This window comes from Lactobacillus gasseri ATCC 33323 = JCM 1131, from assembly GCF_000014425.1.
GTDB lineage: Bacteria > Bacillota > Bacilli > Lactobacillales > Lactobacillaceae > Lactobacillus > Lactobacillus gasseri.
Map to the genome: position 1 here is coordinate 1,378,110 of NC_008530.1, position 56,586 is coordinate 1,434,695.

At 33.9% G+C, this 56,586-nt stretch carries 66 protein-coding genes and 2 other annotated features (2 of these 68 running past the window's edge); of the genes, 12 read left to right on the plus strand and 54 right to left on the minus strand.

What is annotated here, in order from left to right; genetic code table 11:
- Window positions 1-50, minus strand: the 5' end (the start) of a protein-coding gene (gene miaA / locus LGAS_RS06780) for a tRNA (adenosine(37)-N6)-dimethylallyltransferase MiaA (RefSeq protein ID WP_025012218.1). Its footprint begins 871 nt before the window's first position; 50 of the gene's 921 nt are visible here — the first part of the coding sequence; it begins with the start codon at window positions 48-50; the stop codon falls past the left edge of the window.
- Window positions 51-193: 143 nt separating this feature from the next.
- On the opposite strand from miaA, the gene LGAS_RS06785 reads away from it, so the two are divergent.
- Window positions 194-373 (plus strand): DUF3042 family protein, encoded by a 180-nt coding sequence (locus LGAS_RS06785; protein ID WP_003652247.1) that lies wholly within the window; start codon window positions 194-196, stop codon window positions 371-373.
- 45 nt (window positions 374-418) lie between these two features.
- Here the strand turns inward: LGAS_RS06785 and LGAS_RS06790 are convergent, their stop codons facing one another.
- The 6 genes from LGAS_RS06790 to LGAS_RS06815 form a co-directional block, all read right to left on the minus strand.
- Entirely contained in the window at window positions 419-817 is a 399-nt protein-coding gene (locus LGAS_RS06790) for a rhodanese-like domain-containing protein (protein ID WP_003646941.1), read from the minus strand.
- Window positions 818-853: 36 nt separating this feature from the next.
- Entirely contained in the window at window positions 854-1,084 is a 231-nt protein-coding gene (locus LGAS_RS06795) for a YqgQ family protein (protein WP_003646940.1), read from the minus strand.
- A 2-nt stretch (window positions 1,085-1,086) separates the two neighbouring features.
- Window positions 1,087-1,773 (minus strand): rhomboid family intramembrane serine protease, encoded by a 687-nt coding sequence (locus LGAS_RS06800; RefSeq protein WP_003646939.1) that lies wholly within the window; start codon window positions 1,771-1,773, stop codon window positions 1,087-1,089.
- 15 nt (window positions 1,774-1,788) lie between these two features.
- Window positions 1,789-2,346, minus strand: a complete 558-nt coding sequence (locus LGAS_RS06805; RefSeq protein ID WP_003646938.1) for a 5-formyltetrahydrofolate cyclo-ligase — start codon at window positions 2,344-2,346, stop codon at window positions 1,789-1,791.
- A gap of 52 nt (window positions 2,347-2,398) precedes the next feature.
- The gene (rpmG, locus tag LGAS_RS06810; RefSeq protein ID WP_003646937.1) at window positions 2,399-2,548 is read right to left on the minus strand and encodes a 50S ribosomal protein L33; all 150 of its coding nucleotides are present in this window, start codon (window positions 2,546-2,548) and stop codon (window positions 2,399-2,401) included.
- A 72-nt stretch (window positions 2,549-2,620) separates the two neighbouring features.
- Complete coding sequence (locus LGAS_RS06815; protein ID WP_003646936.1) at window positions 2,621-4,720, minus strand: peptidoglycan D,D-transpeptidase FtsI family protein; 2,100 nt, start codon at window positions 4,718-4,720, stop codon at window positions 2,621-2,623.
- Between the two features lie 115 nt (window positions 4,721-4,835).
- On the opposite strand from LGAS_RS06815, the gene LGAS_RS06820 reads away from it, so the two are divergent.
- Window positions 4,836-7,415 carry a YfhO family protein gene (locus LGAS_RS06820; protein ID WP_003656716.1) on the plus strand — a complete coding sequence of 860 codons (2,580 nt, stop codon included), beginning with the start codon at window positions 4,836-4,838 and terminating at the stop codon, window positions 7,413-7,415.
- 44 nt (window positions 7,416-7,459) lie between these two features.
- Here the strand turns inward: LGAS_RS06820 and greA are convergent, their stop codons facing one another.
- From greA to LGAS_RS06850, 6 genes are all read right to left on the minus strand, one after another.
- Window positions 7,460-7,942, minus strand: coding sequence for a transcription elongation factor GreA (gene greA, locus LGAS_RS06825; RefSeq protein WP_003646934.1), 483 nt, complete (start codon window positions 7,940-7,942; stop codon window positions 7,460-7,462).
- A gap of 80 nt (window positions 7,943-8,022) precedes the next feature.
- Complete coding sequence (gene mltG, locus LGAS_RS06830; protein WP_011678931.1) at window positions 8,023-9,117, minus strand: endolytic transglycosylase MltG; 1,095 nt, start codon at window positions 9,115-9,117, stop codon at window positions 8,023-8,025.
- Between the two features lie 63 nt (window positions 9,118-9,180).
- The gene (gene pheT, locus LGAS_RS06835; protein ID WP_003652236.1) at window positions 9,181-11,595 is read right to left on the minus strand and encodes a phenylalanine--tRNA ligase subunit beta; all 2,415 of its coding nucleotides are present in this window, start codon (window positions 11,593-11,595) and stop codon (window positions 9,181-9,183) included.
- Complete coding sequence (gene pheS, locus LGAS_RS06840; protein WP_003646932.1) at window positions 11,595-12,644, minus strand: phenylalanine--tRNA ligase subunit alpha; 1,050 nt, start codon at window positions 12,642-12,644, stop codon at window positions 11,595-11,597. The genes pheT and pheS overlap by 1 nt, the downstream gene beginning before the upstream one ends.
- Window positions 12,645-12,679: 35 nt before the next feature.
- Window positions 12,680-12,887, minus strand: a binding site (T-box leader).
- Window positions 12,888-12,932: 45 nt separating this feature from the next.
- Window positions 12,933-13,289 (minus strand): winged helix-turn-helix transcriptional regulator, encoded by a 357-nt coding sequence (locus LGAS_RS06845; protein ID WP_003646931.1) that lies wholly within the window; start codon window positions 13,287-13,289, stop codon window positions 12,933-12,935.
- Between the two features lie 89 nt (window positions 13,290-13,378).
- The gene (locus LGAS_RS06850) at window positions 13,379-14,140 is read right to left on the minus strand and encodes a TrmH family RNA methyltransferase (protein WP_003646930.1); all 762 of its coding nucleotides are present in this window, start codon (window positions 14,138-14,140) and stop codon (window positions 13,379-13,381) included.
- A 96-nt stretch (window positions 14,141-14,236) separates the two neighbouring features.
- Between LGAS_RS06850 and LGAS_RS06855 the strand changes: the two genes are divergently transcribed.
- A complete protein-coding gene (locus tag LGAS_RS06855; RefSeq protein WP_003646929.1) occupies window positions 14,237-14,512 on the plus strand; it encodes an acylphosphatase in 276 nt (91 codons plus the stop codon).
- Between the two features lie 63 nt (window positions 14,513-14,575).
- Window positions 14,576-15,559, plus strand: coding sequence for a membrane protein insertase YidC (gene yidC, locus LGAS_RS06860; RefSeq protein WP_003646928.1), 984 nt, complete (start codon window positions 14,576-14,578; stop codon window positions 15,557-15,559).
- 42 nt (window positions 15,560-15,601) lie between these two features.
- On the opposite strand, the gene LGAS_RS06865 is transcribed toward yidC, so the two are convergent.
- From LGAS_RS06865 to LGAS_RS06905, 9 genes are all read right to left on the minus strand, one after another.
- Window positions 15,602-17,143 carry a HAMP domain-containing sensor histidine kinase gene (locus LGAS_RS06865; RefSeq protein ID WP_003646927.1) on the minus strand — a complete coding sequence of 514 codons (1,542 nt, stop codon included), beginning with the start codon at window positions 17,141-17,143 and terminating at the stop codon, window positions 15,602-15,604.
- Window positions 17,109-17,837, minus strand: a complete 729-nt coding sequence (locus LGAS_RS06870; RefSeq protein ID WP_003646926.1) for a response regulator transcription factor — start codon at window positions 17,835-17,837, stop codon at window positions 17,109-17,111. Before LGAS_RS06870 ends, LGAS_RS06865 begins: the two co-directional genes overlap by 35 nt.
- 84 nt (window positions 17,838-17,921) lie before the next feature.
- On the minus strand, window positions 17,922-18,470 hold the full coding sequence (locus tag LGAS_RS06875) for a DUF177 domain-containing protein (protein ID WP_003646925.1): 549 nt from the start codon (window positions 18,468-18,470) through the stop codon (window positions 17,922-17,924).
- Window positions 18,470-19,627: a nucleotidyltransferase gene (locus LGAS_RS06880; RefSeq protein ID WP_003646924.1), complete on the minus strand. Its 1,158-nt coding sequence runs from the start codon at window positions 19,625-19,627 to the stop codon at window positions 18,470-18,472. The genes LGAS_RS06875 and LGAS_RS06880 overlap by 1 nt, the downstream gene beginning before the upstream one ends.
- Window positions 19,628-19,637: 10 nt before the next feature.
- Window positions 19,638-19,985, minus strand: coding sequence for a ribosome silencing factor (rsfS, locus tag LGAS_RS06885; protein ID WP_003646923.1), 348 nt, complete (start codon window positions 19,983-19,985; stop codon window positions 19,638-19,640).
- 22 nt (window positions 19,986-20,007) lie between these two features.
- Window positions 20,008-20,604: a bis(5'-nucleosyl)-tetraphosphatase (symmetrical) YqeK gene (gene yqeK / locus LGAS_RS06890; RefSeq protein WP_003646922.1), complete on the minus strand. Its 597-nt coding sequence runs from the start codon at window positions 20,602-20,604 to the stop codon at window positions 20,008-20,010.
- Window positions 20,597-21,223, minus strand: a complete 627-nt coding sequence (locus tag LGAS_RS06895; RefSeq protein ID WP_003646921.1) for a nicotinate-nucleotide adenylyltransferase — start codon at window positions 21,221-21,223, stop codon at window positions 20,597-20,599. The genes yqeK and LGAS_RS06895 overlap by 8 nt, the downstream gene beginning before the upstream one ends.
- Window positions 21,223-22,332 (minus strand): ribosome biogenesis GTPase YqeH, encoded by a 1,110-nt coding sequence (gene yqeH / locus LGAS_RS06900; RefSeq protein WP_003646920.1) that lies wholly within the window; start codon window positions 22,330-22,332, stop codon window positions 21,223-21,225. Before yqeH ends, LGAS_RS06895 begins: the two co-directional genes overlap by 1 nt.
- Window positions 22,329-22,847: a YqeG family HAD IIIA-type phosphatase gene (locus LGAS_RS06905; protein ID WP_003646919.1), complete on the minus strand. Its 519-nt coding sequence runs from the start codon at window positions 22,845-22,847 to the stop codon at window positions 22,329-22,331. The genes yqeH and LGAS_RS06905 overlap by 4 nt, the downstream gene beginning before the upstream one ends.
- Window positions 22,848-23,011: 164 nt before the next feature.
- On the opposite strand from LGAS_RS06905, the gene add reads away from it, so the two are divergent.
- Window positions 23,012-24,013 (plus strand): adenosine deaminase, encoded by a 1,002-nt coding sequence (gene add / locus LGAS_RS06910; protein ID WP_003652224.1) that lies wholly within the window; start codon window positions 23,012-23,014, stop codon window positions 24,011-24,013.
- A 47-nt stretch (window positions 24,014-24,060) separates the two neighbouring features.
- Here the strand turns inward: add and rplT are convergent, their stop codons facing one another.
- From rplT to LGAS_RS06945, 7 genes are all read right to left on the minus strand, one after another.
- The gene (gene rplT / locus LGAS_RS06915; RefSeq protein ID WP_003646918.1) at window positions 24,061-24,417 is read right to left on the minus strand and encodes a 50S ribosomal protein L20; all 357 of its coding nucleotides are present in this window, start codon (window positions 24,415-24,417) and stop codon (window positions 24,061-24,063) included.
- Window positions 24,418-24,449: 32 nt separating this feature from the next.
- Entirely contained in the window at window positions 24,450-24,650 is a 201-nt protein-coding gene (gene rpmI / locus LGAS_RS06920; protein ID WP_003646917.1) for a 50S ribosomal protein L35, read from the minus strand.
- An 18-nt stretch (window positions 24,651-24,668) separates the two neighbouring features.
- Complete coding sequence (gene infC, locus LGAS_RS06925; RefSeq protein WP_003646916.1) at window positions 24,669-25,187, minus strand: translation initiation factor IF-3; 519 nt, start codon at window positions 25,185-25,187, stop codon at window positions 24,669-24,671.
- A gap of 38 nt (window positions 25,188-25,225) precedes the next feature.
- Window positions 25,226-25,338: a sequence feature (ribosomal protein L20 leader region), on the minus strand.
- 72 nt (window positions 25,339-25,410) lie between these two features.
- On the minus strand, window positions 25,411-26,181 hold the full coding sequence (locus LGAS_RS06930; RefSeq protein ID WP_003646915.1) for a hypothetical protein: 771 nt from the start codon (window positions 26,179-26,181) through the stop codon (window positions 25,411-25,413).
- Window positions 26,144-27,097 (minus strand): ABC transporter ATP-binding protein, encoded by a 954-nt coding sequence (locus tag LGAS_RS06935; protein ID WP_003652220.1) that lies wholly within the window; start codon window positions 27,095-27,097, stop codon window positions 26,144-26,146. The genes LGAS_RS06930 and LGAS_RS06935 overlap by 38 nt, the downstream gene beginning before the upstream one ends.
- An 11-nt stretch (window positions 27,098-27,108) precedes the next feature.
- Complete coding sequence (locus tag LGAS_RS06940) at window positions 27,109-27,534, minus strand: DUF3021 domain-containing protein (protein WP_003652217.1); 426 nt, start codon at window positions 27,532-27,534, stop codon at window positions 27,109-27,111.
- The gene (locus tag LGAS_RS06945) at window positions 27,531-27,965 is read right to left on the minus strand and encodes a LytTR family DNA-binding domain-containing protein (RefSeq protein WP_003646913.1); all 435 of its coding nucleotides are present in this window, start codon (window positions 27,963-27,965) and stop codon (window positions 27,531-27,533) included. The genes LGAS_RS06940 and LGAS_RS06945 overlap by 4 nt, the downstream gene beginning before the upstream one ends.
- A 129-nt stretch (window positions 27,966-28,094) precedes the next feature.
- Between LGAS_RS06945 and LGAS_RS06950 the strand changes: the two genes are divergently transcribed.
- Window positions 28,095-28,241: a hypothetical protein gene (locus LGAS_RS06950; protein WP_003652213.1), complete on the plus strand. Its 147-nt coding sequence runs from the start codon at window positions 28,095-28,097 to the stop codon at window positions 28,239-28,241.
- Window positions 28,242-28,306: 65 nt separating this feature from the next.
- Here LGAS_RS06950 and thrS read toward each other — a convergent pair whose 3' ends face one another.
- The 10 genes from thrS to LGAS_RS07000 form a co-directional block, all read right to left on the minus strand.
- Entirely contained in the window at window positions 28,307-30,238 is a 1,932-nt protein-coding gene (thrS, locus tag LGAS_RS06955; protein ID WP_003646911.1) for a threonine--tRNA ligase, read from the minus strand.
- 282 nt (window positions 30,239-30,520) lie between these two features.
- Window positions 30,521-31,420 carry a primosomal protein DnaI gene (dnaI, locus tag LGAS_RS06960; RefSeq protein WP_003653988.1) on the minus strand — a complete coding sequence of 300 codons (900 nt, stop codon included), beginning with the start codon at window positions 31,418-31,420 and terminating at the stop codon, window positions 30,521-30,523.
- Between the two features lie 14 nt (window positions 31,421-31,434).
- On the minus strand, window positions 31,435-32,775 hold the full coding sequence (locus LGAS_RS06965; protein WP_003652209.1) for a DnaD domain protein: 1,341 nt from the start codon (window positions 32,773-32,775) through the stop codon (window positions 31,435-31,437).
- Between the two features lie 7 nt (window positions 32,776-32,782).
- A complete protein-coding gene (gene nrdR, locus LGAS_RS06970; protein ID WP_003646909.1) occupies window positions 32,783-33,247 on the minus strand; it encodes a transcriptional regulator NrdR in 465 nt (154 codons plus the stop codon).
- Window positions 33,248-33,253: 6 nt separating this feature from the next.
- Complete coding sequence (gene coaE, locus LGAS_RS06975) at window positions 33,254-33,850, minus strand: dephospho-CoA kinase (RefSeq protein ID WP_003646908.1); 597 nt, start codon at window positions 33,848-33,850, stop codon at window positions 33,254-33,256.
- The gene (gene mutM / locus LGAS_RS06980; RefSeq protein WP_003652207.1) at window positions 33,847-34,677 is read right to left on the minus strand and encodes a DNA-formamidopyrimidine glycosylase; all 831 of its coding nucleotides are present in this window, start codon (window positions 34,675-34,677) and stop codon (window positions 33,847-33,849) included. Before mutM ends, coaE begins: the two co-directional genes overlap by 4 nt.
- 15 nt (window positions 34,678-34,692) lie before the next feature.
- The gene (gene polA, locus LGAS_RS06985; RefSeq protein WP_003646906.1) at window positions 34,693-37,353 is read right to left on the minus strand and encodes a DNA polymerase I; all 2,661 of its coding nucleotides are present in this window, start codon (window positions 37,351-37,353) and stop codon (window positions 34,693-34,695) included.
- Between the two features lie 102 nt (window positions 37,354-37,455).
- Entirely contained in the window at window positions 37,456-38,637 is a 1,182-nt protein-coding gene (locus LGAS_RS06990) for a diaminopropionate ammonia-lyase (RefSeq protein ID WP_003646905.1), read from the minus strand.
- Between the two features lie 62 nt (window positions 38,638-38,699).
- Window positions 38,700-40,094: an MFS transporter gene (locus tag LGAS_RS06995; RefSeq protein ID WP_003652205.1), complete on the minus strand. Its 1,395-nt coding sequence runs from the start codon at window positions 40,092-40,094 to the stop codon at window positions 38,700-38,702.
- Window positions 40,087-40,509 carry a MarR family winged helix-turn-helix transcriptional regulator gene (locus LGAS_RS07000; RefSeq protein WP_003652203.1) on the minus strand — a complete coding sequence of 141 codons (423 nt, stop codon included), beginning with the start codon at window positions 40,507-40,509 and terminating at the stop codon, window positions 40,087-40,089. The genes LGAS_RS06995 and LGAS_RS07000 overlap by 8 nt, the downstream gene beginning before the upstream one ends.
- Window positions 40,510-40,845: 336 nt before the next feature.
- Here LGAS_RS07000 and LGAS_RS09495 point away from each other — a divergent pair, with 336 nt between their 5' ends.
- A complete protein-coding gene (locus tag LGAS_RS09495; protein ID WP_003646903.1) occupies window positions 40,846-41,028 on the plus strand; it encodes a GntR family transcriptional regulator in 183 nt (60 codons plus the stop codon).
- Complete coding sequence (locus LGAS_RS09500; protein ID WP_003646902.1) at window positions 41,025-41,474, plus strand: GntR family transcriptional regulator; 450 nt, start codon at window positions 41,025-41,027, stop codon at window positions 41,472-41,474. The genes LGAS_RS09495 and LGAS_RS09500 overlap by 4 nt, the downstream gene beginning before the upstream one ends.
- Before the next feature lie 71 nt (window positions 41,475-41,545).
- Here the strand turns inward: LGAS_RS09500 and murC are convergent, their stop codons facing one another.
- The 14 genes from murC to LGAS_RS07075 form a co-directional block, all read right to left on the minus strand.
- Complete coding sequence (murC, locus tag LGAS_RS07010) at window positions 41,546-42,859, minus strand: UDP-N-acetylmuramate--L-alanine ligase (protein WP_003646901.1); 1,314 nt, start codon at window positions 42,857-42,859, stop codon at window positions 41,546-41,548.
- 384 nt (window positions 42,860-43,243) lie between these two features.
- Window positions 43,244-43,888, minus strand: coding sequence for a copper homeostasis protein CutC (locus LGAS_RS07015; RefSeq protein WP_003646900.1), 645 nt, complete (start codon window positions 43,886-43,888; stop codon window positions 43,244-43,246).
- Window positions 43,889-43,891: 3 nt separating this feature from the next.
- Window positions 43,892-45,205 carry a PTS sugar transporter subunit IIC gene (locus LGAS_RS07020; protein WP_003646899.1) on the minus strand — a complete coding sequence of 438 codons (1,314 nt, stop codon included), beginning with the start codon at window positions 45,203-45,205 and terminating at the stop codon, window positions 43,892-43,894.
- A gap of 24 nt (window positions 45,206-45,229) precedes the next feature.
- Window positions 45,230-45,754, minus strand: a complete 525-nt coding sequence (locus LGAS_RS07025) for a GrdB-related putative oxidoreductase (protein WP_003646898.1) — start codon at window positions 45,752-45,754, stop codon at window positions 45,230-45,232.
- 14 nt (window positions 45,755-45,768) lie between these two features.
- Entirely contained in the window at window positions 45,769-46,722 is a 954-nt protein-coding gene (locus LGAS_RS07030) for a glycosylasparaginase (protein ID WP_003646897.1), read from the minus strand.
- Between the two features lie 16 nt (window positions 46,723-46,738).
- Window positions 46,739-48,055 carry a Sapep family Mn(2+)-dependent dipeptidase gene (locus tag LGAS_RS07035; RefSeq protein ID WP_003646896.1) on the minus strand — a complete coding sequence of 439 codons (1,317 nt, stop codon included), beginning with the start codon at window positions 48,053-48,055 and terminating at the stop codon, window positions 46,739-46,741.
- Between the two features lie 22 nt (window positions 48,056-48,077).
- Complete coding sequence (locus LGAS_RS07040; RefSeq protein ID WP_003646895.1) at window positions 48,078-48,803, minus strand: GntR family transcriptional regulator, LSA1692 subfamily; 726 nt, start codon at window positions 48,801-48,803, stop codon at window positions 48,078-48,080.
- A 180-nt stretch (window positions 48,804-48,983) separates the two neighbouring features.
- Window positions 48,984-49,631 (minus strand): YtpR family tRNA-binding protein, encoded by a 648-nt coding sequence (gene ytpR / locus LGAS_RS07045; protein WP_011678938.1) that lies wholly within the window; start codon window positions 49,629-49,631, stop codon window positions 48,984-48,986.
- Between the two features lie 24 nt (window positions 49,632-49,655).
- Window positions 49,656-49,976: a thioredoxin family protein gene (locus LGAS_RS07050; protein WP_025012219.1), complete on the minus strand. Its 321-nt coding sequence runs from the start codon at window positions 49,974-49,976 to the stop codon at window positions 49,656-49,658.
- 429 nt (window positions 49,977-50,405) lie between these two features.
- A complete protein-coding gene (locus LGAS_RS09695; protein ID WP_003646892.1) occupies window positions 50,406-50,837 on the minus strand; it encodes a hypothetical protein in 432 nt (143 codons plus the stop codon).
- A 6-nt stretch (window positions 50,838-50,843) separates the two neighbouring features.
- Window positions 50,844-51,287 carry an Rpn family recombination-promoting nuclease/putative transposase gene (locus tag LGAS_RS09700; RefSeq protein WP_003653849.1) on the minus strand — a complete coding sequence of 148 codons (444 nt, stop codon included), beginning with the start codon at window positions 51,285-51,287 and terminating at the stop codon, window positions 50,844-50,846.
- Window positions 51,288-51,406: 119 nt separating this feature from the next.
- The gene (gene trmB / locus LGAS_RS07065; protein ID WP_003646890.1) at window positions 51,407-52,060 is read right to left on the minus strand and encodes a tRNA (guanosine(46)-N7)-methyltransferase TrmB; all 654 of its coding nucleotides are present in this window, start codon (window positions 52,058-52,060) and stop codon (window positions 51,407-51,409) included.
- Between the two features lie 11 nt (window positions 52,061-52,071).
- Window positions 52,072-53,283: an ABC transporter permease gene (locus LGAS_RS07070; protein WP_003656734.1), complete on the minus strand. Its 1,212-nt coding sequence runs from the start codon at window positions 53,281-53,283 to the stop codon at window positions 52,072-52,074.
- Complete coding sequence (locus tag LGAS_RS07075; RefSeq protein WP_011678939.1) at window positions 53,276-54,022, minus strand: ABC transporter ATP-binding protein; 747 nt, start codon at window positions 54,020-54,022, stop codon at window positions 53,276-53,278. The genes LGAS_RS07070 and LGAS_RS07075 overlap by 8 nt, the downstream gene beginning before the upstream one ends.
- Before the next feature lie 96 nt (window positions 54,023-54,118).
- Between LGAS_RS07075 and LGAS_RS07080 the strand changes: the two genes are divergently transcribed.
- From LGAS_RS07080 to LGAS_RS07095, 4 genes are all read left to right on the plus strand, one after another.
- The gene (locus LGAS_RS07080) at window positions 54,119-54,553 is read left to right on the plus strand and encodes an HIT family protein (protein ID WP_003646887.1); all 435 of its coding nucleotides are present in this window, start codon (window positions 54,119-54,121) and stop codon (window positions 54,551-54,553) included.
- Window positions 54,554-54,636: 83 nt separating this feature from the next.
- Window positions 54,637-55,125 carry a hypothetical protein gene (locus tag LGAS_RS07085; RefSeq protein WP_003646886.1) on the plus strand — a complete coding sequence of 163 codons (489 nt, stop codon included), beginning with the start codon at window positions 54,637-54,639 and terminating at the stop codon, window positions 55,123-55,125.
- Window positions 55,125-55,475 carry a YtxH domain-containing protein gene (locus LGAS_RS07090; RefSeq protein WP_003646885.1) on the plus strand — a complete coding sequence of 117 codons (351 nt, stop codon included), beginning with the start codon at window positions 55,125-55,127 and terminating at the stop codon, window positions 55,473-55,475. Before LGAS_RS07085 ends, LGAS_RS07090 begins: the two co-directional genes overlap by 1 nt.
- 121 nt (window positions 55,476-55,596) lie before the next feature.
- Complete coding sequence (locus LGAS_RS07095) at window positions 55,597-56,493, plus strand: peptidylprolyl isomerase PrsA (RefSeq protein WP_003646884.1); 897 nt, start codon at window positions 55,597-55,599, stop codon at window positions 56,491-56,493.
- Window positions 56,494-56,547: 54 nt separating this feature from the next.
- On the opposite strand, the gene LGAS_RS07100 is transcribed toward LGAS_RS07095, so the two are convergent.
- Window positions 56,548-56,586 carry the 3' end of a 3'-5' exoribonuclease YhaM family protein gene (locus LGAS_RS07100; protein WP_003646883.1) on the minus strand. 939 nt of this gene lie beyond the right edge of the window, so only the last 39 of its 978 coding nucleotides appear in the window; its start codon lies beyond the right edge, outside the window; its stop codon occupies window positions 56,548-56,550.

Sequence of the window (56,586 nt, forward strand, 5' to 3'; positions counted from 1 at the left end):
TCAGTTTTTCCAATTCCAGTAGGTCCAATCAGGACAATAATTTTTTGCATAAACAATTCCTCTTATTTCTTGGTATCCATTCTAACAAAAAACGACTATTTCTTCAGACTTAATATAGCAAAAGGCTTTATCGAAATAAGAATTATTGCTAAAATTTGAGTTGATAAAATATTTTTTTAGGGAGGCATTAACCATGGCAAAGAAATTTGGTGCTGGTGTCGTAACTGGCGTTTTAGCAACTGTTGGCGCACTTGCTGCAGGACTTGCTACTTATAAGAAAAAGATAGTAGAACCTGAACAAAAAGAAGCTGATAGAATCGAACAAAACAGAATTAAAGCCAACAGAAAGAGTTACTCAGCTCATCAAGGTTAAATAAAAAAGAGAGATTAATCCCTATAACAGAGGTTGATCTCTCTTTTAGTATTTAGAAGACTTAGTTTGGCCATCCCATTTTTCAAAGCCATCTTTTAACCAATATACTTTTTTATAGCCTTTTTTCTGCAAAAAGCGTGCTGCTCTGACAGTTAGAGCACTTGAATCAGAATAAAGATATACTGGTAAATCTGGGCGAATTTCTTGATATTGATATTTAAACATCGTATAAGGAATGTTACGTGCTCCTAGAATATGTTCTTTCTTAAAGGGGCCTTTTTCACGTACATCAATGATTTGTGCTTTTCTCTTACCTTTTTCAAACTCTTCATTAGTTAATGCACCACCGACACGCTTGGATTGAATCCATGTCCAAAGCCAACTTAAAGCGAAAGCCAAAATGATGATGATTAAGACAATATTGATGATCCCAAAAATATTCATTAATTACTTACTCCTAATATAAGAATTTCTATAGTACTATAATAATCTATTACTATCTTTTGTGCTAGTTTCCTTTTCTTCTTCAATTTCATGCTCATGACTTAAAATCAACTTAGCATTCATGTATTCTTTTTTAGAAACTACGCCAGCATGATACAAATTATCTAATTCTATTCCCATTAATTCAATATCCCATTTACGTTTACCAACATAAACAATGATATTAAACTTTTTTAGAAGTTTTTGAACATCGTGTAAATTTTTCATTATTAATTATTAATCACTATTCCCTGATGTAAGCAAAATACGACATAAATAATTGTAATAACTGCTGCAATAACTCTTAATTTATGATGATATTGTCTTAAATGTGCACTACCAAAAATTATTCCCAATAGAAAACCAGATATTAAACCACCTAAATGACCTAAAATATCAATATGACTTGCAAATAAATCAAGTGCCAAATTGATAATAGCTAAGGCTAAAGCCTGCTTTCCTAAATAATTAATTGCAGGAATTGCACGGTTAGCTAAATAAAGCGCGATAACTACTCCAAAAAGTCCAAATAACGCCGTTGAAGCACCAGCACTAACTACAGAATCACTGCCATACGCATAACTTAATAAATTGCCACCAATTCCTGACAGCAAATAGACACTTAAAAATCGCCAGTGCCCTAACAAAGGCTCCATAAATTGCCCAACGTAATAAATCATCACAGCATTAGAAGCGATATGTAGCCACCCAATGTGTAAAAATTGAGCAGTAAACAGCCTCCACCATTGATGTTCAACAGTAACAAGCTGATTATTCATTGCACCTAAGCGAAGCAAAGTATTAATATTAGTCGATCCACCCATTATTGTTTCAAGGATAAACACAATAAAGAGCACTACTAAAATAGTATTTGTAATAAATGTGCTAGAAAATCGACCAAATTTTAATTTTTGCATCTCGTCTCCTCTTTCTTATTTAACTAAAATTAACTTCTCAATCGGAATATCATGTTCTTCAACCCGCCATGTAGTTTGCTTAAAGAATTGGGCCGAATTGGCTAAGCTAAGCGTTTGAGTTGGATACTTTTCTAAAAAGCGATCGTAATAGCCACCACCAAAACCAAGACGACTATTTCTATCTAAACCGTAAGCTAGACCGGGAACAATTATTAAATCTAAGTTATTATTCACAATAGCTTCTGAATCATGATTTTCTAAAACACCAAACTTAGTTTTAACTAATATCGTATTTTTATCATAAAGTGTAAATTCCATCTTCCTCTTTGGCAAGCAGCGTGGGATATATACTCTTTTCCCCATCTTCCATAAAGAAGCAATAATAGGCGCTGTATTGACTTCTATCGGCATTGAAACAGAAATACCGATAGACTCTGCTTTAGTTAAAAGCGAGCTTCTAAGTAACTTTTCCTTTAAGATTTTATCTTCTGATAATTTTTGCTTACTATTCGCAAATTCAGTTAATTTCTTTATTTGTAATTTTCGTAATTCTTTTTTACTAATTAAATGCATTAAATAATATCTCTGGATACAAAAAAACAACAGGAATTGCCTGTTGCTTTGATTACTTAGTTTCGCGGTGAAGTGTTACCTTTCTTTCAACTGGGCAATACTTCTTTAAAGCTAAACGTTCCGGATGCTTACGCTTATTCTTTTCAGATAAGTAACTTCTATCGCCACATTCGGTGCATTCAAGGATAATATGTTCTGCCATCTTTTCCACCACCTACTTATTTAGTTAACTGTTAAACTATACCATGTTTTGCATACTTTTACCAGTACTTTTCTATTTATTAAGCTTGAAGTAGTCTTGAACCATTGCTTTAGCAACTTCAAGAGTGTACTTACCTTCCTTATCAGGATCAAGTCCTGGGAAAACAACTGCAACTGCAAGTTTAGGATCTTTTGATGGTGCATAACCAACAAAAGTAGCGTTAATAACTTCTGGAGCTTTAGGATTTCCCGGGTTATCTTCATCATAATAGAAAGTCTGAGCAGTACCAGTCTTACCGGAAATTGAAGGCTTAACATCCTTCAATGAGTGAGCTGTTCCCCATGAGTTAGTACCATGAACAACACGATAAAATCCTTGATGAATAACATCAAGTTGATCTTGCGTCCAAGGAATACGCATTTGAACCTGTGGCTTATTGTTATAGAGAATAGAAACTTTGTTTCCTTGAGCGTTAGTTTCACCAACCGATTGAACTAAATATGGACGCATACGATATCCACCATTAGCAATAGTTGAAACATATTGAACTAACTGAATTGGAGTATAAGCATCATAGTTTCCATAAGCTAAGTCAAGCACAGAACCACTAAGTAGTTGCCCCGCCGAATTATATGAGCGACCTTGAATACCAGATACTTCACCTGGAAGATCAACTCCTGTCTTCTGTCCTAAACCAAACATTGCAAAGTTACGTCTTAACTTTGTAAATGCATCTGAAGGCATAGAGATAAAGCTATGTGGTGTATATTTTGCATTAACCCATCTTAGAGCAAGCTGCATCATATAGATGTTACTTGATACTTCAAGCGCCGTTGGAGCATCTAAGCTACTAAACGTACCAACTGGATAAACAGATTTTTTAATTGGTGACCCTGGTAAGTAAATTGGCGTATCAGGCATCACACTGTTAGTCGGCGAAATAATACCATTCATTAATCCACCTGCAACAGTAGCACCCTTGATTGCAGATCCCATAACAAATGATTTATTAATTACACCTAACGCATCATCTGTATTCTTACCAGTTTTCGCATTATGATCAATACCTGCAATTGCTAAAAGCGCACCAGTTTTAGGGTTCATTGCCACAGCATATGCACCGTTAGAGTACTGAGTAGCGCCAGCAGCTTGAGCAGAAGCATATACTTTTTTCAGAGTCTTTTCAACTTCTTGCTGGTACTTGGCATTCATTGTCAAAATTAGGCTTGCGCCGCTTTGGCCCTTATATACAGTCTTAGTTTGTTCAACCCCATCTTTAGCCTTAGTTACTACTTGTGACTTAGATTTTGTACCCTTCAAAAGTGGTTCATACTTTTCTTCAAGGTAACTAGTACCAACTCGGTCGTTACGTGAATAACCTTGAGTTAAATAGTATTGTAAGTTATCGCTTGGTAGACCTGCTTTTTCTGAAGAAACTGAACCAATAATACTCTTAATCGATTTTCCGTTTGGATAGCTTCTTGACCAGTCTGTTCCAATACCTACACCAGGTAATTCAGACAAGTGTTCTCCAACCAACGCCATTTCACGATCAGTTAAGCCCTTGTTTTTAATATAAATAGTTGAAAGTGTATATGCACCAGAAATCTTATTAAAAATTAAAGCGGCTGTTTTTTGACGCTTAGTAAAATGAATATTCTGTTTTTCTACACGCTTTAAGACATTATTATATATTTGACTTGAACTTAGTGCGTCTCCGTTACTGTCATAGCGTTCAGATTTGGGTAATTTTGCTGTTTCCTTTTCTGAAATTTTACTATTAGCTAAGTAATAATCATATAGCTGTCTTTTTGTAGGTTTTTCATCATCAAGTGTTATATATTGACTTAAACGATTAGAAACTTTATATATTTGACTAGACGTAATGCTAGAATTTTTGGTATAAGTAATTGCGTTATTGGCTTTATTACCTACCAAAATCTTACCGCTACTGTCATACATCACACCACGTGGTACGTTATTAGATACAATTTTTTGGTCGGTTTGTTGTACTTCTGCTTGAAAACGACCACCATAAAAGAGTTGCAAGTAAGCTAATTGACCAATTAATAATAAAAATAAAACTAAAATGACGCCCAAAATAATTTTCATTCTTAGGGGCGTCGAAGTGGAATTTCTATTCGAACCTTTACTTTGTTTTAAATAATTCAAAATTCTAACCTCACTAAACTAGAATTGATTTTAGCAAAAAACGGATCTAAATTCTATTTTTCTATCAATGAAAATCGCAATAATTATATATTCTTAAGAAGTAGGGACACTATCAATGTTTATCACCAAAATTAAAATACATTTTAAAAATAAATATCTATATTGGCTTTCTTTTTTACTACCTGCTTGTATTTTCGCAAGCTACTTTATATATCGCAATCATGAGATTCTTACCGTTGATTTAGGTCAGCAATATATTGATTTTTTAGCTTTTTATAAAAACAACTTATTTTCTAATCCGCTAAATTTTATTTTTACGTTTAGTAGCGGATTAGGCAATTCTTTTATTGGAACCTGGGCTTATTACTTAACTAGTCCCTTTAACTTTTTATTATTAATTTTTCCCAAGTCGCAGTTACCTGAAGCAATACTTTTAATTATTAGTTTAAAAATTGGAAGTATCGGATTAAGCGGTTTTTATTATTTTCAAAAGTTTTTTAACGGCGATAATAAGATCTTTGCTCTTGCAGCTAGCCTAGCTTTCTCATTAAGCGGATTTGTTGTTAGTTATAACTTAAACTTAATGTGGCTTGACAGCCTAATTTTGCTACCTCTATTACTTGACGCGATTGATAAATTAGAAGACAAACGCCGACACTACTTCTATCTTACCATGATCACTTTTCTATTATGGCTTACCAATTTTTATACCGGCTTCATGGTGCTTTTTTTCGGCTTACTTTACTTTATTAATACGCTACTCAATTCTTCTTTTTCTAAAAAACAAATTATCCTTCAATATGTTACTAAAAGTTTTTTTGGTACTAGTTTAGCTGCACTCATATTACTACCATCATTCTTTGAAATATTAAATGGAAAAATTCATTCAGATACTACCTTATCAATGGGATTTCAATTTCCTCCATATCAAACATTTTACAAATTAACTATTGGCGCCTTTAATTTTACTGAAATGGAAAAAGGATTACCCAATATCTTTTTAACTAGTATCTTTACTCTTCTGTGTATTCTCTACTTCATTAATCAACATTTTTCTATTAAAGAAAAGCTATTATCTGCGCTATTACTAACATTCTTATTTTTTTCCTTTAGTTTTAACCCTCTTATCTTACTTTGGCATTTAGGACAATACCCAGTTTGGTATCCAGCTCGCTTTAGCTTTATCTTTTCTTTTTATGCAATTTATCTCGGAGTTCAAGTTCTTGCCCATACACAGGAATTTAGTCCTAGCAGCAAAATAATTTCTTTACTTTTGGTAATTAGCTTAAGCTCTTTTCTTTTCTTAAATCTTCATCAAAAAGAATTTTTAAATCAAACAAATATTATTTTAACTATTCTCTTTTTATTATGTAGTTTGTTAATTCTTTTATTTTTCAACTATAAATGGATTCCGGTAATCTTCTTTGGCATTGTTGGTCTTGAAGTAAGTATCAATTTGATAGCTAGTCTTGATAATATTTCTTATCAAAAAAACTTTGACTATACTAATTTCACTAAAAACATCTCTGAAAGTACGGCATATTTACATAAATATGACTCTGGCTTATATCGAACAGAAAAGACTTTTACACGTTCAGATGACGATCCTTTAAGCAATGACTATTATGGCATTAGTAATTTCAACTCTATTTCTGACCGTTCAACTATTAATTTAATTGACTATTTAGGTCTTGAAAACAATGACAACTCTTTTACTAATAATTTTGCTACTCCCTTATCTGATAGTATTTTAGGCATTAAATATAATATCGTTCCGATCAAGAATCGAAGAAAACTCCCCGCAGAACAACAAATAGTTTTTACTAGTGCGTTTTATCGACCTGATTTGATTAGGAATAAAGTTGTCAAAAGTTTTAAACAGGTACAAATTAGGAAAAATTCTTCAGCTTTACCACTTATTTTTATCTCCCCATCACATAAAAAAATAAACTTTTATACCAGCATGCCATCTGCTAATCAAAATACTCTTTTTAATAGCATTGTTGGTAAAAAAATTAATCTTTTTAATAGCTTATATTTAACCAATCCTAATAAGATAGAAAATATTAAATCCACTAAAAACGTTAATGAATATCAAAAAATTAACAAAAGCAGAATTGCAACACTTTCTTTTAAAATATCTTCTTTTCAAAAGGGACCTTATTATTTAGAACTCCCTTCAAATCTAGATGCAGAATCTGTTTCTATTACTGTTAATGGTCATCATCTTAATAATCAAGATTTGGGAATTTCAAACAAATTATTAAATATTGGTTATTACTCACCAAATACTCCAATTAAAGTCACTTTCAAGTTAAATAATGAAAAAACTAATTTGAGCGGAATTCGAGTACTACAATTTAGAGAGCATGAATTTAACCAAATTATTCGTCAATTCAACGAAAAACAGCCTATAACTCAACAAACTAGTCCTATTTCTTTAAAGCTTAATTACACTGCTAGAAGAGATAAAATTCTTAATTCTACTATTCCTTATTCAAAAAACTGGCTAATTTTAGATAACGGCAAACTTCTTAAAACGGAAAAATTTGCTCATACTTTTTTGAGTGCCAGACTAAGCAAAGGAAAACATCATTTAACTTTGATTTATATTCCCTTTGCCTTCCTAATTGGACTTATAATTTCAATCGTTTCACTTATAATTATATTTATTCTCAAGCCAAAAAAGACTTAACGTGCAAGTAAGCAAGTTAAGCCTTTTTTATAAACGAGTAATAATTAGTTCAATGTTTTAACATCGTTGATAGTAACATCAAATGTTCCACCAGGAGTGTTAATAGTTACTTTTTCACCCTTTTTCTTGCCAAGTAAAGCTTGGGCAATTGGTGAATCGTTAGAAATTTTTCCGTTAAGCGGATCAGATTCATCAGATCCAACGATAGTATAGGTTTCTGGATCATCAGTACCTACTTCTGTGTAAGTAACAGTCTTACCGATAGAAACTTCGTTAGGATCAACGCTATCTGCATCAACAACTTGTGCATACTTAAGCATTTGTTCAATTTGAACAATACGTTGTTCTACAGCACTTTGCTCATCTTTTGCAGCATCGTATTCAGAGTTTTCGGATAAGTCACCGAATGATCTAGCAACCTTAATTCTCTCAATAACTTCTGGACGTTTTACTAATTTTAAGTTCTTTAATTCCTTCTGAAGTTTTTCCTTACCTTCAGCGGTCATTGGATAAACTTTTTCTGCCATACTAAAAATTCTCCTTACCTATACCTATTATTCTTTGCACCAACCAGCTTATGTTTTCTACTTAAAAAAGTCAACCATTTTTACTGGCCTAAACTACTATTACGTTTCAAGTGCTCGTCATAATTTTCATTGTAGTAAACCTTACCAGTCTTAAGATTTGCAACAAAGTAGAGATAGTTAGACTTGATTGGGGTTAATACAGCGCTAATTGAATCTAAACTTGGATTATTAAATGGTCCTGGACCATATCCCTTGTGAACATACAAGTTATATGGAGATTCTACCTTAATATCCTTTAGGGTCAAAGAATGTTTATGCTTATTCAGTGCATACATGACTGAAATATCAGATTGAAGCGGCATATTTGCTTTAATTCGGTTAAAGAATACCCCAGCAATCATTCGACGATCCTTAGACTTAACACCTTCACGCTCAACTAAGGAAGCTAAAGTTAAAACTTCCTGCACAGTCAAATGCTTTTTCTTGATGGAACTATAGTATGGTTGTAAAACTTGATCAGTCTTATCAACCATTTGGTTAACTAGTTCTTTCAAAGAAGCTCCTTGATAGACATCATACTTAGCCGGGAAGAGATATCCTTCTAAGTGATAACGAACACCTTTACTGTTCATTGAACTAGTTAAAAGTTTAGGATATTGCTTTTCCAAACTCTTCATAAAGCTTTGATCTTTCATTAGCTTTAAGAAGTCTTGACGGCTATATTTCGTATTCTTACCAACTGTTGTAGCAATACTATCAATCGTTTGCCCTTCTTTTATCAAAACGTGACCGACAACTGGACGGCCACCTCCACCTTGCAATTGACTAACGATTTCTTTGTTATGCATCGAGGGTGAGAGATAGAAATTACCTGCCTGAAAATTGGTTGCACTATGGCTCTTTAACCAAAAGTTAAAGATAGTCGCATTTCTAATAATCTTTTTCTCTTGTAAAATCTGAGCAATCTGACTATTAGTTGCACCTGCAGGAATATGAACACTGACCACATCTTCATCATGACGATTGGCAGGCTGCAGAGCATAACCAACATAACAGCCCCCAATTAAGATAAACAAGACTAAAATGGCACCTAATCCGCTAAGAATCCAGCGGGTAACCTTTTTTGATGCTTGTTCTTCTAACTCATGATTTTTCTTTTTGTCCTGATTTAGCAAACGCTTTTCCTCCGAAAATCACAAAAATCTAAGACAATTATAGCAAAGCTCCCTGGAAAAGAATTAACGAACTTTAATCTTTAAACTTTCTTTCAGATCTGTTTCAATTTTTTCCATTGCTTTAGTAACTACTTCATCAGTCAATGTATCTTTTTCATTCAAGAAAGTTAACGAATATGAAATTGATTTATGTCCTGATTCAATTTGACTACCAGCATAAACGTCAATGACTTGAATATCATGAAGATACTTACCACCATTTAATTTAATTTGAGCTTCAATTTGGGCATTAGTTACTGCATTTGGCACTAATAATGATAAATCACGTTCAATTGCTGGGAACTTAGGAGCAGCTTTAGCTTTCATTCCCTTATTAAGCATTGAAACGATTGTGTCTAAATCAATTTCGTAGCCATAAATTTCACTTCCACGTAATGCCTTATCAAGGGTAGTAACAGTATGAGCAAGCATCCCAATTAAACCAACATATTGATCCTTAATGTAAATACCAGCAGTTCTAGTTGGGTGCATACCAACAATAACTTCTGCACGATATTCAACATCTGCATCCTTAATCCCGATTGCCCTAAATAAGTTAGTTAATTGACCTTTTACAAAGTAGAAATCAATCTTTTGATCTAAATGTTGCCAATTTGCTGACACAGTATGTCCTGAATAAAGAGCAGCTAAATGTTCATGTTCATTAAAAGTATTATTTTCATGATCATAAACTCTACCTTGTTCAAATAAAGCTAATTCCTTTTGCTTACGAGCCATATTATAGCTTGCAGCATCAACTAAACCAGTTAACAAGTTTTCTCTCATAGTTGAACGACTTGAATTCAATGGCCATTGAACTTCTACAACCGGCTTAGGATCTTTAGTAAATGAAATTGCTTTTTCTGGAGAAGTCAATGAATAAGAAATGGCTTCCATCATGCCTTGTCCTTGAACAATATCCTTAATTCTACGCATAGCAGTTTCTTTTTCTGAATAGCCACCATGTGTCTCAGCTAAAAGAGGTTGAGTAGACTTTAAGTTATCATAGCCATAAATTCTACCTACTTCTTCTACTAAATCTGCTGGAATAGAAATATCCCATCTTCTATTTGGAACTGTAACAACTAATTCATCTTCCGACCCATCAACAGTAAAGCCTAAGCGATCAAAAATCTTTTCCATTTCTGATCTGCTTAATTCTGTTCCTAATACCTTGTTAATGTATGAAACTGTAGTCTTAACTACTGAAGGATTTCTTTGCACATCAGTTGCCTTAATTTCACCCTCATTAACAGTACCATTTGCATCATTACGTAATAACAGAGCAGCAATATCTAAGGCTTTTTGAGTATTATCCCAGTTAACCCCTTTTTCAAAACGACTTGAAGCTTCAGTACGATTGGCATGACGTAAAGCAGATTTTCTAACGCTAGTTCCATCAAAAATAGCAGATTCTAAAATCACATCAGTCGTATCATCTTCTACTTCTGAATTTTTACCGCCCATTACACCAGCCATCATTACTGGCTTTTGACCATCGGTAATAATAATATCGTTTGGATCTAGTTCAACTTCTTTATCGTTTAATAAAGTAAGCTTTTCACCCTTGTTAGCTTTTCTAACCTCTAATTTACCATCTTTAAAAGTACGAGCATCGTAAGCATGCATTGGTTGTCCAGTTAGGAGCATTACATAGTTAGTTACGTCAACTACATTATTAATTGGTCGCAATCCTGCATTCCAAAGACGTCTTTGCATCCATAAGGGACTCTCGCCAATCTTAACATTTGAAACTTTTCTTAAGTAAAACTTAGGTGCTAATTTTTCATCAACTTTAGCATCTAATTCATTAGTCCATTCAGGACCATCTGCTTTAAGAACTACTGGCTCAATCTTAGGCTTTTTATCAACAATTGCGCCAACCTCATATGCTGCACCTTCCATTGATAAAGTATCAGCACGGTTTGGTGTAATATCAAAGTCTAAAATGTAGTCATCCATACCAAGTGCTTCATAAACTTCTTCACCTGGCTTTACATCAGAATCTTTAGGAAAGACAAAGATTCCATCCACATATTTTTGAGGAACATTTTTATCTGCAAAACCAATTTCTTGAAGACCACAAATCATTCCATTTGATTTAATTCCGCGAATTTTACCACGCTTAATCTTCTCATTACCTGCAATTCTGGCACCGTGCAAAGCAACAATCACATCTTCACCAGCTGCAACATTTGGAGCTCCACAAACAATTTGAATTGGTTCGTCTTCACCTACATCAACTTGACACTTATGTAAGTGAGTTCCTTCAATATCTTCACATTCTAAAATGTGACCAACTACTAACTTTTTTAAGCCTTCTGCTGGATGGTCTACTGATGCAATTTCGACACCAGTTCTAGTAATTTTTTCTCCTAAATCTTTAGGATCTTCGTCTAAATCAAGAAAATCTTTCAACCAGTTATATGAAACAAGCATTAATCTTCCTCCTTACGGAATTGTGCTAAGAAACGAACATCATTAGTGTAGAAATCACGAATATCAGAAATACCGTATTTCAAAATTGCAAAACGGTCCAAGCCTAAACCGAATGCAAAACCACCATAAACAGTTGAATCAACACCTGCGTTTTCTAAAACGTTAGGGTGAACCATTCCAGCACCAAGTACTTCAATCCAACCAGTATACTTACAAATTGGACATCCCTTACCATCACAGTTGAAACAAGAAACATCCATTTCTACAGATGGTTCAGTAAATGGAAAGTATGATGGACGAAGACGAGTTTTGCGATCTTGACCAAAGACATGCTTGGCAATCATTTCTAAAGTACCTTTAAGGTCTGACATAGTAACATTTTTATCAACTACTAAGCCTTCCATTTGTTGGAATTGGTGAGAGTGAGTCGCATCATCATCATCACGACGATATACCTTACCAGGACCAACCATCTTTAATGGCCCTTTAGAAAAATCATGCTTTTCTAAGACTCTTGCTTGATCCCCCGAAGTTTGAGTTCTAAGCAAATCTTCATTATCAATATAGAAAGTAGCTTGCATATCACGTGCAGGGTGGTCTTTAGGTAAGTTCATCATCTCGAAACAGTAGTGATCTGTTTCAATTTCTGGACCTTGTACTACCTTATATCCCATACCAATGAAGTAACTTTCCAAATCATCCAAAATAATATTGATTGGGTGCTTTGAACCTAAATGTCCTTCACGTCCTGGTAAAGTCACGTCAATCTTTTCTTCTTCTAATTTCTGAGCAATTATTGCCTGTAAGAAATGATCTTTTGCTTCATCTAATTGCTTTTGAAGAATATCACGAACTTGATTTACTTCTTGACCTACTTTTGGTCTATTTTCTGGAGCGATGTCTTTCATTGAGTGCAAAATCTGAGTTAATTCACCCTTGCGCCCCATTAATTCTACTCTAATCTTATCAAGCATTTTTTGATTTTCAGCTTGCTTGATTTGATCTAATCCTTCTTCTTTTAACTTATTTATTCTATCGAATAAGTCCATCTCATTTTCCTTTCCAACAAAAAAAGCTCCGTCCCAAAAGGGACGAAGCTTCGCGGTACCACCCTAGTTTGAACTAGCACAAAAAAGTGCGTGTTCACACTCTTTTCATATAACGGTGAAATACCGGAATTGATTAGATTCTGCTCCTAAGATGAAATTCATGCTTTTATCTTAAGTTTTTTCCACCAATAAAACTCTCTCTAAAAAGATATCTGCATTACTAATCTTAATCATTGCATTTAAGTATAATAGTATCTTAAATCTTTTTACTTAACTTTGCAATCATCTTCAGGCCCATTTATCAGCCCAATTATGAACTTGTTCAAAAACAGGCTGTAAGTCTGCGCCTTTCTGGGTCAAAGTATAGCTAATAATACCGCTCTTTTCATCAACTGTACGATTAACAATACCGTCCTTTTCTAGTTCTTTCAAACGTTCCACTAAAACTCGATCAGAACACTTACTAATACAACGTGCTAAATCCTTAAAACGCATTGCATTAGTATCGCACAAAGAGCTGATAATTAAACCATTCCATTTTTTACCAATAATTGCAAAAGCATCAATAAAATGCGAACACAGTGAGTAATCTTCTGGATCTGGACAGTCACCCATTTTAGTTTTGCTTTCAATTTCTTGGGACATCTATAATTCCTCCTAAAAAATCAAAATATTTTAGATCAATCTATACTAAAGATTATAGTAATATTACTTACTTAAAACAAGCTGTAAGCTTATGAAAAATGATAAATCATAATTCCTGCTGCTACAGCTGCATTTAATGACTCCGCCTTGCCTTTTATTGGAATATAAATCTTTTTATCTGCTGTCTCAATCACATCTTTACTTGCCCCATGGGCTTCATTTCCAATTACTAAAGCTAATTGAGGAACAGGAATGCAATTATTCAACGATTTTGCTGTCTTATCGAGAATACTTACATAAACTGGAATTCCATTTTCTTTAAAGCTACTAATTGCTTCTAAGATAGGATTTTGAACAATCTGAATATGGAATTGACTGCCTTGCATACTACGCTGAACTTTTGGATTATACAAGTCCACACTTTCTTCAGAAAGAACAACTCCATCAAATCCGGCTGCATCAGCTGTACGAATAATAGTACCAACATTTCCTGGATCAGTTAAATTATCCAAAACAACCCATTTTCCATATTCAAAACTAAATGATTTAGGTTGATTAATTGGTAAAACCATAAAAATATCTTGACTATTCTTAGTACTGCTCAAATGCTCTGCAATTGCATCAGTAATTTTAATTACCTTATCATCCTTCAGTCTATAACTAGTGGTAAGTTTTTCTAAAGCTTCTGATGTTCCTAAAATATAAAGATAATTTTCGTGATTCTTGAGTGCCTCTTCAACTAAATGAAAGCCTTCAATTAAATAAGTTTGAGTCTTTTTACGATACTTTTTCTGTTCTAACTTTCTAAGGTTCTTAATCGTGGGATTATTTACTGAATTAATTTCTATCATAATTTCTACTTCCTTCTAATCTAATATTTTAAATTACCTCGCTCAAAATTAACATGTTAAAATTTAAGTTAGAAGATAAAGAAAAGAGCGATATTTATGAAAACTGTCACAATGAAAGTTACCGGCCTTGTCCAAGGTGTTGGCTTTAGATGGACCACGCAAATGATTGCACAAGATTTAGGAATTACCGGAACTGTTAAAAATAATCCTGATGGATCAGTTTCTATTGTAGCTCAAGGGGAGGAGCTTCCTTTAGAACATTTTATTAAAAAAATTAAAGCTTCTCCTTCAGTAGCTGGACATGTAGATCATGTTGATTTAAATACAGTCTCTGATGCAGAAAAATTTACTCGCTTTAGTGTGGTTTATTGATACTTTAACAAATAACTAGTAAACTTTATTCCAGTAACAATAAAGTAGGAAAGGTTATAGTTAATGAAATCAAAAACTAAATATTTTAGTCTATTTGCCATGCTAACTATCTTGGCATTGATCCTAACTGGTTGTGCTAATAATAGTCAAAGTATCTATCAGGCACCTACCAGCGGACCATATGCCTGGGTTTTTAGTCTTTTTGGTAAGCCAATTCAAAATATCATGTTAGCTGTTGAGCATCAAATCGGTGGCTCAAACGGTGCTGGCTGGGCAATTATTATCATTACTTTCGTTGTTCAGTTAATTGTTATGCCGCTTCGTCTTGCATCTCAGCGCAAAATGACTACGCAACAAGAAAAGACTCAAAAACTTCAACCACAAATGAAGTTGATTCAAGAAGCACTTAAAAAACCCGGCTTAACTCAGCCGCAACAAATGCAAATTAGCCAACTTCAAATGCGAGTTTATAAAGATAATAATATGTCCATGATGGGTGGAATGGGATGTCTACCATTACTTATCCAACTGCCGATTATGATTGGGATCTATCAAGCAGTCGCTTATTCTAAAGAATTAGCCGCTTCAAGTTTCTTTGGTATTTCTTTGGGGCAACGCTCAATTGTCTTAACTATCATTGCTACCTTGCTTTATGTAATTCAAGGTTATCTATCAATGGTTGGAATACCTGAAGAACAGAAAAAAGCCATGCAGATGACTCTAATTTTGAGTCCAGCAATGACCTTCTTCATCAGTATTTCAGCTCCGGGTGCCTTAGCGCTTTACTTCTTAGTTGGTGGTTTAATTGCTATTTTGCAACAAGTAATTACTACTTTCATCATCATGCCAAAAGTAAAAAAAGACGTTGCAGCTGAATTGAATGAACGTCCCCTTAAGGTGGTAGTCACGCAAGAAACAATCGATAGTATTCTTAATACTACTACTTCATCAAATACTGGTAACGAGGCAGAAAAAGATCTTCATCAAGATTTGCGTGCACGAAATGCTGGTAAACAAAAACGTCCTCATAACTCTGATAAAGATTAATAATCAAATAAAAAGGAATCTACATAGATTCCTTTTTATTTATCATTTATTTTCTGATTTAGACTTCAACAAGGGAAATTCAATCATAAACTTACTACCTGAACCAAGTGTTGAACTAACACTAATTTTTCCATGGTAGCTTTCAACTAATTTTTGAGCAATAGCTAAACCTAGACCATTACCACCTTTTTCACGGGTTCGAGCTTTATCTACGCGATAGAAGCGATTGAAGATTTTATCCTGCTCATCAGGTGCAATTCCTTCGCCAAAATCTTGGACAGAAATTTTAACCTTATCTTTTTCAGTAGCAGCATCTACCAAAATTTCTTTGCGATCCGTGGAATACTTAATTGCGTTATCAATCAAAATAATCAAAATCTGCTCTAAATGGTTACGATAAATCTTGATAATTGTATCTGGTGCTAAGTCGCTGTCATCATATGTAATTGTAAAATCTTGATGAATCATTCTCATATCATTAACTGTTCGATTGAGAACTTCGTTAACATCAGCCGTTTTATCAGGATACTGTAAATCAACTTGCTCAGCTCTAGTTAAATCAAGCATCTCTTGAATCAAATGTTTCATTCGTTTGCTTTCTTGAAGAGAAGCTTGAATTGATTCTTCTAGGACTTGCGGATCATCTTTTCCCCATCGTTCTAGCAAATTCAAGTGTCCCTCAATAACAGCTACCGGCGTACGTAACTCATGAGATACATCCCCCACGAATTGCTTCTGTTGCTGCATATACGCCTGCATTCGATCTAGCATCTCATTAAATGAAATAGCTAATTCACCTAACTCATCATTTCGATGGAGATCTGGAACTCTTCGTTTATTAGTCGGATCTTCATTAATATCATGAGAAATCTGTGACATTTTTTTGATCGGCTGTACAACACTATTAACAATCAAATAGGATAAACCAACAAAAACAATAATTGCAATAATCGATAGACCAATCATCCAATTACGAATTGATTTTAAAACATGATTTTGTTGATCCATCGAATTATCAACAATTAAGTATCCTGTTAATCGGCGTGTTTTATCAGAAAAAATCTTCTGATAAATTTTCATATGGATTTTTCCTTTTGTGGTTTCTACCTTTAAAACATGATTCTCTGTCTTGCTAAAATGAGGCATTCCATTATCAGGAACATTTCCATTACTAAAAACCACATCTCCACTTGGGTTATAAATAGTAATACTTGTATCTCGATTCGACAAAGTCGCTAGCACATCATCATTAAAGACATTTCCCCCATCATTTGAAGTAATAGGGGTTTGACCTTCCAAAATTCGATTAGTATTAGGCGAAAGCTGAGGAACTACATTTGAAATCTGGAGACTTGTCGGGATTTCCACCAATCTTCTCTGAAAGGTGGTAGCGACACTTTCAGTCAAATTTCTTTCCTGCGAAACAATTTGCTGTTTCACCAAAGAATAAATTGCAATTGAAAATATAACAAAAGAGACCGTAATTGTCGCTGCAACTAAGCTTACCCACTTAAAGGTTAGCGAGGACTTGAGGGTCTCTTTGGTAGATTTATTTTGCTTCTTCACGTGCTTCATCATTTTCATCCGTTCTTACCATATAACCGGTACCACGGACAGTCTTGATGTATGAAGGACGGCCCGGTACATCGATTTTATTACGTAAATAACGTACATATACTTCGACAACATTAGTTTCAATTTTAGATTCAGGTCCCCAAATCTTATTTAAAAGTTGCTCTCTAGTAACAACATTATTTTTATTTTCAATTAATGTCATTAACAAGTTGTACTCACGCTTAGTCAAATCGACTGTACTATCTCCGCGATGAACGATGCGGTTAGCTGTTTCAATGGTTAGATCATTAAAATGAACAACTTTTTGAACCCCCATCGTATCGCCCATAGCTCTCTTTTCAATTTGTACTCTTCTTAAGACTGCACGTAAACGAGCCAACAATTCTTCGATTGCAAAAGGCTTAACAATATAGTCATCAGCCCCGTGATCTAAGCCAGAAACTCGATCAATTACTGAATCTCTTGCAGTCATCATAATAATTGGAGTAGTTTTTTCTTGGCGAACGCGACGAGCAATTTCTAATCCGTTAAGATCCGGCAACATTAAATCAAGTAAGATTGCATCGAAGTCTTCGTTTAATGCTAAATCTAATCCTTTTCGACCGTTTCCTTCAACTTGAGTTTCATATTTTTCATGTCTTAATTCTAGTTCTACAAAACGGGCAAGATTTTTTTCATCTTCAATAATCAGAATTTTACTCATTATTTTCTCCACTACTATATTAATCTGGTTAAAAATTTTATTAATAAATTAATATTAAATTTAAAAATACATTAATGCAAGAGGTTATTCCTTGTTTTTTTCATCTTTGAATAAATCTTTAAGCTTAGCAAAGGCTGGATTTTCTTTATTTGATTGTTCTTCTTGATAAGCCGCTTGAGAAATAACCTTCCATCCTTTTCCTTCAGGGAAATCACCTTCATTTTTTTCCTGAGGAGTCAGGATCACTGATGGCAAACTTAATAATAAGTTATCTTCTACAGCTTTTTGAAGATCAATTTTATCATCTTTAACAGTTACGATAGTATCTTCTTCATCAAGTTGTTCTTGAGTTGGCTCAACTTCACTATAATTTTCAGTAAAATTAAACTTTTGATGCAATTTTACTGGTTTTAAGCTTCTAGTAGATGGGGCAACTACATCTGCTTCTACAGTGAAATTACCAGTTACAAAGGGTTCATCATAGAAGAAATCGCCACTAACATGCACGTTTTTGGCATCTTCAAGTAATTCTTTACTTCTATCAAAAAAATCTTTGCTTAACTCCACATCTTCATCAGCGTGAGTCAAGGGATTACGGCTATTTTTAATTTGTGAATATGAAAAATTTAACATTATTTTACCTCGATTGGTCTTCGACCAAAGTTTTGATCTTCACCCATAATTTGTTCAAAAAGTCGATCTACTCTTACTTGCAGGCCTAAAGTTCCACTCGCTGCATTTTTCTTATCGACCTTAGAAATAATTGGAAGTTCAACATCTTTCCGAATTTTTTTAAGATAATTTCTCCCGCGGCTGTTATAGCCAAGTAATAACGTTGAAACATCTTGATATGAAGCCTGCATTTCCTTTTCAGTTACATTTAAAAGAGTGTAAAGACAAAGTCTTCTAAGGCGCGCATAAGTATAGCGTTTAGACTTAATTTGGCGTAAAAATGAAGTAAAATCTTCCGCATTATGAATCTCTTCCTTCATTTTGTACTCTAAGCCTTCACTCATTTGGTAGATTGAGCGTAATTCTTCTAAACTAGCACTTTCAATTCGATATTTTAAAAAGTTAAATAAAAGATTCCAATTTGGGTAGACTTTTTGTTTTTCTAGTGCTGCTAGTTCACCTTTAGGAAGATATTTTTTTAATTCAATTAAATCATTTGGATGATGTAGACAATAATTTCTAATTGCTGTAGCAGAAGAAATAATTTTGTCTTGCAGAAGTTGATCATCATGTCCACTCCCTAGTCTTGTCACGGGATGCAAATGAAGCGGAGTATCTAGCTGTTCACTAGCTACAGCATAAGCAACAGCTAACATCATGTTAGGCTGATTTACTTCATGACCTACTTCTCTAGCAACCATTTCATTATATTGCGTAGCATAAGTTTGAGTATAATCTCTAAAATCCATTCGATTTTTAGGAATTTGATTTATTTTTTGTCCTAGATAAGAAAAATTTAAATTAGCATCTTCTACGCCAAAAAATAATTCTGATACTCCTAAATTGCTTAACATTCTAATGCTACCATTAGCAAAAATATCAGCTGGTTGAACTGCAAAAGAAAAAGGTAGTTCAAATACTAAATCGGCACCTGAATTTAAAGCTGCTTTGGCTCTTTGCCACTTATCCATAATCGCCATTTGTCCACGCTGAACATAATTGCCTGACATCATAACAATTATTGGATCATTTTCGGAAACTAAGCGTGCTTGATTTAATAAAAATTCGTGTCCACTATGAAAAGGATTATATTCAGCTACAATGCCAATTACACTCATATGTCTTCCTTTAATCTAAGTTTAATTCTAACTTCTTACCGTTGCTCCAGAGCTTTTCTAAGCCATAAAAGTCTCTTGCATCTTCCGTAAACACATTTACGACTACGTCTCCCATATCTACTAAAAGCCAGTTAGAGTCTCGAGTTCCTTCAATACGGTAATCTTCTTTTCCTTGCTCATGAATTTTATCAATAATGCTATTAACAATTGCATGGAGTTGACGATTTGAACCTGCAGTAGTTACAACATAGTAATCTGCTAGGATACTAATTCCTTGCATATCATATGCTTCAGTATCTTCACCATGTCTCTCATCAATTGCTTCTACAGTTAAATCTAATAATTTCTTGCTATCCAATTTTATTTTTCCTTTCAAAATTCTAATCCTTTACAGCCCATTTATTATATGCAGCAAAAGTCTTAGGATATATCTTTTTTCTATTAGTTATTAAAAAGTCAAGCGTATGGGCTAACTCAAAACCTACCCCATCATCTAAATTGTCATAAGCCACCTTTCTTGCCTCTTCTACACCAGGAAAATCACGTCCTGGTTCTATAAAATCAGCAACAAAGACAATTTTATCTAAAATAGTCATTTCAACATCAGCTGTTGTATGACGTCTAATTGCAGTTAAAATTTCAGGGTCAGTTATCTTTAACTCTTTCTCAATGAAATATGCTCCTACAATGCCATGCCAAATAGCACGATTATAGTTAAGTAAGTCTTGATCAAAGTGTTGCTCCTTAATTACCTTAATAAATCGTTCTGGAGATACTTGCTTTGCATAATCATGAATAAATCCAGCTAAAGCTGCTTTGTCTGGATCATAGTTATTAAGTTCAGCCAACTTGCGACTTGTTTTGCTTACACCAATACAATGCTTAAATCTTTTTTCATCCATATTGCTTTTTTCTTTAGCAACAATTTCAGCAGAAGTTAACGGGGAATATGTTTTCGTAAAATTAATTTCAGTCACGATATAAGCCTCTTGATTCAATATATAAGCGGACACTCTCAGGCACTAAATACCGAATAGAATTACCAGTAGCTACATTCTTACGAATTAGAGAAGACGAAATATCTAAATTTGGAGCATCCACCCAAATCATTGGAAATCTCGGGTTTTGCGGATAGTTTGGTCTTCTAACTCCAACTAATGTCGATAAAAGTGCAATTGTTTCCGGTTCACGCCAATTTTCAAAATCATTTACTTCGTCACTGCCCATAATCAAATAATATTGATTACGCGGTGCTCTTTTTTTCAGATAACGCAAGGTATCAACTGTATATGAAGTGCCGCCCCGCATTACCTCAAAAAGCTTAACATGAAAATATGGATTATCATGCGTAGCTAATTCAAGCATCGCACAGCGATCTTTAGCACTAACGTTACCTGCTAGTTGCTTGTGAGGTGGAGTGTTATTGGGGATAAACCATATTTCGTCTAAATGAAGTTGTTTTCTAACTTGCTCTGCCATTACTAAATGAGCAAGATGAACTGGATTAAAAGTTCCTCCCATAATTCCAATTTGCTGGGCAGAACTTGTAGCTGGTTCAAATTTTACTTGTGGCTTTTCTTTTACAACACACTGCATTATATCAACGCTCTTCTAATTCCTAAACCAATGCCTTCAGGCGTATAAGCCTTTACTACAACATTAGCTGGCGTTGTAATAAATCCTACACCCCCAAACAAAATATCGCTTTTTTCTTTTGGTGAAAATGTTTGTCCTTTTAATGGTCCTAAACAGTCATCCTTACTTGGTGGAAGTAATAAGTCATCTTTATGCTTTTCATAAAATGTATCAGCATTCTCAGTCTTTGTTCTGTGAACATAAAGGTCTCGTGCAACATAAATTGTAAAACCAGATGATGGTCCATCAACATAATCAAAGCGCCCCAGTCCAGCTAAGAAAATTGTTTGTCCCGGCAATAACTGATAAGTTGCTGGCTTTAATGGTTTCTTTGGTTCAACAACTTCTAGTTCTTTGCCACTTAAGTGACTAGCCAACTGATTAGCATTCAAGATTCCTGGGGTATCAATTAAATAATGACCATTAGAAAGAGGTATTTTAATTTCATCTAAAGTTGTTCCAGGAAACTTAGACGTAGTAATGACATCTTTTAAGTCACTATTCATATTGATAATTGCATTGATTAAAGTCGATTTTCCAACATTAGTAGTCCCGACAAAATAAATGTCTTTCTTTTCACCTTTTTTTGCTAGAAAAGCCATTAAATCAGCTAAATTTTTCTTTTTAGCAGCTGAAACTAAAAAGATTTTTTCTGGCTTTAAGCCATTTCGATTAGCTTCTTGCCGCATCCAATCTTTGATTTTTGACTCTTTAGAGTTTTTAGGAAATAAATCTACCTTGTTAACGACTAAAATATATTCATTACCGCCAATAAAACGTTTAATTGAAGAAATTAATGAGTTGCTAAAATCAAACAAATCAACTACGTTAACAACCAAAGCCTTTTTTTGACTAATTGAATTGAGTAAGGCTAGAAAATCATCGTTATTTTCTTCAACTGGCATAATTTCGTTATAGTGTCTTAATCTAAAGCAGCGTTGGCAATATACCTCATTGTCGTCACTTGTTAAAGCTTTTTTTAAGGCAGAAGTTGGTAAATACCCCGACTTTTTAGGATCTTGATCCTGCAATATACTTCCACAACCAATACAACGCAATTCTTCACTCATTCTAATTTCTCCTTAAAAACTACTGGCTTTCTTAAATTCAAAAAGAAGAAGATAAATTTTTCAAAAAAACGATTAATTCTAGTATTCCACTTATCGGTTTCAACTAATGGTTTCACCAAAACTGTAGCCACACCAGCTAAATTACCAGCCTGCATATCAGTAATCAACTGATCTCCTACCATTAGGACTTGATCTTTTTGTAAATTCAGTTCTTTTAATTCCTTATTAATTCCAATGGGAAGAGGCTTTCTAGCCTTGGCAATAAAAGAAATATGATATGGATTCAAAACTTTTCCAATTCGTTCAGCGTTATTATTCGAGATAACAACTAACTGAATCCCAGATTTAGCTAAACGCTGATTAAGTTGATCCATCTCAACTGCCGTATCAGCTTTATTCCAGGCAAGCAAGGTATTGTCTAAATCGCTAAAAACAGCCTTAATTCCCATCTTCTTCAACTGTTTTGGATCTAAATGATAGATGGTATCTATTGTATAACGAGGTCTAAATAACATTAAAAAATCTCCACTTTTTTCTCATATCTATAGTATCAGAAATCTTTAATCTTTAGAAACATTTGCTGATTGAAAAATTAAAATTTTACTTTTCTTTAGCACAAAAGATGGTAAAATAAGAACAATTTAAACTTTTTCCACCGTATTACACAAAGGAGTTAAAAATGAGGAATTTTATTGATCTCCATCTTCATTTAGATGGTTCTTTGCCATACACTACTGTTAAAAAATTAATAAGAGTACACAATTTTCCTACTTTAACTGATTCACAATTAAAAGAAAAGCTATCTGTTTCTGAAAGATGTGCTAATTTACAAGAATATTTAACTAAATTTGACTTTCCCTTATTGTTATTACAAACAAAAAAAGATCTAGAAATAGCAATTTTTGATCTTTTACAACAGCTTCGCTCCCAAGGGTTAGTTTACACAGAGATTCGTTTTGCACCGCAGCTTCATACACAAAAAGATCTTACTCAAGAAGATGCAATTAAAGCCTGTATTTTAGGATTAAAAAAATTCTACAGCTGGCAAGATAACCACGAAGACAACGTTTATCCCCTTCATGCCAATTTAATCCTCTGTCTCATGCGTCTCCCCAATCGAGAGCAGGAAAACAATTTAACTGTTAAATTAGCCGCTAAATATGCTAATAAATATGTTGTTGGTATTGACCTAGCAGGTCCAGAAGGTCCAATTCCAAATAAAAAATTTAAGCCCTACTTTGACGATGCAAAAGAAATGCATATTCCATTTACGATTCACGCTGGAGAAGCTGCGGGTCCTGAATCCATGCAAGAAGCTCTGGATCTAGGTACTAAAAGAATTGGACATGGAGTACGTTGCTTAGAAAGTGATCAACTAGTTCACGAATTAGTTGACCAAAATATTACTTTAGAATGTTGCGCCACTTCTAATCTCAATACTAAAGTATTTAAAAACATTGACTCTTATCCAATCAGAAAACTACTTTCAAGAAAAATAAAGGCAACACTGAATTGTGACAATATGACTGTTTCAAATACTAACTTACCTAAAGAATTTAAATTACTTGAAGCTAAAACTAATCTTACAAATACAGATGAACATCAATTATTATTAAATTCCATTAATGCTGCCTTTGCTTCTAACCAAGAAAAAAATCGCTTATTACATATCTTCAACTAAATTTGAGAAAAAAATGCTCCGCACAAGCGGAGCATTTTTAATATTTATTAGTTCAAAGCTTTCTTAGCAGCATCTGCTAAATCAGCAAAAGCCTTTTCGTCGTTGTAAGCAATATCAGCTAACATCTTACGGTTCATGTCAATACCAGCTACCTTTAAGCCGTGCATTAACTTAGAGTATGAAAGACCATTTTGTCTTGCAGCAGCGTTGATACGAGCAATCCATAATTTTCTGAATTCACTCTTACGCTTCTTACGGTCACGGAAAGCATATTTACGAGAAACAAATACTTGAGTACTTGCAGCTTTAAATTGTAAGTGTTTTGAGCCACGGTAACCCTTGGCTAACTTCATGATCTTCTTACGACGAGCGCGTGTTACGGTTCCACCTTTAGTTCTTGGCATCTAAAATTCCTCCTCAAAAAGTCTTCTAATAATTAACGCATTTGGGAAAGCATCTGTTTGATGCGCTTTAAGTCACTTGCTGAAACCATAGCAGCTTTTCTCAAATGACGACGTTGTTTCTTAGTCTTACCGTGGAAACGGTGTCCAGTGTAAGCATGGTGACGCTTTAAACCACCATTAGCAGTTCTCTTGAAACGCTTTGCTGAAGCGCGGTGTGTTTTTTGCTTTGGCATATCTATTCCTCCAATTAACTACTTTTTCTTTTTATCTTTCTCACTTAATGGAGCAAGCATTAAGAACATTGAACGGCCTTCCATCTTAGGCTTAGTAACTACATTAGATAAGTCACTAGCTTCATCAGCCATCTTCTCTAAGACCTGTTTACCTAACTCCTTGTGAGTAATTGCCCGGCCTCTAAAGCGAATAGAAACTCTAACTTTAGCGCCCTTGGTCAAGAATTTACGAACATGCTTTAACTTAGTGTCAAAGTCATTGCCTTCGATTGTTGGACTTAAACGAATTTCTTTGACAGCCATAACCTTTTGATTCTTACGGTTTTCTTTGGCTTTCTTTTGTTGTTCAAAACGGAATTTACCGTAGTCCATAATTCTAGCAACAGGTGGCTTAGCATTAGGAGAAAGCAAAACCAAATCAAGGTCAGCGTCAGCTGCTTTACGTAAAGCTTCATTCTTAGAAACGACACCAATTTGTTGGCCATCAACTCCAATTAAACGAACTTCACGAGCACGAATATCTTCGTTTAAGATCATATTTCTTGGTATGAGTATTCACCTCCACGTTAATTTCGAGGACAAGAAAAAAGCGGGCAAAGTTAACGCCCGCTTTTAATCAACAGATATTATCGATCAGCCCAGAGGTAATATTAACTTAGGCGAGAAGCGGGAGCTTCTTCTTGTTCTCAACTTCTAAATTATACCATCTAATTAATCTACGTCAAGAACTAATTAAATACAACTGCTAATTTTAATAAAACTAATAGAAAGAAAGAGAGCCTTGCTTCTTCACAGCTTTATTAACTTTTTCAAAAATAAATAGTCCAAGCAACAACCAAAATATCGAATTAAAGGCTGAAAAAGATAAATAATATTTAAAATTATAAGCTGATCCACTAATAATCATTCTCATCCAACTCACCATTGGTACAAGCGGTAAAAGATTGGCCATATCCTTTATTAACACTCCCGCTTTTTCAAATTGCGTTAGTAAAATTCCCAAATACAAATATTGACAAATTGCTAAAAAACTTCCTATTCGTTTAAATTTTAAAACTAAACTAATTATCAGATACCCCAGGCCAAAGAGAGTGACTAAAGAAAAAATAATCGGCCAAATAATCCTAATTGTAAAATTTATCCATTGTCCTGTAAAAAGCATAAGCGCTAAACACACAATGATAGACTGTCCAAGTGAAATGGTAATATTTACCATGCTTCTATTAAAGAATAATTTTTCACTTGAAATTGGCATCAAATATAATTGCTGTAAAATCCCACTTTTCGCATTATTCATAGTGTTACTGCCTAACATTGATACTGTATTCTGAATTGTTGTCCACAATGTAAAGCCAATAATTAAAGCTGAAAGTGATTGTCCGATAATACCCTTACTAATTGAGTTACTCCCCCAAAAGATACCCATAAACATTAAAATAGTTAAAGCTAAATCTGAGAGAGAGCTAAATAAATAGCGTCGGTATATGATTAATTCACGCTGAAATTCCGCTTTTAATGCTACCATCTTCATTCTTTCCTTTCATATAAAAATCAACCACTTCATTTAAACCTTTATTTTTAGTTTTTAGATCCATCAATTTAAATTGAGTTAAAAATTTCAATAAATGCGATAAATTTTTTCGATTAGATAAAACCAATTGATAAGTAGTATTATTAATCGAAATAATCTTAGCAATACTTTCTAAAACTGCTCGTTGATTGTTTGAAAGAGCTTGTGAAAATTGAACTGTGATAAATTTTTCTTGATTGAATTTATCTAAACAATCAGCTTTACTACCGCTATAAATTAACCGTCCTTTCTTTATTAGGAGAATCTGATCTGCAATTCTTTGAGCAAATGCCAATTCATGCGTAGTTAATAAAATTGCAACTCCTTCAGAAGCTAATGTTTTTAATATTCGTTCCACAGTTTCTACCGCTTCAATATCTAAACCAAGAGTCGGTTCATCTAAAACCAAAAATTTAGGCTTAGAGATTAACGCACAGCAAATAGCAATAATCTGCTGCATCCCTCGACTTAATTCAAAAATAACCGTATCCTTTTTAGACAAGAGATCAAATTTCTCTAATAGTTCTAAGCCATTTTTCTGTGCTACTTTTTTATTTAGTCCACGTTGAGCTCCCCAATAGATAAAATTTTCCATTGGTGTCAAAGCATAAAACATATTACGTGCACTCTCTAAAACTACCCCGGTTTGTTTTAATAAAGGTGTAAAATCATTTTTTAGCAATTTATTTTCAAAATATATTTTTCCTTCATCAGGAAGCAATAAGTTCAAAATTATTTTTAAACTAGTCGTTTTTCCCGCTCCATTAAATCCTAAAAAAGCAGTTATTTTTCCAGCGGGAATATCAAATGATAAATCTTCAATTGCCCTTGTTCCATTTTGAAAACTTTTGCTTAAGTTTCTTACTTTAAGTAACATTTTAAGTCCTCTTAAATTTCTTTCAGTTTCTTATTAATTCGCTTAACCTCATGCCATAAATGATAAAAATAAATTCCGTATGCTAAAGCATACATAATAATAAAATCAACAATCGCTTTTAGTAATGCTGATCCAGAATAATTAACCTTATTTAAAAAGAAGCAAAAGCTTAACCATGCACTAAGACAAATGAAAAAGTTAATAAAGATTTGTTTTTTTAAAGACCAATTATCATGCTCAAAAACCAAACTGGCAAAATAAAAGAAAATCCCAATCAAAAACGAAGACCCTAACCAGAAAAGAAAATATTTTACCGAAATAGTTGTCTCTAATCCATTCTTGAAAAACTGATTTTGTAAAATATCAATTCCCAGCCAAGTCATCCCAATTCCTATTCCTACTAATCCACTATTAATTAAACGTACAATATGTTTCATAATCCCAGTCTCTCCTTTAATTTTTTTATTTTTCGACGGGCAATTTGCACACGTAATCCGTTTTTCATCAAGGCATCGATATTACCATTACTGATAATTTCTAAATGATCGATAAAACGATAATTTAGAATTGCACTTCGGGATGCTTCAATAAAATCAGTTGGTAAGTTAATGCTGGCCTGATAAAGTCTACCTTTAAAAAGATATGTTTTATCCTGCGTATAAATTATTGTCTTTTCATTTTCTACTTGAATTAAATATATTTTTGAAACTTCAATCGCATATGCTGTTTCTTTTCGATATCCCCATAAAATTTGAGGATCAGACTGCAATTCTTGAGTGATTCTTCTTATCTTGTCCGTCATCTTCTTTAGCCAAAATTCAGCTTTTTCTTTTTGTAAATCTTTATCGATATTAAACTTTATTTCCATATGCTCACTCCTTATATTGCCTATAAGTATACTCATTGCATTTTCTAAAACCAGTAATTTTCGGTAAACGGTTAAAAACTTAGGGTGAATGGTCATATCTCAAATAAATTCGAAGTTTTTGATAATATAATGATTACTAATTGGACTAACTGGGAATATTTAGTACCTACTATTCTTAAAGAATATACTGACAACGAATCAGCAGACTTTATCTATCAACGCACTCATTCATTAACCGAACAAATTCTTGATAACATTATTAAAATCATCAAGTAAACAAAAAAGCGAGAAAACCTTATTATCAGTCTTCTCGCTTTTTATATTAAAAACTATTATTTTAATTATTTTTCTCTTGAGTATGACTTAACATCTGCGTCAATTTCAGCAATAAAGTCATCTAAACTCTTAGAAATTTGTTCTTCAGTACCATAACGACGAACATTAACACCATTGGCATTCATTTCATCGTCACCCAAAACTAAAGTATAAGGAACTTTTTGAGTTTGTGATTCACGAATCTTGTAACCAAGTTTTTCGTTTCTGTGGTCTACTTCTGCTCTAAATCCGCGCTTAGCTAATTCTTCACGAACCTTATCAGCATATGCGCCGTGAGCTTCCTCGTTAACTGGGATAATTTCAGCTTGAACTGGAGCAAGCCAAGTTGGGAAGGCACCCTTGTAAATTTCAGTTAAGTAAGCAATGAATCTTTCCATAGTACCAACAATACCACGGTGGATCATAACTGGACGGTGTTCTTCACCATCTTGACCTACATAAGTTAAGCCAAATCTTTCTGGAAGCATAAAGTCAAGTTGGATAGTTGACATAGTTTCATCGTTACCCAAAGCAGTCTTAGTTTGAATATCAAGCTTAGGACCATAGAATGCTGCTTCACCTTCTGCTTCAACATAATCAAGGCCAAGATCATCCATAGCTGCCTTAAGCATTGATTGAGATTTCTCCCACATTTCATCATTTGCGTAGTACTTATCAGTGTTCTTTGGATCACGGTATGAAAGTCTGAAGTAGTAATCAGTAATATCGAAGTCTTTGTAAACATCCATGATCAACTTCAAAACTTTAGCAAATTCTTCACGAATTTGATCAAGTGCAACAAAAGTGTGACCATCATTCAAAGTCATTTCACGTACACGTTGTAAACCTGATAAAGCACCTGACTTTTCATATCTGTGCATCATACCTAATTCAGCGATACGGATTGGCAATTCACGGTATGAACGAATGTGATGCTTATAGATTTGAATATGTGAAGGACAGTTCATTGGGCGAAGTTCAAGCATTTCACCATCACCCATGTCCATTGGTGGAAACATGTCATCACGATAGTGTGCCCAGTGACCAGAAGTCTTGTATGCATCTACGTTCATTAAAACTGGAGTATAAACATGTTCATAGCCATCAGCAACTTCTTTATCGACAATGTATCTCTCAACAACGCGACGAATAGTAGCACCCTTTGGCATCCAGTACGGAAGACCTGCACCAACTTTAGGATCAACAAAGAATAAGTCTAAGTCTCTACCAATAGTTCTATGATCTCTTTCCTTAATTTCAGCGCGACGCTTTAAATCTTCATCTAAAGCTGCCTTCTTAAAGAATGCAGTACCAAAAATTCTTTGAAGCATTGGGTTAGAAGATTTACCTAACCAGTATGCACCAGCAACTGATAAAAGCTTAAAGTTCTTAATCTTACCAGTATTTGGTAATAAAGCTTCAAAACCAAAGTCAACAAAGTCACCTAATTTGTAAACTGCAACTTCGTCTTTTTCGTCCTTTAAAAGATCTAATTTGAATTGATCATCTTTAAAGATATCTTCCAATTCACTCTTTTTCATTGAAGTATATTCGATCTTTTCGCCATTCTTGATTGCCTTTTGCATTTCTTTTTCAAGTTCTGGCAATTCAGTAATTTTAATTTGATCTTCCTTATCAGTATCTACAAAGAAGCCGCCCTCATCTGCTTCATGCATACCCAAGCGTAATTCTGGATACTTACGCTTAGCGATAGCTTCAAGCAAAAATGCAGCAGTAGCACGTAAAATATTTAAACCTTCTTCATCCTTATCAGTGATGATAGCTGCTTCTACATCTTCATCAACAACGTAATCTAAAGGCTTCATTTCGCCGTTAATTTTTGCACCAACAGCAGCTTTTCCTAGAGAAGTAGCAATTGAAGATGCTAGTTCTTTAACAGAAACTGCCTTGTCAAAATCTTTCTTTGAGCCGTCTGGCAAAGTTACAGAAAAACTCATAAAATTTTACCTCCAAATAAAAAATCCCAGCACTAAAAATAGCGCTGGGACGTTAAAATACGTGGTTCCACCCGAAATTCGAATTAATTACCAAAAATTAATTCCTCTAAAGGTCGTTAATGGTACCTAACCAAATTATAAAAATTTCAGGAATGAAATTGGGGTTTTCTTCTAATCAGGAGCTTCCAGAACTAGGCTCCTGTCTCTGAGTTGAAGAAAATCATGTCTTTCATTGACTTTCATTATACTAGCTCATCAAATAGATGCAAGCAAAATTTGGAATTAATTTCTACGATTTTTACCGCCAACAAAAACCTCTTTACTCAAGAAACGAACCCGCTCCATTAAGCGTCTTGCCTTAACCTCATCAACATTATTTCTTGTTTCAGCAAAATGTTCAGCCAAATCATCCATTGTCATATTTGAACTAAAAAATGTTGGTAAAACATTATCCATGCGTTTTTGCAAAATAACGCCTAACACGTCATCACGTGACCATTCACTTAGAGTCTCTGCTCCAATATCATCAAAAACTAAAACAGGAGCTGACGCAATACGATCAATCTCGTCACTTAAGCTATTATCTTGAAAATGGCTTCCCAAGCTGGCAATAAAAGAAGGTACATGTAAAAAGACTACTCGACTTCCTTGACGCGCAATAGCGTTAGCTAACCCAGCTAAGATATACGTTTTTCCTACACCAAAATCACCAGTTAGGTACAAACCTTTGATATGTTTGTTCTTCTTAAAACTGGCTAAAAACATAGCTACTTCATTTAATGCAGCATCCCGTTCAGGAGTTGAATCAACATTTTCTAGTTCAACATGACGTAGTTTTCCTGGTAGATCAATCAATTCAATCCTGCGTTCTGCCCGCATTTTAGCTTCTGAGTTTAACTTTGCCTCAGTTGGAACATAGGTAATATCAATTACCTTTCCATTAAGAAAAAGCTTTGGCGTATATCCTTCCATCACAGGGTTTGGCGCCTCAATTTGCTCAACATAGTTAAAAATCGTAGGAAGAGAGGCCTGGACAATTTCTTTATTTAATTTGTCTTTATTTTGTGTGAGAAAGGCTTGAACACTGGGATGCTTTATTGCTGTTTTAGCAATCTTTTTTCCATCTTCGCTTAATTTTCTTTTCTTGATAATACGTGTGATTACTTCAGAAATATCTTCCACCAGTACAACACTTCCTATTCATTTTTACCAAATTCACGAAAGATTCGATTTCTTTCCTCAGCTGACATGGTTGTTTTCTTAGTTTGATGCTGTTTTTCATACTTCGACCAATCAGTTGTCTTACGAATATTCTTTTTGGGAGTACGATAATATTGATGATTACGTTTATTCTTTCGCTCCTTAAGATATGCGATAGCTTCAGTTGGCGTGGTTATTCCTTGCTGAAGCCAATCATTAGCAATTCGATCAGCTAAATTATTAGTTAATACAGCATCATATTCAAAACAAGTATGAACAATCAAATTAATTAAAGGTGGTGTTAACCCCATTTGATCTTGCAAACGAAAGATAACTTTCTTTTCATTTGCAGTTACATAGCCACCTTTTTTCTCTTTTAATTCGTATAAATAATCAGTTGGCACCTTACTATCTACTGCACGAATTAGATCTGCATCTGCTTTTGATAATTTTTTAATTGCATGATCAGCATCTTTAGGAGTTTGACGTAACTGCTTTTTAACCATTTCTTTATTACGGTTAAGTCCAAAGTTTTCATTAACTGCATTTTGAATTGCATACATATTCAATTTATCTGCCCCAGCTGACATCGTAATCAGCGCAGTTTCGACAAATTCTTGCTCAGTTAAATGGTAAAAATCAATAATCTGTTTAATTTCTACCTGGTGCTTTAAAACTTCTTCTTTCTTAATATGATAGCTCTCAAACAAATCAACCAAAAAGCTCCAGTCAACTTTTACTGGCTCATTACCTAACTTAATTTCACCTTTGGCATCTTTAGGAACTTCACCAGCTGCTTCTTTAACTTCAACTGGTGCATCAATTGCATTTTCAGCACTCAAGTGAAAAACATCAAAAAAGCCACTTGTAACTTCTTTAGCATCTTTTAAACCGACAAAAGTTCGCGGAGTAAATTTTTTTACCAAACGATCAAAAGCTACATTTCCTACTCGTTCAAGCAACAAACTTGAAAGTAAAAAGGTGTGAAAGAACTCGCCTGCTGAAGGAACTTTTTCTACTTCAAAAATCAAAACCTCGCCTAAAACAGGATTTGAACCTAAAAATGTCTTAATTAAGCCTGTTGCCTCTAAATGATGCAAAGTTTTAAATAAGTCCTCTAATTTTAAGTTTGTTTGATCTTGAAGTTGATATAAAGTTTTATAATCTTTGGCAAAAGGTACTTCATCAAATTCTTTTGTCAATGTTATGTATAATCCTACTCCACGAATACCCACAAGAGGCTCAAAAAGAGTAGTTAAAACTTTTATATTTTCTTCACTAACAGCTACTTGATTAGCCACATAAAAAGGCTGCTTAGGGTCAGCACTTTCAAACACAGGCTACCTACTCCTTATCATGTTTAGCCATCATATCTTCCATGGCTTCCATAAATCCTGAAACATCTTTAAATTGGCGATAAATACTTGCAAATCGAATGTAAGCTACATCATCTAAATTAGCCAATTCCTTCATCACCAAATTACCGATATCTTTAGATGAAATTTCATTAAGACCTTGCTTTCTAATTTCATTTTCTACATGATCTACTAAAGTATCTAGTTGTTCGCTTGAAATTGGTCTCTTTTGCGCAGCCATCATTACGCCATGCAAAATTTTATCGCGGTTAAAGGCCTCACGAGTCCCATCATTTTTGATTACCAATAGAGGCGATCGCTCTACTCTTTCAAAAGTAGTAAAGCGAAAACCACAATTTTCACATTCTCTGCGTCGTCTAATTGCTCTATTTTCATCGCTTGGACGAGAATCAATTACTCTTGAAGCATTCTTGTGACAGTTTGGACATTCCAATTTTCTCTACCTGCCTATCTTTTGTAATAAATCAGATAATCTTTTCTCTAAGTCATCTATTGTACCAGTATTAGCTACTACATAGGTAGCTCTTTTTTCTTTTTCGCTTAGTGGCATTTGATTATTTATTCTAACCAAAGCTTCTTCTTTAGTGAAATTATTTCGTTTCATCAGACGTTTAACCTGCAGTTTTGGTGAAATAGAAATAACCAAAACGCCATCGCATAAGCTTTCAAAACCAGATTCAAATAGTAAAGGCACATCAACTACAACTAATTTTTCTTGATTTAAACGGTATCGCTCCATTTGTTGTTTAATTTTCTGATGAACAAGTGGATGAGTTATCTCATTTAATTTTTTCAGCTTAGTTTTATCATTAAAAACTATTCCACCTAATTTATGACGATTAATTGTTTGATCATCATTAAGAATATTGCTGCCAAAATAATTAACTATTGCCTGATAACCCTTTTGGCCTACTTCCATTATCTGATGAGCAATCAAATCGGAGTCGATAATCGGAATATTTTGCTTTTCAAAAAATTCATCAGCTGTACTTTTGCCACTGGCTATTCCGCCAGTTAATCCTAAAAAATATGTCATTTATATAGTACCTGACAATGCGGACAGAAAGTAGTTCCGCGTCCATTTACTTTGATCTTCTCTAAAATAGTGCCGCAACTACTGCACTCTTCACCAGCATGTCCATAAACTTGCAGCATTTTTTGATAGCCACCAATCTCACCATTAGCATCTAAATAAGTATGAACAGTAGTTCCACGTTCCTTAGTTGCTATAGCGATAGTATGGTTAATATTTTGATATAAATTCTTCACCTTATCAGCAGGAATAGCTTTAGCACTACTTAGGGGATGAATTTTACTCTTCCAGAGCACTTCATCTACATAAATATTTCCTAAACCACACACAATTGTCTGATCTAATAAAGTGTTCTTGATATTCTTTTTCTTCTGGCTCAAGGCATCAACAAAATACTTTAAGTTAAATTCAGCAGTATTAGGTTCAGGTCCAAGATGGCGAATTCCAGTCGTTTTTCTTTCAGTCCCCGTTTCAACTAAATGCATCCTACCGAATTTTCGCACATCATCATAACGTAAGGCAGTTCCATCAGTAAAAATAAATTCTACATGTTCATGCTTTCCCTTAGGTGTATCAGGACTAACTAAATGATATTTTCCTTCCATGCGCAAATGCGAAACCATTGTTAAGTCATCATTGAATCTAAAGAGTAAATACTTGCCATAACGATCAATTTTTAAGATCCTTTTATTTGTCAATTTTTTAACAAATTCAGCTGGATCATTAACTATAATTTTAGGATACCAAATATTAATCTTGGCAATTGTCTTTCCCTTTACTAGAGGAGTTAAAGTGCGTCTAACCGTCTCAACTTCTGGCATCTCTGGCATTAAATCACCTACTTTTTACTTAGCATCATACCAATTATGGCCCCAGTTAGAGTCAGCAATTAGTGGAACATCTAGTTTTACAGCTGACTGCATAACTTCTGGCACAATCTTTTTAATTGTATCTAATTCATCCTTTGGTACATCAAAAATAAGTTCATCGTGTACTTGTAGAACCATTTTAGTCTTTAAATGTAATTCATCAAGTTTCTTTTGCATATTAATCATAGCAATCTTAATAATATCAGCAGCTGAACCTTGAATAGGAGAATTAATTGCAGTTCTTTCCGCAAAGCTTCTAACATTAAAGTTCTTTGAATGAATATCTGGCAAGTAGCGTCTTCTATGCATAATAGTTTCTGCATAGCCGTTTTCTCGAGCTTTCTTAATTGCCTTATCCATATAATCTTTAATTTGCGGATATTGCTCAAAGTAATTATCAATAAATGTCTTTGCTTGCTTACGACTAATGCCTAAGTTCTTAGACAAACCATAATCAGAAATACCGTAAACTATTCCGAAGTTGACTGCCTTAGCATGCCGACGCATTAATGGCGTTACTTCATCAGGTGAATCCAAATGGAAAATCTTCATTGCAGTGTGAGCGTGAATATCATAACCAGACTTAAATGCTTCCTGCATATGTTCATCCCCAGAAACGTGTGCCAAAACTCTTAATTCAACTTGTGAGTAGTCACAAGAAAAGATATAGCCGTCTTTAGTTGAAGGCACGAAAGCTTTTCTAATCTGTTTTCCCTCATCAGTTCTAGTTGGAATATTTTGTAAATTAGGATCAACCGATGAAAGACGCCCCGTTGCAGTTAATGTTTGTAAATAACGGGTATGGATTCTGCTATCAGGCTGAATACACTCAAGTAATCCTTTAACATAAGTATTTTGAATTTTAGCAATTTGACGATAATCCAAAATTTCTGAAACAATCGGGCTCTTCATCTTCAATTGCTCTAATACTTCAACAGAAGTTGAATAGCCAGTTTTGGTCTTTTTAATTGGCGGTAAGTTTAATTTTTCGAAAAGAATATGTCCTAACTGTTTTGGTGAATTTAAATTAAATTCTTCGCCGGCTTGTTGATAAATCTTATGTTCTAATTCTTGTAATTTAACTGCAAAATCATTGCCTAATTGATTTAAAACCGATGCTTCAACCTTAATCCCAGTAATTTCCATTTTAGCTAAGACAAAAGCAACTGGAATTTCAATTGTTTCATACAAGTCATCTTGCTCGTGATCTTTTAATTTCTCTAAAAGTGGCTGCTTTAACTTCTCAATTACAGCAACTTTAGCTGCTAAATGTTCAAAGAACTCATCATCTTCAGGTACAGCTTGCTTTTTACCTTTACCATAAACTTCCAAGTCAGTTTTTACTGAATAATCATCATACAAATGCGCTACTTCGCCAAGATCATTCGAATTATTTTCATTATTAACTAAATAAGAAGCCAGGAGCATGTCATAATCTAGACCTTCTGCATCAATATCTAGTCGATGTAAACCTACATAGGTTCTTTTAATGTCGAAAACATTTTTCTTAATCTTCTTATCTTCTAGCATTTGACGAAGTGGAGCTTCTTGCAGTAAGACTACATCTTTAGAAACATAGATTTTATCACTAACCTTTAGTGAAAATCCTTCAAGCGGAGCTAGATGGTAGTTATCACCCAACATTGCCAGATAAAATGTCACTTCTTTTTCATTAATTTTATCTAAGTCAGCGATATTTTCTCTTGTTAATTCTAGATACTCGTACTTCTCACTTTCTTGCTTACCGGCACTCACTCCACTTGCACCTAACTCAGCTAAGAATTTTTTAAATCCTAATCTTTCATATAAATTACGTAAGTCCTCAATATTAGGCTCTTCTAGCTTAGTATCAGCAAGTGTCACTTCTACTGGAGAATCACGATCAATTGTTGCTAACTTTTTAGCTAAAATTGCCTTATCTTTATCATTAATTAGGTTCTCTTTTAACTTGGATTTTTTCATTTCATCCACATGTTCATAAAGTTTTTCAACAGAGCCATATTTTTGAATTAAACGTGAAGCTGTTTTCGGACCAACTTTAGTTACACCTGGATAGTTATCTGAATTGTCTCCCATCAGCGCTTTCATATCAATAAATTCAGTTGGCGTTACGCCATTAACTTCTTTCATATGTTCTGGCGTATATGCTTCAGTATCACCAACTCCATTTTTAGTTATTAAAACCGTGGTTTTATCAGAAGCAAGCTGAGTTAAATCACGATCCCCAGTTACAATATCAACAGTGTAGCCTGCTTCTTCCCCCATTTTAGAAAGTGTGCCAATAATATCGTCTGCTTCATAATTTTTTAGCTCATAGCTCTTTATTCCTAAATCTTTAAGCATTTCACGAATTACAGGCAATTGTTCTGATAATTCACTTGGAGTTTTTTGTCGACCGCCTTTATAATCCTGATACATCTTAGTTCTAAAAGTTACTTTTCCTGCATCAAACGCAACTAATACATTGCTTGGATCAGTCTGCTTCATAATCGCATCAAGCATATTCTTAAAAGTAAAAATTGCATTTGTATGTAACCCATCTGGACTAGTAAAGCGATCAAGCTGACGGTATAAAGCATAAAAGGCACGAAAGGCCACAGAGTTACCGTCAATTAAAAGTAATTTCTTTTGTGCCATCTTTTTCTCCTTAAATAAAAAAACTGTCAAATAGTCTCTTACCTATTTTAACAGTTTTTCTTACATGATTTAATTATCTACATTTGTTTTGAACCTTAAATCCTAAAATGGATTATTTTCATCAACAATTCTATGGTAATTATCAGGATCAGTATCGCCTTCTGTACTTAATACTACAATGCTTGAATTTTGATCAAGACCTAATTCAGTACGTTCTTTACCTAAATCTGGATTAGATAAAATTTCATAAACATAAGCAAAACCAGCAGCACCCGATTCACCAGAAACTACCTTAGGATCACCATCAAGTGGGTGACCTAAACGTGCCATTCCTTCTGCATCAACGTCTTCACTTAATGTTCCATAAAACTTGGCGCTATCACGAATTATTGGCCACGCAGTAATACTTGGCGTTTGACAGTTTAAACCAGCCATCATTGTTTTAGTCAACCCTTCTAAATGGTGACGCTTACCATCACCCTTTTGAGCTGATAAATAGTAGCAAGCTACTGTTTCAGGCTCAACAATTGTAATTACGGGCAATTCTTCAGGTTTCATTCTTTCTTCTAAACCTAAAATAATCCCAGCTGCAAGAGAACCCACACCAGCTTGTAAAAAGATATGAGTTGGCTTTTCTTTTATTTGATGTAAAAATTCGTCAACAATTAAACCATATCCCTTGATAATCCAGCCTGGGATCTTCTCATAACCTTCCCAGGCAGTATCTTGAATCATAATTCCATTAGGGTCTTTTTCACAGAGTTCCTTAACTTCTTTAACGGTATTGTCATAATTTTTATCAGTAATTTCAACTTCTGTATTTTGAATCTTGCGGATGTGATCAGCACGAATTTCTTTTGAGCCTTTAGGCATCTTGATTACTGCATGAGTTCCAAGCTTACTTGCTGCCCAAGCAATTCCGCGTCCGTGATTACCATCAGTAGCAGTATAGAAAGTAATTTCTTCTGCTAACTTTTTAACCTCAGGTTTCATTAATTCATCATAGGTAAGCTTTTCCACATCAAGGCCAGCTTTTTCAGCAATACAACAAGCCATGGCATAAAGACCGCCTGCGCCTTTAAAAGAATTAATACCAAAGCGACTACTTTCATCTTTAACAGCAATTTCTGCAACATTTAATTGCTTAGCCAAATTAGTCAATTCTTTAAGTTCAGTTGGCTTGTAATAAGGAACTGAGTTAAAGAAAGTTTCTACTTCATGGTCATCTTTTAACTCTGGAGCTTTAAAGGAAAAAGGTGACTTTAATAACTGAATATTTTTCATAATTATACCTCATAAACGTTAACTAATGACTTTAAGTCCAGTTTATCATTCTTTATTTACGCTTAATCATTTTTATTACGTACTTGAGTATATTTCATAAAAATAGCGATGATAATTAACACGAGAACTAATAAGAAAATATAAGCTAAATGAGTACCATGAGCAGTTGGAATTGCGCCTTTTGATCCAGCCTTTCTTTGCGCAAACGCCACAAAAGCAGCAGTTGTTGATGTACCAACCGCACCAGCAAATTCTTGTAAAGTATTCAAAATTGCATTGCCTTGGGTTACTTCACTTTTTTCAAGATGATCAAGCGCATCAGTCATAACGCATCCCATCATCATTCCCATTCCACCCATATAGAAAATATAAATAAATAGAATAAGAAGATTACTTAAATTACTTGTAAAAATGGTAAAAATAAGCAGTTCTAGCAACATAAAACTAGACCCAATTAAAATCGGTTTTCTTGCACCATATCGATCAAGCAAACTTCCACCAAATGGAGCTAAAAATGCACCAGCAAAACCAGCTGGTAAAACAACTAATCCAGCAATTAAAGCAGAATCTCCATTAACTAATTGAATATAGTTTGGTAATAAAAAGGCATTGCCTAATGAAATAATTTGGATTAAGAAAAATCCTATAGCGTGAGCAGCAAAAAATTTGTTTTTAAATAAATTTAAGTCTAAAACTGGATCGTTAATTCTATTTGAACGATAGACTAACAACCCTAAAGAAACTAAGGCAATTAAAATAGCTCCTAAACAATTAAAGGCAAAATAATTTCCAGTGCTCAAATTGCTAAAGCCCAAAATCATTCCAATAAAAAAGATTGCGATTAATAGCATACTTAAAAGATCAAACTTAACTTCTCTCAGTTGCGATTTTTGTCTAATTCCTCCAATTCCAAGTACCAATGAAATCAAGATAAAGGGAATCATAATATAAAAGATCCAGCGCCAACCTAAGTGAGTTACAACAAGACCACCAAACGTTGGCCCTAGAGCTGGTGCAATACCAGTAATCATATTTCCAATCCCCATCATTACTCCAACTCGACTTTTTGGTACCTGTTCCATAATGATATTAAACATTAAAGGAAGGGCGATCCCAGTCCCTAGCCCTTCAACAATTCGACCAAGTAATAAAAATTCAAAATTAGGCGCACATGCACCAATAATTAAGCCACTTAAATATAATAAATTCGCTGTGATAAATAACTTTTTTGTTTTAAAGTGAGCCTTCAAATTTGCTGATAAAGGTACAATAATCGAAATAGTTAACAAATAAATTGATGTCAGCCATTGAACTGTATTAGTAGCTAAATTAAACTCTTTCATTAAAGTTGGAAAGGCAATATTCATTGAAGTCTCAATAATTACCCCACTAAATGAGAGAATGCCTGTCGCAAAAATTGCTGCAAGTACGTGCTTAGGAATTTTTTCCTTAGTCATTTGCTTTTCCTTCCTTAATATTCTTTAGAAAAGCCGTAATAATATTTACATCTTTCATTGATAAATTACCTAAAACTTCTTCATTATCTTGTTTCATATACTGCCTAATTTTAGGCACTATCCTTAAGGCAGATTCAGTTAATTGTGCCTGCTTTTTTCTTTTGTCTTTAGGATCATTAACTCTAATAATTAATCCATGTTTCTCCATCCGTTGCAGCATGATTGTAGTTGTTGATCGCTTAATATTAAATTCATGCTCGATTTCATTTTGCGAAGCAAGACTGTTTTCATGATTAGATAAAAAATCGATCACTGACATTTGCACGCCTGTCACGCCTAAACTATTAGCAAAAATTTCACGTTCACGATCAATTTGAGTAGCTGCTTGTTTAATCAACTTTTTCAGTGTCTCCATTTTATCTCCCCCTTCTATTTTTGTTAGCTGTCTAACTAATATATTATAAAGCAAAATTGTTAGACATCAAACGTTTTTCAAGAATAAAAAAAGAATCACATTGTCCGCTATCAATGTGATTCTTTTATATAAGTATCTAAGTAAAAATTTTATGTGGGGGAAAAGGTTTTTATTTAGATTCTAATTTTTTCGTGAAAAAAGTTACTTTTTGTTGATAATCATCTATCAATAAGTTTAAATTCTGTCGACCCTTCCATTGTCCATAGCCAAAGATCGACATACCCAAGGCTCCTAAAATAAAGAATTATTGATCAAACCTATCCCCTTAATAATTTATTGCCTACGGAACTAGAGCTAGCACAAGAGTTTAATACAAGTCGTCCAACAATTAATCATGCTATCCATAATCTCGTCCAAGAAGGTTTACTAGAACAGCGCAAGAGATTAGGTCCCTTGTTAAGAGAAATAAAATTCAACAAGAATTTACTCACCTTATACAAAGCTACAATCAAGAAATGAGTACCAAAGGACTAAAAACAAAAACAAAAGTACTCTATTTTCAAAGAGTCGTTCCTAATTCAGAGGTGCAAACAGAATTTAACCTATCTACATCTGATTCCGTATTTAAATTAATTAGATTACGATACGTTGATAATCACCCAATTGTTAAAGTACCTACTTATGTCCCCGTTTCACTTGTTCCTGATTTAGAAAAAATCAATTTTTCAACTGCATCTTTATATCTTGAACTTAAGAAAAGAAATTTAGCTGTTACCCATGTTGTAAGAAAACTAGAAGTTAAAAAAGCCTCTTCTGAAATTGCTCAAAAATTAGCCGTTAAAGAAAATGATCCTGTATTTTATTTTCGCACTTGCGGATACACAGATAAGGATCAAAAAATAGAATATTCAATTGCTACTTACCGCGGTGATATGAACTCTTTTATCATTGATCTCAAACGTTAAATAGCAAAAGGGATTGATATCTTGTTACGACAAGAATAATCAATCCCTTTTTTCGACCTTAAAGTTTTTAATTAAAGTAATTTTTCATATGCGTCTTCATACTTAGGAATATCACCAGCACCCATAAATACGACAACTGCATTTTTATGCTTAGTTAAATCAGCAATATTATCTAAATCAATCACTTCTGAACCAGGAATATTATTAACTAAGTCCTCACTTGAAATATCACCGCTTGCTTCACGAGCAGAAGCATAAATTGGAGTGACATAAGCTTTATCTACATCACGTAAGATCTCTTCAAAATCTTTTTGATATTTCTTAGTTCTTGAGAAAGTATGTGGTTGGAAGACTACGACTAATTCTTTATCTGGGAACTTTTGACGAGCAGCTTGAATAGTTGCACGCATTTCTGTTGGATGGTGAGCATAATCATCAATTACTGAAACATCCCCAAAGTCTTTTTCAGCAAATCTTCTCTTAGCACCCTTGAAAGTAAGTAAACCTTCCTTAATGTCTTCCATTGGAACTTTTTCAGTATAGGCAACTGCAATTACAGCAGTAGTATTCAAAATACTGTGGTCACCAAACAAGTGAATTTCAAAACGTCCTAAATCCTTACCATGAGCTAAAACATTGAATTTAGAACCAGTAGTAGTCTTTTCAATATTTACTGCTTGAAAGTCATCAGTATCTTTAAAACCATAAGTATACTTAGGAATATCAGTCTTTAAGCTTTGAAGACGCTTGTCATCTCCCCATACAAAGAGAGCCTTCTTAGTTTGATCAGCAGCAGTTTGAAAAGCACTAGTATAGTCGTCTTGATCCTTAAAGTAATCTGGGTGATCAAAATCTATGTTAGTCATAATTTGGTAATCTGGGTGATATGCCAAGAAATGGCGCCGGTATTCATCTGCTTCATAAACAAAGAAGCGGGAATCAGCAACACCCTTGCCTCGGCCATCTCCAATTAAGTATGAAGTAGGCGCTACTTCACCTAATACGTGAGCTAAAAGACTAGTAGTTGAGGTCTTTCCGTGAGTACCAGATACCCCAATTGAAGTATGCATTTGTACAATCTCTTCAACAGTATCAGGGTAGCTTTGCCATTCAACATTTTTATCTAAGCAAGCTGCTACTTCTGGGTTATCTTGTTTAAATGCATTTCCCTTAACAATTACTTGTTCATCATTGCTTTTAATATTTGCTGGATCAAAATCTTTTACTTCAATACCAGCTTTTTCAAGTGGAACTTGTGTGAAAGTATACTTTTCAATATCTGAACCAGCAACATTATAGCCTAAATCATGTAAAACTAAAGCTAATGAAGCCATGCCAGTTCCTTTAATACCAATGAACCAAATTTGTTTGTTTTTATCTAACATATTATTAATATCTCCATTGTTTATGCCAAAATATTCGCTTTAATTCTACCATTTTTAACACAAAAAAAGAACATAACACAGCGTTATGTTCTAATTCAGAAAGTAGTAAACTCATCCATGCTTCCTACTCTCTTTATTTTTTTAATTTCAACCAAATTAATTGTATTGGACCCTAAAAATATTAAGTAACTTTGATCATCAATTCGCGCCAAAACCGTTTCTTACATTCTCACTATAACACTTTTTCTAATTAAATAACATGATAAAAATGTCGAATACATATGAATTTTGATTCATATATTCATAGTTCTACTATTGCGCAAGACTATTAACAAATAAAAGCTGACATGTAATTCATCAGAAGAAGTTTAAAATTACACTAGCCTAAATTTTACCTAATATTTTAGTACCATGAGCTTGAGTGACCCCGATTGTTTCTATAACAGAATTTACATTCTCATCTGTTATACCACCACCAGGTAAGATCTCAATTTTATCCTTAGCTTGTTTATTTAATTCTTTTAAATTCTCAAAACAATCAGTAATTGGACGATCTAATGATCCACCATGAGTAAGAATACGCACAACTTTGTTTTTAGATAGCCATTCTAAGGCCTCTTTCTGCTTTGAAGCTATTAATTCATCAAAAGCCATATGCATTACAACTTCTATATTTCCAGCATGGGCAGTTGCGATAAGCTGCTTCATTGCGGTTTTATCTAGCTGTTTATTATTAGTCAAACAACCAAATGCTATACCGTCTGCATTGAGTAAACTACACATTTGAATATCATTATTCATTATTTCTAATTCATCAGCAGTGTAAACAAAATTTCCACTACGTGGTCTAATCATTACGATTACTGGCACCTTATACCTATGGGCAAACTCCACCGTCTTTTTAATCACACCAAATGATGGCGTTGTTCCCCCAGCAGCTAAATCATTATTTAATTCTATTCGATTAGCACCACGCTTGATCATCAAAGGCACATTAGTAAAATTTTCCACACATACTTCCTTGATCATTTGTTATACCTCGCTAAAGTCAATATCTAGATCTTTCTCAGCAGCAGCTTTTTCTTCTTTAAGATATTGCTTATCTAGCATTTTCACAAATGGATAGTAAATTAAAATATTTAAAATAATCTCCACAATTTGTAATGCAGATCCTGTCCAACTTCCTGTTGCTAACCACCCAGAAATAATTGGTGGAGTAGTCCAAGGTAATTGAACACCATTTGTCCAAGCTACCCATCCCAAGTTCATTATAATTCCCGAAATTAATGTATTTAAAACTGGGCATAAAATAAATGGAATAACTATAACAGGGTTTAAGACTACCGGTAAACCAAAAATAACAGGTTCATTAATACCAAAAATTCCAGGCAAAATTGCCAATTTACCTAACTCAAGCAATCTTTTTGATTTACAAATTGCAAATACAACAATTAATAAAGCAAGTGTACTACCACCACCGCCATATGTTGTAAATAAATCAATGAAAGGTTGAGTATAGATATGTGGCAATGGAGCATGGTTCTGAAATGCCTTTAAGTTGTCTTGCGTTGAAACAAAGAATATAGGTTGCCATACTGAATTTGTAATTGAAGGTCCATTAATACCAAAGAACCAAAAGAAACTTGCTAAGAAGTTGTATAGCAAAACTGATGGTAAAGAAATACCCACATGTTTCAATGGTGTCTGTAAAATCGTGTAAATAAAGTTATACGCTGTATGAAAACTAGTTAAAGAGAATAGAATTCTTATTAGAAAGAAGAAAACAACGACTAATGCACTTGGAATCAAAGCATCAAATGATTTAGTAACTGCCGGCGGAACACCATCTGGCATCTTAATAGTCCAATTACGCTTTATCGCAAATCTATAAATTTCGACAGATATTAAGGCAATAATAATTCCTAAAAAAATACCATTAGGCCCTAAGAACTGAGTTTCAACTGCAGAAACAGTTTTCTTCCCCAAGACAATAGAAGTAGGAGTCAAAATTAAAAATGATATAAATGAAACCATCCCTGATTGAATGGGATCTAGTCCTCTATTCTTACCATATGCATATGCAATCGCAATTGCTGATAATATTCCCGTAAAGCTAAAGACAGAATTAGATACAGCACTAAACCAATCAGGAAATTGCGGTCCACATACTTTAATCCAAAATTCAGACCAGCCTGGAATTGGAAAATTACCAATAAGTAAAAATATAGAAGTAACTATGATCAGAGGTGTAATAATTAAAAAGCCATCACGCAATGACATTAAAACAACATTATTCCCTAGCTTCGAGGCAACTGGCATCAGCACCTTCTCAAATTTCTTTTGCATTTTAGAACCTCCAACTGAAAAAAACTAATAGCAGTAACTTCCCTTAAATTTTGCAATATCTCCTTTATTTGTTAAAATTTGACACCCCTTAGCCAAATTATCTAAGGATTCAGCAAGACCGGTACCACCTTTTTTAGGCATCTTAACAATTGGAAATTTGTCTTTATATTTTTCAATAAGTTCTTGATTCTTTTCTTTTGCTATAGCTCCGATTACAGGAATGCTAGTGTTTTCTGTAATTGCAGTTCCAATTTCTACCGCCATTTCGGCGAAATCATGATAATCAAATGTTGGCCCAACGATAACTACATCAGCCTCCATTTTTTCAGCCATTTTTGAAAATTTTCTCTGTACGATTTCTTTATTTTGTTGATAATATTTCGGTCCACAGTAAAATGTACCAATGATCTCTCCGTTTACAGCCTCTAAAGCCTTCTCGACATTATCAGCACTTCCCATTGCAATCTTTTTACCGCCTAACGGTGTGTCGCTTCTCTCATCCCCACCTAAACCAGCTTGAATCTGGTCAAGAATAATAATGGTTTTCATAATATGTCACCTTCCTACACTATAGGTGCGTGAATCCTTTTTTCGTACGCATCAAGCCATTCTTGGCTAACAGGCTCAATTTTAGTCTTCATATTATCTATTGGGTTAGCCATCAAAATCACAGATTTTTGCTTATCAGTTGCAACACAAAATGTAAACTCAACGTTAGTAGCTACTCCCCATTCTCCTTTATTATTCATTGCAACTAATGAAAACTCTCCAGCTTTGCCATAGCGCTTTTTTAAATCTTTTATAAATGGATAAACTGCATGATTGCAAGCATCTTGTGGCAATTCACCTTCCTGCATTCTCCTAACAATTTCATATGATAAGCAGCCTTTCATAATGTCTTCTCCAAGACCTGTTGCCGCAGCACCACCAACTTTACTATCAACATAAAAGCCTGAACCAGATAATGGCGAATCGCCTACACGACCATCTTTTTTCATAAATAACCCCGATGTTGAAGTTGCAGCTGCCATTGAGTTATTTTTATCTAAAGTAATAGCACCTACAGTGTCATGCCCATCATATGGGTTCAAATTCTGCTGTTCAATTTCTTTACAACGCTTTTGCCAGCGTTTTTTAGCACGTTCTGTTAACATATTTGTCATTTCAAAACCATGTAAACTAGCAAACTTGGTTGCTCCTTCGCCAACTCTAAAGCTATTATAATGTTCACGACTCAAGGCCCGCGCAACAGATACAGCATGCATTACATTTTCAATCGCCCCAACAGCTCCTTGAGCTAGCGTATCTCCATTCATGAAAGCTGCATCCATTTGTACAACGCCTTCTTCGTTTGGAAGACCTCCATAGCCAACTGACTTATAATACGGATATGCTTCAACTGTATTAATTAATTTTTCAACTGCATCTCCCGCAGTACCATTTTCTTTCAAAATTGTACTAGCCTTTTCGACTCCTTCATTTGCCATTCGCCAAGTTGCAATTGTTCCCCATGACATAGAAAAAACTTCCTCTCTATTCTAAAGAACCTAATCTTTCCAAGCTTCTCATATATATTTTGATACTTAATAAAAGGTCTTTTAAATTCATCCATTCATTTTCTTTGTGAGCTATTCCTTTTTGTCCTGGAAAAGATGGTCCAAAGGCAATGATATTTTGCATTACTCGAGCATAAGTGGCTCCGGTTGTTGTAACTGGCGTCCCATCAAGTCCAGTCACTTCTTCATATACTTCAGATAAAATTTGTATAAATTTAGAATTTTTATTATGCATTACACTAGGAATACTACGTATAACTTTAATATTACTGTTCACTGGGATATTATTTTTGATTCCTTCTGTAATTTGCTCCTCTTGATATGACACTGGATAACGAATAGCTATTTCTATTTGCATACCATTATTTTCAATACTTAAACCAGTAGGAGTCATAATTAATTTTCCAGAATCATTATCATGAAACTCAATTCCTAGTCCTTCTCCATAATGCTTTCGATGGAGAGCTTTAACAATCCATTTAAAATAACTATTTAATTGCCCTGAAACTAACTTTTCATCAACTATTTTCTTAGCTAAGTATGTTATGGCATTCTTTCCCATTTCTGGAGCATTACTTGGAACTCTTATACCATGACTCTCAATTCTTCTATTTTTAATTTCTACACTTAATTCATCAGGCACATGATCTTTTGCCATATCCCCTTGCAGATTCTTCACTTGATTTAGACTTCCATCTGAAATTGGTGTAAAAATAGAATAATTTACGATTCCGCGTTCCCCATATACTACTGGATATTTACAATCAGCTGTCCAACCAAAGATTGGTGGTTTTTCCTTCTTTAAATATAAAGGCACATCATTAGAGCCACTTTCTTCATCTGATCCAAAAACTAATCTAATCGTCTTTTTAGGCTTATAACCAAGATCCTTAAGCATTTTCATTGCCCATAATGTTGCTAGTGCAGGACCTTTATTATCTAGTATTCCTCTACCATACAATCGACCATTCTCAACGGATAAATCCCACGGATTAAACTTCCACTTATCACCTACTGGCACTACATCTAAATGATCAATAATACCAATATAATTCTCATCGTCATCTCCCCATTGCGCATATACCATCGCATTATTAACAATTTTTGCTTTAAATCCACATTTTTCAATAATTGGAACTATAGTTTCTAATGCTTTTTTAGGTCCTTTACCAAATGGAGCGTCTTTTTCTGAACTGCCTTTAACGCTTGGAATTTGCATAATTGTGCGTAAATTTTCTAAAAATACTTTTTCATTTGTACTTATAGCTTTGTTAATTTTCTCTTCTGATATCATTGTCTTAATCCTTAAAACTAAACTATCTCAACCTAGTTAGTGTTGACTTGAATGAATATTTATCAGCTCGATAAAATGATGTATCAAAGAAAATAGGGATTGCATCTGGCGTATAGGTTATAGTCTTAACTTTAAATATTGGCTGTTGTCCCTTAATGTTCAAATATTTAGAAATTTCATCAGTAACCATAATTGCTTCAATCTCTTGATGTGCATAACCAATTTCGATATTTTCATTTAAGATTTTAAATAAAGATTGTTCAAAATCAGCTAATGTCTTATTTTTTATATATTCACCACAAATAAGAATTTTTTCGAGAGTCATCGGGTCATTATCCCAATAACGTATTCTTTTTAACTCAAAAACCTTTTTATCTAATCTATCGTCTAGTGCCAATATTTCACTAATTTTTCTACTCGGATTTCTAATAGGTGCGAATTTTAATACTTTAGTGTGCACCGTTTTTCCATGTTCTTTAGCAACTTCAGTAAAACTTTGCAATCCTCCTCTACCAGATTCAATTTTTGAATTTCTTTCAGCACCTAACATTACATATGTGCCTTTACCCGGATCTTTTACTAATATTTTGGCGTTTATCAAACGACTAATTGCTTTTCTAATCGTCAAACGTGAAACATCAAATTCTTGCGCTAATTGATATTCAGAAGGCAGTCGCTGACGGCTGGTATATGTTTCATTTCTAATTCTTTCTCTGATTATCTTTACTATCTCTTCAACTTTTGTCATCATTTTCACCAGCTTCCACTTAATTCAAGCGTCTTTTCATAGTATATACTATGCTGTATGCTCCTAAATGTAAACGCTTTAGTAAAAATCCCACTAAAAATATTAATTAATTCTTAGTGAGATCAAAAAAAGAGCCCATTACCATCAATGAGCTCCCTTATATAAATATATTAAAATGTATTACAAACTAATTTGGCCACTAGCTAATAATTCATCGCACTTAGTTGGCTCAAACTCGTCTCCAGCATTAAAGTCATCAGGAACAACCATAATACCACGCTTTTGAGGAGCATGAGCTAATCCTAATTCACGTGCCGAACAAATCATACCGTATGAATCAACACCACGAAGTTCGCCTGGCCAAATTTGTTGACCATTTGGCATCAAAGTACCAGGAAGTGCAACGACTACCTTTTGACCTTGAGCAATATTTGGTGCACCACAAACAATTTGGTGTTCTTCACCATTTCCTACGTCAACAGTAGTTACATGCAAGTGGTCAGAATCTGGATGTGGTTCACAAGTCTTAACATAGCCATAAACCAGAGTTGGCTTGCCAATTTCTAGTTTAGTATCAAAACCAGCTTCAGCTATTTTTTTATTCAAAGCATCAACTAAATCTTGTGTTGGTTTAACTTCACCGTTTGGTAACTTATCATAATCTAAAAAGCTACTTACGTTAAAGAAATTAAATCCAATAACTTCACCGTCTTCATTTTCAACTCGCGTAACTTGATCCTTTTCTGTGAACTTACTACGACCCTTATCTTGGTCAAGAATCACAATTAAAGTATCAGGGTAACTTGTTTTATTGGTAGAAACAATCATTTCTAGTAAATTTCCTTTCCTAGGCTATTTGAGAGAGTTAAGGAAGTTTTCTACTTCTTCTTTAGTCTTTCTGTCCTTATTTACTAGTCTACCAATTTCTTTGCCATCTTGGTAGACAACAAAGCTAGGAATTCCAAAGATATTTAATTCTTTTGCTACATCAATTGAACCATCACGATCAATCTTATAGAATTTTGCATCAGAATTATCTTTTTCAATTTGTGGTAAAAATGGATCTAAAAAGCGGCAATCTGGGCACCATGTTGCTAAAAATAATAGGACTACCTTCCCATTTGCAGTAATTTCTTTTAACTTTTCAGGAGTTAATTCTTTAATTTCTTCCATCCGTCTCACTCTTTCTTACTTTTTATAAGTTATATTTATTTTACAACCTTTTATTTTAAAAATCTAGTCTAAGATTTTTTAGCTAATTTCAGAAATAAACAACAACAAAAGATATGAAAGAAGGGAGTACATATGATTGATATGAATAGAGAACTGCTGCAGCTGGTTATAGTTTACATTTAGTTTTTTCCTACTCAGAATAATTTAAATTTGTACCATTACTTTCAATCACTTGTTTGTAATAATCAAAACTGTCTTTCTTATAACGTTTATAACTGCCTTTTCCATTGTCTGAACATGCTCCTTTAAATATTGCATTATATGAAGAAAATATCATCAAAGAAAAAGAACCAAGCAACTATTTTCAAGTTGCTTGATTCTTATTCAAAACTATTCATCTCCTACTTTAGGTTGTTTGACAAACAGCCATTATTTATAGAGAGCGATTATTTTTTCTAATTCTTTATCAGAAATCAGTTTCAAATTTCTAACAAATTCCGTAGCTTGTTCTAAAGTACTACCATTATTCAGTTGATTTTCAAGAATAATTTTAGCAGAATCCACTTTTCCCTCTTTTTTTCCTTCTGCTCTACCTTGTTTTATACCGCGTTGCATTCCTTGCTCATATCCTGCTTTTCCAGCAGCTTGTTCACGTTCTAGTATTCTCGTTTCGTAAAGCATGATCTTTTCCCTCGTTTCTGGATCTTCATTAATTTCCTTAATTCTTCTTTGCGCGTAATCGAAATGTTTATTTAAATTTACAGGTTCATTATTCATTAATTTAGCTAGGGCTTTTAAATCTTCGCTTTGTCCCTCAGTTGAAACTTGTGAATTAATAATCTTTGTCACGCCATCCTGCAATTGTTTTTACCTATCTTGATCGGAATAAGTATGATACGACTCATAAAATTTATCATCTTTCTTAGGCTTAAAATTACAAAGAAAAATAATATAGGCGTCCTTTAAGTTTCGATAGGTATTTCCTTTATTTAAAGTATAACGTAAATCAAGTCTTGAAAGATAGTAACGCATGCGTCTACCAATATCATCTTGGTCCGGTGTTTGCATCTCGATATTAAACACGCGTCCTTCATGGTCTGTGACTAAAACATCAAGCCTAACTTCTTTAGCTTCGTTCTTGCGCTTAAGATTATTAATCTCAACTTGCTTATCTAGCCAGTCTATCTTCTTAATTTTCAGATCTGGAATAATGATTTCGAGTAAATACTTGCAAAATTCTTTGTTTTCCATCACCATTCCAAAAACCTTATCTTCCGTGAACCCAAACCAGGGTTCAATCTTTTTAACCATATGAGTAAATCCTCTCTTAAAGATATTTGAGGAGTCATCCCATATGTTTATTACGCAAAGTGATGCTAGTTTTCCTAAGAAAATAAAAAATACTCCCCAAAACGGGAAGCATCTCAGCTCTATTCAAAATGTGCATGTAGACAGTAAATCGGATTACCTTTTGCTGCAAATTTATGTTCATATTCAGTCTCAACATTTCTTTCGAGAATTTCATTTTCTGCATGATGTAAATCTAAACTAACATAGTCAAATTTCATCCCATAATTGTTAAGACTTACCAAACTATACTCAAATAGTCCTTGATTATCTGTCTTAAATTCTAAATGCCCTTCTGGCTTTAATATCTGGCGATACTTGTCTAAAAAACTCTTATATGTCAATCTCCGTTTCTCATGACGCGTCTTTGGCCATGGATCAGAAAAGTTCAAGTAAACAACATCTACACTATTTTCAGGTAAATACATTGCTATATTAGCTGCATCAGCACACATTAACTGTAAATTATCGATCTTTTCTTCTAACTTAGTTCTCAAAATCATCCCTGCAGCTGTGGTTTGAAGCTCTACGCCAATAAAATTCATTTCAGGATGTTTCTTAGCTAAAGTAGTGATAAATTGTCCCTTGCCTGAGCCAATTTCAATTGCCAAAGGCTTAGAAAAGTCATCAAATCTCTCTTCCCAGTTAATTTTCTTTTCCGGATCTGGCTCATTCAAAATAGCTTCTGGATGTTCAACTACTAATTTTTGAGCCCAAGGCTTATTTCTTAATCTCATCTTTTCACAACCTAATATCTAACTTTTTTAAATAACTGTTCAATTTTACTTGGTAAATAGAAATATAGCAATAAAAATGTTAAAGCAAGCAAACCAATAACGCCACCAACTGCTTCTAATTTTTGTGGAGAAAAAATAATTATCGCCAAACTGATTAATCCCCATTCAAGCAGCATCCCTTTTTGCAAAACTTTTCTTAGTGCTTCTCCTCTTGAGGTTAGCGGGATTGGCATTACATGATACATCATATTATGCTCATAAACTGTTCCTAGAGGGATCAATTGATAAAGCGTTAAGAAAATAATCAAAGCACCACTAGCAATTGCCCAGCGTGCATCTTGCAAGCAAGCAATTAATAAAATTGAAAAAAGCACCATTCTAATCAATAAATTGCTATATTCTGGATCTCTTAATAATACTCTTTGATAAATAAAAGTATTTGGCGTTTGATCGACATTTTTAATTAAAAAGTCTAAATACTTTCTTCTAGCAATTCGAACTTTCTTATCTGGTACATCGGTAAACATACTATAAAAGTTATTTAAGAGATCAACTCTTCTTTCTTCATAGTCTAAGGCTTTGTACCAGTCAAACATTTTACCACGTGGCAAATAATCTACTCCAACCCAGCCAGCAATTGCTACATTAGCATAGATAATTGGATTTGGATAATACTCCAAAAAAGATAGATAGAGTATTAAAAAGTTAATTCCTAAAAATAACCAAATATTATAGTAATCATGCTTATTAAAATAAAAACTTCTGACAATCAACTTAAACTGTAAATTTTTACTTGCAATTAACCCAATTACTATAAAGACTAGGTCGCCGATTGAAAAATTAGCTCTCATTGTCGCAAACGGCAATAAAATACCCGATACTAAAATAATCAAGACCGTTGGCAAAATCATATTATGCATATATATTGGCTTGAAATACTTCTTCATTTCACTATCTTGATTAAAAAGGAAATGCTCATCAGCTCTATCAAACAAAGTCGCAAAATGCCCAATTCCTAAAGTTGTAGTCCAAATCAAAGCTAACAATGGTTTATAAAACCAAAGATTATTTGGCCACTTCTTAATATTTTGTGCATACCAAAACATTAAAGCTCCAAATAGGAAAATTAAAGCCAAAATAAAAAAGTCATTAAAAACCAAAGTTAGATAGTGCATCTGCTTTTTAAAGTTTTTATTGAGTCTATTTTTTATTAAATCAGTCATGCTTCTTCACCGTTTTCTGATTTAAAATTTGATATAAACGATCAAATGAATCGCTAGGCTTTAAGCCATAAAACTGTCTAATTTCAGTTAAACTACCTGCAGTTTCAATTGTGCCATTATTGAGCACCGCAAATGTTTGTACAGCTTCTTGAGCTTCAGCTAGAACGTGCGTAGTCATTAAAACCATTTTTTGATCAGCAACAGCTTTTTTAACGAGATCAATAAAGTTAGCTACAGCTAAGGGATCAAGTCCGGTAAATAGTTCGTCAATTACTAAAAGATCAGCATTGGCTAAAAAGCTAGTCACAATCATTACTTTTTGCTTCATCCCTTTGGAAAACTTAATTGGCAACCAATCAAGTTTATTTTCCAGACGAAACATCTTACACAATTCTTTTGCTCTCACCCATGCTTGATCATGATCTAAACCATAAGTAAGCATCACTAACTCAAGATGTTCCTTTAAAGTTAGCTCTGGATATAAAATTGGCGTTTCTGGAATATAAGCAACCATCTTTTTAAATTCAGCAGGATTTTCAGTTAAGCTAATCCCATTTAAAGTAATCTTGCCTTTTTGCATTCTTAGTAATCCAAGCAGGTGCTTAATTGTCGTTGATTTACCAGCACCATTTAGTCCAATTAATCCAACAGCTTGGCCAGGTTCAATCGTTAAATTTACATTTTTAATGACATTAATCCCAGAGTAGCCTCCGGTTAAATTTTCAATTTTAAGTGCCATTACTTTTTCCTCTCTACTGCAATAAGATACATATTTATGATAGCATGAACATAAGTTAAACTAAATTTTCTTTTCATTAAGAAAGGGGTCTTATTCATGACTGAATTAGAAAAGGATTGTTTATTTTGTAAAATTATTAGAGGAGAAATTCCTTCCTACACAGTTTTTGAAAATGATGACGTCAAGGCTTTTCTTGATATTTCTCAAGTAACTAAGGGACATACTCTAATTATTCCTAAAAAGCACCTGATTAATTTCTTTGACTACAGCCAAGAAGACGCTGCTCGCTTTTTACAGTATATTCCAGTTGTTGCCCAAGCAATTAAAAAGTCTGATCCAACTATTAAGGGATTAAATGTTGAAGTAAACAACGGTGAAATTGCAGGACAAGTTGTTATGCACTCACACATTCACTTAATTCCACGTAGAAGTGAAAATGATCCAATCTCTACTCCTCATGTAAATAATGCAGATCAATATTCAGAAGCAGATTATCAAGCTGTTGCAAACGCTATCAAAAACAATCTATAATATCAGTAATTTTTCCTTTAATGCGGTACAATAAAGATGGTTATTAAGTTAAAAATTATTGAATAGATAAAGAGGTATACATTATGTCTGGATTTTTATTAGGAATTCTTACTGGTACAGTTGCAGGTGGCTTATTATCATACGCCAAGAATCCATTAAGTGGCAATTCTATTAGAAGCGACGTTAAAGATTCTGCAGATAACTTCAATGATTCAGTTCACCGCGTTAAAACAATTTACGATGAATTAGAAGAAAAGAGAATGGAACAACCAGAAGAAGACAAATCTGAAGATACTGATACTACTGAAACTCCATTTGAAGATGAAGAAGTCGAAGTTTCAGATCGTCCTTCACTTAAAGATAAGGCTCATGATTTAGTTGATGCCTTCTCTGCAGCATCATTCAAGGCTGTCGACCATGATCGCGTTTTTGCCGCAGTTAAGAATAAATTAAATGAAGCAAAAGAAGATCTTGAAGACGCAAGCGATGATGTTGAAAATGCTACTCAAGATGAGGAAAAAGTAGACAGCAATTCTGGCGCAAGCGAAGAAGAACATAAGGAAGAAAATTAATGAAATTTTTTGGAATTGGCTTAGGATTAGGTAGTTTAGCAGGATTAGGAATTTCTCTTCTTCCTAATCCACAAACTGGTCGTAAAGTTAAAGATGATGTCCGTCTCTTTTTAAATGATACTAAAAAGGACGCTACTTCATTAGCTACTAGTACAAAGCACGCTAAAAATGCTGCTAGCCAGTTAATAAATGACTTGCCACAAGCTGAAAAATCAGTTAAAGACATTCAAGACAGCTTAACTAATTTTCAAAGTTCAATTAAACCAGAAGTAGATCAAATGAAAGAAAATGTTTCTACACTAACTAAAGAAGCAGAATCTACAATTAATGGAATTAAAAATGAACTTTAATCTTAAGATTTGTTAGTCTTTTTTATAAATATCAAGAAAACTCTTATTGTCCATTGGGATAATAAGAGTTTTTATGTTATATTTGAACTTGTAATTAAGCAAAGGATGTGCAAATTAATTTATGAAAAAAACATGGAAAAAAGCAGCTACTGTTTTAGCTTTTGCAGGAATTGCCTTAAGTGCTACTGCTTGTTCTGGCGGTAAGGCTGTCGTTACTTATAAGGGCGGTAAGATTACTGAGTCACAATACTACAACAAGATGAAGGAATCTCAAGCAGGTCAATCCACTCTTGCCAGCATGATTGTTTCTGATGCTCTAGAAAGTCAATACGGTAAAGAAGTTACTCAAAAGCAAGTTGATAAAGAATACAACAAGTACAAGAAACAATACGGTAGTCAATTCGATTCAGTTCTTGAACAAAATGGAATGACTGCTTCAACTTTTAAGGATAACTTGAAGACTAATCTTTTGACTGAAGCTGCTTTGAAGCACATCAAGAAGATTACCCCAGCTCAAGAAAAGAAAGCTTGGAAGAATTATCAACCAGAAGTTACTGTGCAACACATTCTCGTTTCCAAGAAGAGTACTGCTGAAGATATCATTAAACAATTAAAAGATGGTGGCGACTTCAAGAAGTTAGCTAAGAAGTACTCTACTGATACTGCAACTAAGAATGATGCTGGTAAGCTACCTGCATTCGATTCAACTGATTCTACTTTAGATTCTAGCTTCAAGACCGCTGCATTTAAGCTTAAGACTGGTGAAATCACTACCACTCCAGTTAAGACTCAATACGGCTATCATGTAATTAAGATGATTAAGCACCCTGCTAAAGGTACTCTTAAAGAACACAAGAAACAAATTGATAACCAAATTTATCAATCAATGTCTGAAGATCAAAGCGTTATGAGAAGCGTAATTGCTACTGTTCTTAAGCGTGCTGATGTTTCTATTAAGGATAAAGATTTGAAGAACGTTCTTTCTCAATACGTTTCATCAGATAGTCTTTCAAAATAAAACTTTTATACACTAAAAAATACCGAGATCGTAAAAATCGATCTCGGTATTTTTTTATTCTAGTTTTGGTGCTTGATCTAAAGCTTCGTCATT

What these genes read in the sequence shown, in the direction of transcription:
- LGAS_RS06785 (WP_003652247.1), top strand. Translation starts at nt 194, where the DNA reads ATGGCAAAGAAATTTGGTGCTGGTGTCGTAACTGGCGTTTTAGCAACT.
- LGAS_RS06790 (WP_003646941.1), bottom strand. Translation starts at nt 817, where the DNA reads ATGAATATTTTTGGGATCATCAATATTGTCTTAATCATCATCATTTTG.
- LGAS_RS06795 (WP_003646940.1), bottom strand. Translation starts at nt 1,084, where the DNA reads ATGAAAAATTTACACGATGTTCAAAAACTTCTAAAAAAGTTTAATATC.
- LGAS_RS06800 (WP_003646939.1), bottom strand. Translation starts at nt 1,773, where the DNA reads ATGCAAAAATTAAAATTTGGTCGATTTTCTAGCACATTTATTACAAAT.
- LGAS_RS06805 (WP_003646938.1), bottom strand. Translation starts at nt 2,346, where the DNA reads ATGCATTTAATTAGTAAAAAAGAATTACGAAAATTACAAATAAAGAAA.
- rpmG (WP_003646937.1), bottom strand. Translation starts at nt 2,548, where the DNA reads ATGGCAGAACATATTATCCTTGAATGCACCGAATGTGGCGATAGAAGT.
- LGAS_RS06820 (WP_003656716.1), top strand. Translation starts at nt 4,836, where the DNA reads ATGTTTATCACCAAAATTAAAATACATTTTAAAAATAAATATCTATAT.
- greA (WP_003646934.1), bottom strand. Translation starts at nt 7,942, where the DNA reads ATGGCAGAAAAAGTTTATCCAATGACCGCTGAAGGTAAGGAAAAACTT.
- pheT (WP_003652236.1), bottom strand. Translation starts at nt 11,595, where the DNA reads ATGCTTGTTTCATATAACTGGTTGAAAGATTTTCTTGATTTAGACGAA.
- pheS (WP_003646932.1), bottom strand. Translation starts at nt 12,644, where the DNA reads ATGGACTTATTCGATAGAATAAATAAGTTAAAAGAAGAAGGATTAGAT.
- LGAS_RS06845 (WP_003646931.1), bottom strand. Translation starts at nt 13,289, where the DNA reads ATGTCCCAAGAAATTGAAAGCAAAACTAAAATGGGTGACTGTCCAGAT.
- LGAS_RS06850 (WP_003646930.1), bottom strand. Translation starts at nt 14,140, where the DNA reads ATGATAGAAATTAATTCAGTAAATAATCCCACGATTAAGAACCTTAGA.
- LGAS_RS06855 (WP_003646929.1), top strand. Translation starts at nt 14,237, where the DNA reads ATGAAAACTGTCACAATGAAAGTTACCGGCCTTGTCCAAGGTGTTGGC.
- yidC (WP_003646928.1), top strand. Translation starts at nt 14,576, where the DNA reads ATGAAATCAAAAACTAAATATTTTAGTCTATTTGCCATGCTAACTATC.
- LGAS_RS06865 (WP_003646927.1), bottom strand. Translation starts at nt 17,143, where the DNA reads ATGAAAATGATGAAGCACGTGAAGAAGCAAAATAAATCTACCAAAGAG.
- LGAS_RS06870 (WP_003646926.1), bottom strand. Translation starts at nt 17,837, where the DNA reads ATGAGTAAAATTCTGATTATTGAAGATGAAAAAAATCTTGCCCGTTTT.
- LGAS_RS06875 (WP_003646925.1), bottom strand. Translation starts at nt 18,470, where the DNA reads ATGTTAAATTTTTCATATTCACAAATTAAAAATAGCCGTAATCCCTTG.
- LGAS_RS06880 (WP_003646924.1), bottom strand. Translation starts at nt 19,627, where the DNA reads ATGAGTGTAATTGGCATTGTAGCTGAATATAATCCTTTTCATAGTGGA.
- LGAS_RS06895 (WP_003646921.1), bottom strand. Translation starts at nt 21,223, where the DNA reads ATGCAGTGTGTTGTAAAAGAAAAGCCACAAGTAAAATTTGAACCAGCT.
- yqeH (WP_003646920.1), bottom strand. Translation starts at nt 22,332, where the DNA reads ATGAGTGAAGAATTGCGTTGTATTGGTTGTGGAAGTATATTGCAGGAT.
- LGAS_RS06905 (WP_003646919.1), bottom strand. Translation starts at nt 22,847, where the DNA reads ATGTTATTTAGACCTCGTTATACAATAGATACCATCTATCATTTAGAT.
- add (WP_003652224.1), top strand. Translation starts at nt 23,012, where the DNA reads ATGAGGAATTTTATTGATCTCCATCTTCATTTAGATGGTTCTTTGCCA.
- rplT (WP_003646918.1), bottom strand. Translation starts at nt 24,417, where the DNA reads ATGCCAAGAACTAAAGGTGGAACCGTAACACGCGCTCGTCGTAAGAAG.
- rpmI (WP_003646917.1), bottom strand. Translation starts at nt 24,650, where the DNA reads ATGCCAAAGCAAAAAACACACCGCGCTTCAGCAAAGCGTTTCAAGAGA.
- infC (WP_003646916.1), bottom strand. Translation starts at nt 25,187, where the DNA reads ATGATCTTAAACGAAGATATTCGTGCTCGTGAAGTTCGTTTAATTGGA.
- LGAS_RS06930 (WP_003646915.1), bottom strand. Translation starts at nt 26,181, where the DNA reads ATGAAGATGGTAGCATTAAAAGCGGAATTTCAGCGTGAATTAATCATA.
- LGAS_RS06935 (WP_003652220.1), bottom strand. Translation starts at nt 27,097, where the DNA reads ATGTTACTTAAAGTAAGAAACTTAAGCAAAAGTTTTCAAAATGGAACA.
- LGAS_RS06940 (WP_003652217.1), bottom strand. Translation starts at nt 27,534, where the DNA reads ATGAAACATATTGTACGTTTAATTAATAGTGGATTAGTAGGAATAGGA.
- LGAS_RS06945 (WP_003646913.1), bottom strand. Translation starts at nt 27,965, where the DNA reads ATGGAAATAAAGTTTAATATCGATAAAGATTTACAAAAAGAAAAAGCT.
- LGAS_RS06950 (WP_003652213.1), top strand. Translation starts at nt 28,095, where the DNA reads ATGATTACTAATTGGACTAACTGGGAATATTTAGTACCTACTATTCTT.
- thrS (WP_003646911.1), bottom strand. Translation starts at nt 30,238, where the DNA reads ATGAGTTTTTCTGTAACTTTGCCAGACGGCTCAAAGAAAGATTTTGAC.
- coaE (WP_003646908.1), bottom strand. Translation starts at nt 33,850, where the DNA reads ATGACATATTTTTTAGGATTAACTGGCGGAATAGCCAGTGGCAAAAGT.
- mutM (WP_003652207.1), bottom strand. Translation starts at nt 34,677, where the DNA reads ATGCCAGAGATGCCAGAAGTTGAGACGGTTAGACGCACTTTAACTCCT.
- polA (WP_003646906.1), bottom strand. Translation starts at nt 37,353, where the DNA reads ATGGCACAAAAGAAATTACTTTTAATTGACGGTAACTCTGTGGCCTTT.
- LGAS_RS06990 (WP_003646905.1), bottom strand. Translation starts at nt 38,637, where the DNA reads ATGAAAAATATTCAGTTATTAAAGTCACCTTTTTCCTTTAAAGCTCCA.
- LGAS_RS06995 (WP_003652205.1), bottom strand. Translation starts at nt 40,094, where the DNA reads ATGACTAAGGAAAAAATTCCTAAGCACGTACTTGCAGCAATTTTTGCG.
- LGAS_RS07000 (WP_003652203.1), bottom strand. Translation starts at nt 40,509, where the DNA reads ATGGAGACACTGAAAAAGTTGATTAAACAAGCAGCTACTCAAATTGAT.
- LGAS_RS09500 (WP_003646902.1), top strand. Translation starts at nt 41,025, where the DNA reads ATGAGTACCAAAGGACTAAAAACAAAAACAAAAGTACTCTATTTTCAA.
- murC (WP_003646901.1), bottom strand. Translation starts at nt 42,859, where the DNA reads ATGTTAGATAAAAACAAACAAATTTGGTTCATTGGTATTAAAGGAACT.
- LGAS_RS07015 (WP_003646900.1), bottom strand. Translation starts at nt 43,888, where the DNA reads ATGATCAAGGAAGTATGTGTGGAAAATTTTACTAATGTGCCTTTGATG.
- LGAS_RS07020 (WP_003646899.1), bottom strand. Translation starts at nt 45,205, where the DNA reads ATGCAAAAGAAATTTGAGAAGGTGCTGATGCCAGTTGCCTCGAAGCTA.
- LGAS_RS07025 (WP_003646898.1), bottom strand. Translation starts at nt 45,754, where the DNA reads ATGAAAACCATTATTATTCTTGACCAGATTCAAGCTGGTTTAGGTGGG.
- LGAS_RS07030 (WP_003646897.1), bottom strand. Translation starts at nt 46,722, where the DNA reads ATGTCATGGGGAACAATTGCAACTTGGCGAATGGCAAATGAAGGAGTC.
- LGAS_RS07035 (WP_003646896.1), bottom strand. Translation starts at nt 48,055, where the DNA reads ATGATATCAGAAGAGAAAATTAACAAAGCTATAAGTACAAATGAAAAA.
- LGAS_RS07040 (WP_003646895.1), bottom strand. Translation starts at nt 48,803, where the DNA reads ATGACAAAAGTTGAAGAGATAGTAAAGATAATCAGAGAAAGAATTAGA.
- ytpR (WP_011678938.1), bottom strand. Translation starts at nt 49,631, where the DNA reads ATGATTGTTTCTACCAATAAAACAAGTTACCCTGATACTTTAATTGTG.
- LGAS_RS07050 (WP_025012219.1), bottom strand. Translation starts at nt 49,976, where the DNA reads ATGGAAGAAATTAAAGAATTAACTCCTGAAAAGTTAAAAGAAATTACT.
- LGAS_RS09700 (WP_003653849.1), bottom strand. Translation starts at nt 51,287, where the DNA reads ATGGTTAAAAAGATTGAACCCTGGTTTGGGTTCACGGAAGATAAGGTT.
- trmB (WP_003646890.1), bottom strand. Translation starts at nt 52,060, where the DNA reads ATGAGATTAAGAAATAAGCCTTGGGCTCAAAAATTAGTAGTTGAACAT.
- LGAS_RS07070 (WP_003656734.1), bottom strand. Translation starts at nt 53,283, where the DNA reads ATGACTGATTTAATAAAAAATAGACTCAATAAAAACTTTAAAAAGCAG.
- LGAS_RS07075 (WP_011678939.1), bottom strand. Translation starts at nt 54,022, where the DNA reads ATGGCACTTAAAATTGAAAATTTAACCGGAGGCTACTCTGGGATTAAT.
- LGAS_RS07080 (WP_003646887.1), top strand. Translation starts at nt 54,119, where the DNA reads ATGACTGAATTAGAAAAGGATTGTTTATTTTGTAAAATTATTAGAGGA.
- LGAS_RS07085 (WP_003646886.1), top strand. Translation starts at nt 54,637, where the DNA reads ATGTCTGGATTTTTATTAGGAATTCTTACTGGTACAGTTGCAGGTGGC.
- LGAS_RS07090 (WP_003646885.1), top strand. Translation starts at nt 55,125, where the DNA reads ATGAAATTTTTTGGAATTGGCTTAGGATTAGGTAGTTTAGCAGGATTA.
- LGAS_RS07095 (WP_003646884.1), top strand. Translation starts at nt 55,597, where the DNA reads ATGAAAAAAACATGGAAAAAAGCAGCTACTGTTTTAGCTTTTGCAGGA.